Here is a 56,531-nt window from a genome sequence, read left to right as displayed (position 1 = left end):
CGCAATCCGTGGGAAGAATTCGCCGAAGCGCATCCGGTGGGCTCGAAGGTCGAAGGCGAAGTCAAGAACGCCACCGAATTCGGCCTCTTCATCGGTCTTCCGGGCGACGTCGACGGCATGGTCCACATGTCCGACATCGCGTGGGGCATTTCGGGTGAAGACGCGCTCGCGCTGCACCGCAAGGGCGAACAGGTCGAAGCCGTCGTGCTCGACGTCGACACCGACAAGGAGCGCATCAGCCTCGGCATGAAGCAGCTCGAAAAGGGTGCGCCGACCGAAGCCGCCGCTTCGGGCTCGCTCCGCAAGGGCCAGGTCGTCACCGTGCACGTCCTCGAAGTCCGCGATGGCGGTCTCGAAGTGCAGGTCGGCGAAGATGGCGCCACGGGCTTCATCAAGCGTTCGGACCTCGGCCGCGACCGCGACGAACAGCGTCCGGATCGCTTCCAGACCGGCCAGAAGCTCGACGCGATGGTCACCGGCTTCGACCGTTCGAAGAAGCCGAACTTCTCGATCAAGGCGTACCAGATCGCCGAAGAGAAGCAGGCCGTCGAACAGTACGGTTCGGCCGACTCGGGTGCCTCGCTCGGCGACATCCTCGGCGAAGCGCTGAAGAAGAAGGAAGACTGAGCTCTTCCACGCCGCACCAGCGGATAGCGAAAGGCCCGCCCTCCCCACCGGAGCGGCGGGCCTTTTCTATGGCGGGCCTTTTCTACGGCGAGACGGGCGCCTACCTTCATGGGCATGCTCCAGATCCACCAGTTCCCCTGCCTGTCCGACAATTACGGCTTCCTCGTCCACGATCCCGCGAGCGGCGAGACGACCTGCATCGATACGCCCGATGGCGCCGAATACCTGAAGCAGGCCGAGGCCAGGGGGTGGAAGATCACCCATATCTGGAACACGCACTGGCATCCCGACCATGCCGGCGGGAACAAGGTGATCGTCGAAGCGTCCGGCGCGAAAGTGATCGCCCCGCAGGAAGTCGAGAAGCTCTCGCCGATCGATCGCGAGGTCGCGCACGGCGACACGGTCTCGCTGGGCGACCACACGGCGCGCGTGATCGACGTCTCCGGCCACACCAACGGCCACATCGCCTTCCACCTCGCCGATGACGGGATCGCCTTCGTCGGCGATGCGCTGTTCGCGCTCGGCTGCGGGCGGATGTTCGAGGGCGAGCCCGGACAGTTCTGGGACAGCCTGTCGCGATTGAAGGCCCTGCCCGCCGACACGACGATGTATTGCGCCCACGAATACACGCAGGCGAACGCGCAGTTCGCGCTCCATGCCGATCCCGGCAATGATGCGCTGGCTGCCTATGCCAGGGAAATCGACGCCAAGCGCGAGGCGGGCGAGCCCACCGTGCCGTTCACGCTCGATCGCGAGCTCGAGACCAATCCCTTCCTCCGGGCCGACGACGACGAGATGCAGGCGCGCTGGGGCGGCGAGGCCCCACACGAGACTTTCGCCGCGCTGAGGGCTGCCAAGGACGCGTTCTGATGACGATCAAGGGCTTCCATGCGCATGTCTACTTCGATGCAGCCGAGCTGGATGAAGCCCAACATTTCGCGGCCCGCGCAAAGGACCGGTTCGGCTGTCCGGTCGGACATTTCCATACCGCGCCGGTCGGGCCCCATCCGCGCGGATCCTGCCAGCTGACACTCTGCCCGGCGCAATTCGGTGAATTCGCCGTGTGGGCGGCCGAGGCGCGCGGAGACCTCACGATCTTCGCGCATGGCCTCAGCGGGGACGATCTCGCCGATCATACCCGACACGTGGTCTGGTTCGGCGAATCCGAACCGCTCGACCTGTCGATCTTTGACTGATCGCACCCACCAACGAAAAAGGGCGACCCTGAGGCCGCCCTTTCGAAATTCGCAGTGTGTCGCCCGATCAGATGTCGGCGATCACCTTGTCGGCCAGCGCGCGATCGGCGTCAGCGTCGAACTTGTCGTCGATCAGCGTACCGGCCGCTGCGGTGGCGGCTGTGACGGCGCGGTTGCGCACCTCTTCCAGCGCGTCGCGCTCGGCAGCCGCGATGCGGTCCTCGGCCATCCGCTTGCGGCGCTCGACGATCGCCTTGCTGTCGGCCTCCGCCTTGGCGACGATGCCTTCGGCTTCGCCCTTTGCGCTTTCGATCATCGCCTCGGCGTCCTTCTCGGCGTTGGCGATCTTGGCGGCGTATTCGTTGCGCAGCGCCTCGGCCTCGGCGCGCAGTTCCTTCGCCTCGTCGAGCTGTTCGCGGATATCGGCGATCTTCTTGTCGAGTCCGCCGGCGATGGTCCTGTGCACCTTGGCGCCGATGAAGGCGAAGGCGAGAAGGACGAGCATCGCGACCGAGACCCACTGATAGGGCTCGAAGCCCCACAGCGAAGGCGATTCGTGCGTCGCGCCAGAGGCGTCGACTTCGGTATGTGCTTCCGGCGCGCCGGTGGTCAGGGGGGCGGGCGTGTTAGCCATGAGCCAGCGTCTCCTTGACGGCCTTGGCCGCAGTGGGCTTGGTCACCTTGATACCGGCCACGCGCTGGACGATGTCCTGCGCGGCTTCGGTGGCGACCGCTTCGATCTCGGCCAGCGCGGCATTGCGTGCCTCGCCGATGCGGATTTCCGCCTCGTCGAGCTTCTTGTCGAGACGCTTCTGCGCGGCCGCGATGGTCTTTTCCGACTTGGCCGCGGCATCGGCCTTCGCCGCGTTGACGATCCCGCGCGCTTTCTCGCGGTTTTCGTTCTCGCGCACGCGCCAGGCTTCTTCCTGCTCGTCCGCGGCATCGCGGGCGGCCTTCGCCGCGGCGAGGTCGTCGGCGATCTTGCTGTCGCGCTGGTCGACGGTGTCCATGATCCTCGGCACCATCCCCATCCCGATCAGGAAGAAGGTGATTCCGAAGAAGACGGCGAGCCAGAAGAACTGGCTAGACCAGGTTTCGGCAAGCTGGGCTATCTGGGGCATCGACGCACTCGCGGTTCGGCAGTCAAATCATGGGACGGGCCGGAGCTCTGCCCCGGCCCGCAAGTTCAGGTATTCGTCAGGCGACGAAGATCAGGATCATCGCGACGACGAAGGCCAGCAGGCCCAGAAGTTCCGCCGCGGCGAAGCCGATGAACAGGCGGCCCTGCTGGCCGTCGGCGGCACCCGGGTTGCGCAGCGCGCTTTCGAGAAACGAGCCGAACACGTTACCCACGCCGATGGCGGCCATACCGGCACCGATCGCAGCGAGGCCAGCACCGATGAGCTTGGCAGCTTCCATATCCATAATGAACTCCTTTGGTATTCCGTTAGATTGAGACGATTAGTGAAGGTTCTCGGCGTCGTTGATGTACAGCGACGTCAAAAGGGCGAAGACATAGGCCTGGATGCCCGCGACCAGCAGTTCGAGCGCACAGATGCCGATCATCAGCAGGAAGCTCGGCAGGCCGACGAGGAAGCCGAAGCCGATCCCGGCATTGGTCCCGTCAATCACGAAACTCGACAGGACTTCCAGCAGGACGTGGCCGGCCATCATGGCGACGAACAGACGCAGGCCGAGGCTGAACGGGCGCACCATGAACGAGATGAACTCGATCGGCGCGATCACCGGGATCATCGGCAGCGGGGTGCCGTGCGGCACGAACAGCGAGAAGAAGTGGAGGCCGTGCTTCCAGAAACCGACGATGAGGACGATCGAGAAGCTGAGGATCGCGAGGATGCCGGTCACGGTGAAGTGGCTGGTGAAGGTGAACGGGTGGAGCCCGATCACGCCCAGCGGCAGCAGGCCGAGCAGGTTCGCGAAGAGGATGAACATGAACAGGCTGAAGACGTAGGGCACGTATTTGCGCCCCGCCTTGCCGATATTCGCTTCCAGCATGTTGTCGATGAAGCCGGTGAAGGATTCGACCATCATCTGCCAGCGGCCCGGCACGAGCTGGCGCTTCATGCCGCCCATGACGAACAGGAACAGCACCACCGTGGTGATGAGCATCCACAGCGCGCTGTTGGTGAAAGCGATGTTGTAACCGGCGATTTCCCACGCCTCCGTGCCCGCGATCGGTTCGATCGCGAACTGGTGCATCGGGTCGACCTTGCCTTCTTCGGCTGCCACGTGAGTCTAACCTTCGTAATCTCTAAGCTGCGCGCCCCGAACCCCGCGAGGGGTCATTCGTCGGGTCGCACATTTGCCGCGCGAATGATGTTCCTGAAGGCGACCACGATCCCGAGGAACAGGCCTACCAGCAGGGCCCACGGATTGGTGCCGGTGAAAAAGCCGATGGCCCACCCGATCACCGCTCCGCCGAGGATTCCCCCGAGCAAGTCCGCAAGCACCCGGTTGCCGCTGCGATAATTCGCGTCGGCACCCGAGGATTGCTTCCGGTTGCGCAATTCTTCGCGGCTCTCGGCGGCTTTAAGCCGCGCTTCGAGCGCGTCGACTCGCGCATCCTCCTCGATTGAATCCCGTGCGGGTTTGTCTTCGCTCATGCCTGCTCTCCTGAAGGGATCGATGGCACGGGCACGGACTTGCCCGCCAAGGGCGCCGCCCCCTTAGAAGGGGGCCTGTGGCAAGTCAACCGAAGCGGACGCGGTTTGCGTCAGCTGCGCGGGCACTGCGGCAGCAGGATCGGGGGATCCTGCGTGCGGGTCTGCCAGCTGCCGTCGGGGGCCTGGTATTTTTCGCCGGGCACGGTGCGCAGGATCAGCTTGCAGCCGGCCGAGATCGCGTATTCGTTGATCGTCGCGTTCTGCGCCTTGGCGCGCTGGGTATAGACCGCGCGGCGGCGGATATTGATGTCGGCGACGATGCGTTCCAGATCGGGGGTCGATTCGCCCACGATGCCGAGATAGCCGTCGACCTTCTCGCCGACCTTGCCCGATGCACGCGCCGCCTCGTAGGCCGGATCGCGATCCTGCATCGCCTGTGCGGTGCCGCCCAGCGCGAGCGCGCCCAATGCGGCGGTGATCATTAGCTTGCGAATCATCGTTTCGCTCCTTTCAGGCCGCATCAGAAGATGTCGGCATTTTCGTCGATCGCGTCTTCCGCGTCTGCCGCCAGACGATAGATCACCTCCTGGCGGATGTTGATGTTCAATTCGATCACGATCGGCTCGGTCGGGGCGTCGACGGTGACACAGCCCGAAAGGCCCGCCGCGATCGCGGCCAGCGCAAAAATGCGCCGGAAATTGGTCGAAATCATGGCTGTTCCTCGCTTTCGGAAGGCTGAATATCGTCGATTTCGTCCTCGAAGGGATCGACGTCTGGCGGTGGCGGATTGCGTACTTCGCGCGCAATAATATTACCCTGGTCGTCGATCAGCCCGAGCGACCGGGCATCGCGCAGGGCGGTGGGATCGTAGATCGACTTGAGCAGCGCGATCAGCTCGTAGAACCGCGCATTGATGTTGAGGTTGAGCTGGATCGGCAGCCCTTCGAGGCTGCGCGTCACGATGTTGCGCTCGGCCGCCTCGCCCTGTCGGACCCCGAACGTGCGGACGCGGGTGACGATATTGCCGGTAAGGTCGCCGTCCATGTTGATCCGCATTTGCGCGTAATCGAGCGATTTGAGCACGTTGAAGGCGAGGTTCGCCATCGTCGACAGGTCGCGATAGGTCAGTTCGCCGACATAGGAGAGATTCCCGCCCGGCGGGCGCGAGACCAGCACGCCGCCCTCGATCCGGCCACCGCTATCGTCGAAGACGAGCGGCAGCCGCCCGTCGAAGGTCCCGGTCGCGCTGAGATTGGCGAGTTCGAACCGTTCGATGAAGCGCGAGGCCTGCAAGCCGTCGACCACCAGCGTGAACCGCCGCACTTCGCCCTCGCCGAAGCGCACATCGGTCGGGCGCAGGGTCAGCGTGCCGCCCATGAAGGGCCAGCGACCGCCCTCGATCCCGATTTCGAAGCCACGCCGCAGCGCGAGCGTGATTTCGCCGTCATTGACCTCGATCCCGGGATTGATCGAGCGCACCTGGAAGGTCTGGCTGGGCGCCGTCTCGAACGCGAGAAGGTCGGTGAAGACCAGCGTGCCCGATGCGCCTTCTACGGGGCCGAACGGGGCGGCGAAATCGAGGTCGGCGGAGAAATACTCGCCGCCACTGTCAATCGTACCGTCGGCCCAGCGGATCCGCCCCTGCCCGCTCACGAGCCCGCGCGTATTGGCGATTGTCCCCTTGGCGAGGTAGGTCAGGTCTTCGGGCTGGAACGCGGCATCGAAGCGCAGGGCATCGGTGTCGAGCGTGGCATTGCCCGAACCGCTCGCGAGATCGTGAAAGACCTCGACCGCGGCGACGAGGCGCTGGGTGTCGCGATCGCGCAGGTTGGCTTCTGCGCGGATATCGCCGTCCTCTAGCTTCATCGCCGCCTCGGTCGCGTCGAGCGGGTAGAAGCGCTGCGGATCGTTGCGATCGGCCAACAGGAAGGTGGCTCCAGAGAGCGACAATACGCCATTCGCGTAACGCCACTCGCCCGCGGCATTGCTGACGTCGAGCGGGACGGCAACGAGCCGCGCCTCGGTATCTGCGAAGGTACCCGAGATTTCCTTCCCGCCGAGCTCGGCGTCTAGATCGGAGAGGACGAAATCCGCCCCGCTGTCGGGCGGGCCAAGATGCACCGACAGTTCACTCGCACGCACGATCCCGGGATAGGCAATCGCGATCGGCCCCGAGCGAATGTCGATCGGGGTCCCCGCCAGCGTGCCGGCAAGATCGAGCGAGGGCGCGCCGGCGACGATCCGCAGCGGTCCGTTGCCCCCGCGCACGATCGCCCTGCCGGTCGGCGGACACAGGGTCACCGCATGCCGCGCGAGTCTTAGGTTGGCGTATTCGAACCGGTCGAAGCGGACCGGCGTGCATCGGGTGAAGGCGCGGAACGACCCATCCTTCTCGAACACCGCGTCGAGCGGGAAGGCGAGGTTGCGCGCGAAACCGCCTGGCAGCGGGCCGCTCAGCCGGACATCTCCGGTCAGGTCGAAGCGACCGTCCGGCGACTGCACGATCCGCAGGTCGGGTGCCGCGATCCGGCTCGATCGTGCCGCGTATTCCTCGAGCGAGAGCTGCCAGACGGCACTGCCGCCTGCCGCGCTCGTCAGCGAACCGGTCATGCGCGGGAGGTCCGGCCCGCCGGTCCGGAACGAGCCGCCGAGATTGCCGCCCTCGGCATTGCTCCAGCGCAACCGGCTGAGTTCGGCGAGCCGCACGCCATTGCGATTGCGCAAGGTCGCGGCGGGGATCACCAGGCTGAGCGTACCCTCCCCGCGCCGGAGCGTTAGGTTCCCCTCGAGGCTGCTGCCGAGCGTCTGGCGCGACAGCGCGGCGCGCAGCTTCGCCGCAAGCGGGGCGAAGGGGGTGTCGTTGGCCCCGCTCCCGATCGCAGCGAGCGCGCGATTGAAGGATTCGCCCGGTCGCAGATTGCGGCCGTCGAAACCGCCCGACCACTCCAGTCGCGCGAAATCGTCGCGCAACCGGACCACGCCGTCGCTCGAGAGCCGCGCCAGTGTGGCCTCGGGCGTATCGAGCCCGAGCAGCGCAAGATCGTAATCGAGGGTCGCCTCGCCGGGCTTGAAGTCGAACCGGGCGGAGCCTTCGAGCGCCTGCGCGGCGAACGCGCCGTAGCGCCCCGCCCCGGTCTCGATCGCGAGCTCGCCCTCGGCCGCATCGAAAGTGGCGGGCAAGGTCAGTTCGAGCTCGGAATCGAGCGCCGCGAGCGCGATCTGGCGGTCTTCGCAGGCAAGGTCGCGAAGGCGCAAGGGTCCGTCGAACGTCGGGCGGCTGTCGTTGGTTGTCACCGTACCGTAGAAACTCGCGCGCGTCGCTTCGCAACCCGCGTACCGCGGGTCGGGCATTAGTGCCCCAAGCTGCCCCTCGAAGCCGTCGCTGGGGTTGCCGCTTCCCTCGAGAACGAGACCGAGCACCCCGTATTCGCTCGCGATCCGCGCGCGTCCGTCGACGATCGTCACGTCGAGATCGGGCAGGCTCGGCGGACGGTCGGGCTCGTCTTCGGCGAACAGCAGCGGATCGAGCGCGCCGAAACTCAGCTCGCCGTCGCGCAGCGTGCCGTAGAGCCGCGCGCGCTCGAGCGTGACCCAGCGCACCGCAGGCCCGAGCATCGTCCATCCGATCCGCACCTCGGCGCGCTCGACCGTCGCGTCGGGCCGTTCCGGATCGCCCAGCACCAAGTCGCGCAGCACCTGTCGCCGCCCACCGATCCGCTCGACCTTGTAGCTTGCCTCGATCCCGCGCTTTTCCAGTTCGGAAGCGATGATGTCGTCGGCGATCTCGTTGCGCTGCGACCAGGCGAATCCCAGCACCACGGCGAGCACGACAACAATCCATGGCAGCGCCGGCCGCCAGAAGCCCCGTCGGGGCACGGGCGGCATTCCACCCTCACTGTTGTCGCGGCGCTTCGCCATGCCTGTCCCCTTGCGCGTACGCCGATGCAAAGGCAATGCTGCGCCGGGCATCAATGCGGCAGGGGGGAGCGCGTTCCCGATGGACGCAAGTGACGCAAATGTAGGCGGAAACAGCGGCCATCGCGCAAGGCTGCGGCAACGGCTGTTCGAGGGCGGGGCCGAAGCGCTGGCGGATTACGAGGTGCTGGAATACCTGCTCGCGACCGCGCGCCCGCGGATCGATACCAAGCCGATCGCCAAGTCGCTGATCGCGCGTTTCGGCAGTCTCTCGGCCGTACTCGATGCCGACGCGAAAGCGCTCGCCGATCACCCGCAGATGGGCGAGACCAGTGCCGCCGCGCTCAAGATCGTCGCGCTCGCGGCACGTCGGATGGCGCGTTCTAAGGTTGCCGAAAGGCCGGTCCTGGGAAGCTGGCAGGCGCTGCTCGACTATCTTCACATCGACATGGCGCACCTGACGCACGAGCGCGTGCGGGTGCTCCATCTCGACGCGCGCAACCGCCTTATCCTCGACGAGCGCGTGTCGGACGGATCGATCGACGAGGCCGCGATCCATCCGCGCGAGGTCATCAAGCGCGCGCTCGAGATCGGCGCGACCGCGCTGATCCTCGTCCACAACCACCCCTCCGGCAGTCCCGAACCGAGCCGCGCCGATATCGACATCACCCGCAGGATCGCCGAGGCCGGTCGCTTGCTCGGCGTGACCGTCCACGATCATGTGATTGTCGGGCGCGAGGGCCACGCCTCGCTGCGCGCGAAGGGGCTGATGTAGCCCCTTCGCGCGCATCGATCACTTGGCCGAGGAGATACCGTAGCGCTCGTACTGGCGCACGATCCGCGGCGAGATCCGCTCGGCATAGGCGATCTCGCGCCGGCCCTCCGCGGTCTTGCCCTGTTCGATCAGGATCAGGCCCTTGAGGTAGCGCGAAGCGGCAAGGCTCGGTTCGCTGCGCAAGGCGGCGTCGATATCGCGCATCGCCTTGTCGTAATCGCCATTCCGATAATAGACCATCGCCCGGCTATCGAGCACGTTGGCCCCGTATTGCGAAGCCTGCACCGCTTCGGTGCACACTGCCTCGGCTTCGTCGAGACGATATTTCCACGTGCCCATGTGCCAGCACTGCGAATTCAGCAGCTCGCTGTCTCCGGGGCGTTCGAGCAGGACGTCCTCGAGCATCGCCCAGCCCGCCTCGGGGCGGCCCGCCTCGCCTTCGTATTCGGCGCGGACTTGCGCCAGCGTGGCACGCTCGTCGCCGCCGAGCTCGAATTCCTCGAGCAGCGCAAGTGCGGTATCGACGTCGCCCATTTCGGCCTGGATCGCCGCGAGGTTGAGCGCGGTCGCGACATCGCCCTGCAATTCGTAGGCATAGAGCGCATCGTCGAGCGCGAGGTCCCATTCGCCGGCATTGGCATAGGCCTGCGCCCGCTGGTTGTAGAGCGTCGCACTCGGTTCGAGTTCGATCGCCCGCGTGTAATCTTCGGCCGCGGCGGCGTAATCATAGGTGAAGACGCGCATTTCGGCGCGGCGGATATGGCGCGAGGCTTCGTCTGGATCGGTGTCGACATAGGCGTCGAGCGCGGCTTCCATCGGTGCCATCAGGCGTTCGGCTTCCTCGGCCGAGTATTCCCAATAACGCTTGGCCCCCTCGCTGACGCGGACGACGTAGTCGCCGCTACCCAGCCGCGACGCCGCGCGGCGGTTCTCGGCAAAAGCCGAGGCCGGGATCTCGACCGGGATTTCGGCCTTGTCGGACTGCACCCGCAGGCTCGCGCCGTCGAGCGTGGCGCTGCGCGAAATCCGCGTGCCTGCGATTTCTTCTTCGCGCACCTCGACGCCGCGCAGGTCGTAGGCGACATCGCCCTGCGGCAGTTCGATCCGCAAATCCTCGCGCCAGCGCACGGGGCCCCCGCTCTGGTAGGGAATATCGCGCCATTCGCGACGTGCGCGATCGGGCGAGAAGCCGAAATCGTTGCTCGACACATACGGCGTCAGCTTGGCGCGCCCGCGCTCGAACTCCCACCAGCTATAGGTCACGCCTTCGGCTTCGAGCCGGGCCTGTCCGCTGTCCTCGTCGAAGGTGACGGTCGCGTCCTTGACGAAATTGGTGCCGACGAGGTTGCGCGCGAAATTGCTGGCGAAATCGAGCACCTTCTCGCGGTCGCTTTCTTCTGCCGGATCGCGCAGCCGTGTCGCCATCGTGCCTTCGAGCGTGACGTCGATCGAGAACATCGCCGGATAATCGAAACCTGCCGAATGATCGATTTCGACCACCGCGGTGCGATCGGGGACGCTCGGCCAGCGCTGCGTCATCGGCATCAGTTCGGCACCTTCGGGGCGCAGCGGCAGCGCATTGAAGAACGGCGGGACCTCGCCGATCGTCGCGAGGCGAACGCCGGCATTGGTGCCGTCGAGCCAGTAATCCTCGCCATCGATGACGGCGTGGACGATCATGTGGTCGAAATTGCCCGGCATCGGGAGCATGTCGGGCACCCAGTCGCCCGAGCTCGAATGGACCAGCACCGCTTCGCTCTCGATCCCCATCTCGCGCAGCATGGCGAGCAGCAGCAGCGACTTGGCCTTGCAGTCGCCATAGCGCAGCTCCCACGTGTCCTCCGGGCTTTGCGGCAGGTAGTTGCCGCCATCGAGACCGTTGAGGTGATAGGCGACGTCGTCCTGCACGATCTGCAGCGCCAGCGCCGCGCGTTCGAGCGGCTTGTCGGTCTTGGCTTCGATCTCGGCGATCTTCGCCGCGATTTCGCCCTCGGGATCGATCGTGCCCGCGGTGGTGAAATGGGTCGCCATCTGCGCCGACAATTCGCGCCAGCTGTCATAGGTGCCGACCTGGAGCAGCGGCGGCATGCGATAGCGGCGCGGCGCATCGTCGGGCATCTCGTCGAGTTCGGGGATCGGGAATTCGACCGACAGGACCTTGTAGCCGTCCTCGATCACCGGCTCGGCCAGCGCGAAATCGCGAGTGGCATTGTAACGCATTGGCTCGTCTTCCGGCCAGCTCACGCGGATGCGGCCGTAGCCCATCTCCATCGGCTCTGGCAGGATCCCCTGGAGCACCTGCATCTCGCCGTCGAGCGCCTGGTCGCGCTTGGTCGTCGAATGCGACATCCGAAGCACGTCACCGACCCGCAGGCCCGGCACGGCCATCGTTCCGGTGAGCATGCCGTCGATCAGCCGGCTTTCGAGCTGGCGTTCGCGCCGGATCACCTCGAGCTTGGTGCCGTCGGCGAGCACGTCGATCACCTCGCCGTCGCGGATGATCTGGATCCGGTGGACGCGCAGATCGCCCTTGTCGGGCTGCCATTGCAGCTGCGGCGTACCGAGTTGGGTGACGACCTGCGGGTTTTCCATCTTGATCGCGACGTCGAAATAATCGTGCACGACGCCGTCTTCCATCCGCACCTGCCGGTCGATCAGAACGAGCGTCTCGTCCTTCTCCATCGCCGCATCGAGATCGGGCGCGACGACCCAGGCCGGCACCTCCTCGTAGATGATTTCTTCACCCGCGACGGCGGGGGTTGCGCAGACCGCGACGATCGCGGTGGCGGACAGGAGATGGTGCATGTTCACGCGCGGGACCCTTCGACAATTCAATCGTTTCGCCGCCCATGATGCACGGACTACCGGTGCAACGCAATCGCTCGTTCGAAGGTGGTTAACCGCCGCTTGCGCCGCGAGCGACCTTGCCAAGCGGGCACGCGCCCCATAGGCGCGCAGCGCAGCCCATCCCCCTCTTCCCGGAGTCGACCATGGTCCCCCGTTACGCCCGCCCCGATATGACCGCCATCTGGGAACCGGAGGCGAAATACCGCATCTGGTTCGAGATCGAGGCGCATGCGACCAGCAAGCTCGCCGAACTCGGCGTCGTGCCCGAAAGCGCGGCCAAGGCGCTGTGGGACTGGTGGGCGACGAACCCGAAGATCGACGTCGATGCGATCGACGATATCGAACGCGTGACCAAGCACGACGTGATCGCCTTCCTCACCTGGGTGGCGGACAATGTCGGTGACGAGGCCCGGTTCCTCCACCAGGGCATGACCAGCTCGGACGTGCTCGATACCACGCTGGCGGTCCAGCTGATGCGTTCGGCCGACCTGCTGCTCGAGGATATGGACGCATTGCTCGAGGCGATCGCCCGACGTGCCGAGGAACACAAGTATACCCCCACGATCGGTCGCAGCCACGGCATCCATGCCGAGCCGGTCACCTTCGGCCTCAAGCTCGCGCAGGCCTATGCCGAGATGAAGCGCAATCGCGAGCGGCTGTGGGATGCCCGCGCCGAGATCGCGACCTGCGCGATCAGCGGGGCGGTCGGCACCTTCGCCAATATCGATCCGCAGGTCGAGGCGCATGTCGCCGCCGAGATGGGACTGGTGCCCGAGCCGGTCTCGACCCAGGTCATCCCGCGCGATCGCCACGCGATGTTCTTCGCCACGCTGGCCGTGATCGCCAGCTCGATCGAGCGCATCGCGGTCGAGGTGCGGCACCTCCAGCGCACCGAAGTGCTCGAAGCCGAGGAGTATTTCTCGCCCGGCCAGAAGGGTTCGTCGGCGATGCCGCACAAGCGCAACCCGATCCTGACCGAGAACCTCACCGGGCAGGCGCGCATGATCCGCGCCTATGCGCTCCCCGCGATGGAGAACGTGGCGCTGTGGCACGAGCGCGATATCTCGCACTCCTCGGTCGAGCGCTTCATCGGGCCCGATGCCTGCATCACGCTCGATTTCGCGCTCGCGCGGCTCACCGGGGTGATCGACAAGCTGCTGGTCTATCCCGAACGCATGCAGGCCAATCTCGACCGGATGGGCGGTCTGGTGCACTCGCAGCGCGTGCTGCTCGCCCTCACCCAGAACGGGATGAGCCGCGAGAACGCCTATGCTGCGGTCCAGCGCAACGCGATGAAGGTGTGGGAATCGGACGGCAGGCTTTCGCTGCTCGACCTGCTCAAGGCCGACGACGAGGTCACCGGGGTGCTGTCCGACGCGCAGCTCGAGGAGAAATTCGACCTCGAATACCACTTCAAGCATGTCGATACGATCTTCGAACGCGTCTTCACCGAAGAACAGGAAGAGGGCTGAACCCGCCCCGGCACGGGGACTCGCCAGTTTCCGCGCAACCCGCTAGGACGGCAGAAAAAGGGCGGAGATTGAACCGATGCAAGTCCTGAAGACGATCCTGTGGGCGCTGCTCCTCGTGGTGCTGGTCGCTTTCTCGGTGGCGAACTGGGAACCGCAGGTGACGGTCCAGATCTGGGAAGGGATCGTCCTCGACACGAAGATCCCCGCGCTGGTGATCGTCAGCTTCCTGATCGGTTTCGTGCCGATGTGGCTGTTCCATCGCGGCGAGAAATGGCGGCTCAAGCGCCGCATCGCCGCGCTCGAGAATGCGCAGAAGGCCAATTCGCTCAACTACGCCAAGGCCAACACCGAGCGCATCCGCGATCGCGATGGCGACGGCATTCCGGATTCGGTCGATCCCGATCCCGATACGCCTGCGGAAGACAGCCCGCTGAGCCCGACCAAGCCCCAAAAAGAAGCGGGCACATGAACCACAACCCGGTCTTCCTCGCGCTCGACGTTCCGCGGCTCGACGCCGCCAAGGCGCTCGCGAAGCAGGTCAAGGGCCATGTCGGCGGATTCAAGCTCGGGCTCGAGTTCTTCTGCGCGCACGGCCACCACGGCGTCCACGAGATCGCCCATCTGGGCCTGCCGATCTTCCTCGACCTGAAACTGCACGATATTCCCAACACCGTCGCCGGCGCGATGCATTCGCTGCACGTGCTCGAACCCGCGATCGTCACCGTCCATGCCAGCGGCGGGCGGGCGATGATGGAGGACGCCAAGGCGGCGGCGGGCGAGCATACGAAAGTGGTCGCGGTGACGCTGCTCACCAGTCTCGACGATCGCGACATGGAGCGCACCGGCATCAACGGCAAGCCGCACGACCAGGTCATGCGCCTCGCCGAACTCGCCGAACAAGCCGGTCTCGACGGAATCGTGTGTTCGGGCCACGAGGTCGGAGCGGTGCGCAAGCAGTGGAAGGACGGCTATTTCGTCGTCCCCGGCCTGCGGCCCGGCGGCAAGGCGACCGGCGACCAGAAGCGTGTGGTCACCCCCCGCCAGGCGCGCGACGACGGCGCCGGCGTGCTCGTGATCGGCCGCCCGATCGCCAAGGCCGAGGACCCGGTCCAGGCTGCGCGGGAGATCGAGGCGACGCTGTGAAGCGGTTCGCCGCCATCGCCACCCTGTTCGCCCTGTCGTCCTGCATATCGATGCCGAAGGACGAGTATCGCGTCACCGAAAGCCAGAAAATCGAGCAACGCGTCGAATTCGGCGAGGTCGTGCTCAGCCGGTTGAGCCCGACGCTGTGGATGCACACCTCCTATCTCGACCTTCCCGGCACCGGGCCGATCGCATCGAACGGTTTGATCGTACTGCGCGAGGACGACGCGGTGCTGGTCGACACGGCGTGGACCGAACCGCAGACCGAAGACATTCTGCGTTATGCCGCCGCGGCGCTCGACCGCCCGGTCCGCGCGGCGGTGATCACCCATTTCCACCAGGACAAGATGGGCGGGATCGGCGCGCTCCACCGCGCCGGGGTCGAGACCTGGGCCCATGCGCTCACCAACGAACTCGCCCCGACGGTCGATTTCGAGCCCGCAAGGAAGACGATCGATTTTGGCGCCGACGGTTTCGCCACCGGTCCCGCCACCGCAGCGCTCGGGCCGATTAAGCTGTTCTACCCGGGCCCCGGCCACACAAGCGACAACATCACCGTCCAGCCCGAGCCGGGGGTCGCCTTCGGCGGATGCCTGATCAAGGGCGCTGGCGCGCGCAGCCTCGGCAATCTCGCCGATGCGGACGTCGCGAATTACGCCGCGGCCGCGCGCCGCTTCGGCGCGGCCTTTCCCGCCGCCTCGACCATCCTGATGAGCCATTCCGCCCCCGAAGGCCGCGAGGCGATCCGCCATACGATACGCATGGCGGAGGACGCGCGCCGATAAGCCCGATCGCCAGTCCCGATCGCCGGGGTTGCGCGCGGCGCATAACCGCGTAATCGGTGCGCGCATGAGCATCCAGATCAAGATTTGCGGCATTCGCGACGAGGCGGCGATGGACGCGGCGGCGGAGGCCGGGGCGACCCATATCGGGCTCGTCCATTACCAGCCGAGCCCGCGCCACGTCACGCTCGACCAGGCGGCCAAGCTGCGGATGCGCGCGCCCTCCTCGCTCAAGGTGGTGCTGCTGCTGGTCAACCAGGAACCCAAGCCGACCGCGCTTGCGATCGAGGCGGTGCGCCCCGATGTGGTCCAGTTCCACGGCAGCGAAACCGCCGAATGGCTCAAGGTCGTCAAGGACAATGCCCGCGTCGAGGTGTGGAAGGCACGCGGCCTCCAGAACGCGCAGACGCTCGAACGCGCCAAGGGCTATGAAGGCGCGGCCGACATGCTGCTGTTCGACGCACCGGCACAGAAGCTGCCCGGCGGCAACGGCACCGCCTTCGACTGGACGCTGCTCAAGGGGTATGACGGCAAGTTGCCCTATGGGCTCGCCGGCGGTCTCGACCCGGACAACGTCGCACAGGCGATCCGCGAGACCGACGCCATGCTGGTCGACACCTCTAGCGGCACCGAAAGCGAGCCCGGGGTCAAGGACCTGGAGAAGATCCGCGCGTTTTGCGAAGCGGCGAGAAACGCATGACCGACCCTGCCCCCAATTCCTATCGCAACCAGCCCGACGAACGCGGCCATTTCGGCCAGTTCGGAGGGCGCTACGTCGCCGAAACGCTAATGCCGCTCGTGCTCGATCTCGAGCGCGAATACCGCGCCGCGCAGGCCGATCCCGAATTCCAGGCCGAGTTCGACGATTTGCTCGAACATTATGTCGGCCGACCCAGCCCGCTCTATTATGCCGAGCGGCTGACCGAGGAGCTGCGGAAGTCCGCGCCCGACGGGAACGGCGCGCAGGTCTGGTTCAAGCGCGACGAGCTCAATCACACCGGCGCGCACAAGATCAACAATTGCATCGGCCAGATCCTGCTCGCCCGCCGCATGGGCAAGACGCGGATCATCGCCGAGACCGGCGCGGGCCAGCACGGGGTCGCCACCGCCACCGTCTGCGCGCGCTTCGGCCTGCCCTGCACCGTCTATATGGGCGCGACCGACGTCGAACGACAGCAGCCCAACGTGTTCCGGATGAAACTGCTCGGCGCCGAGGTGATCCCGGTCACCAGCGGCCGCGCGACGCTCAAGGACGCGATGAACGAGGGCCTGCGCGACTGGGTCGCGAACGTCCACGACACCTTCTACATCATCGGCACCGCCGCGGGCCCGCATCCGTACCCAGAGCTCGTGCGCGATTTCCAGAGCGTGATTGGCAAGGAAGCGCGCGTGCAGATGAAGGACCGCATCGGCCGCCTGCCCGACCTGCTGGTGGCCGCGATCGGCGGCGGCTCGAACGCGCTCGGCCTGTTCCACCCTTTCCTCGACGACGCGGACGTGAAGATGCTCGGGGTCGAGGCGGCGGGACGTGGCCTCGACGGCAGTGAACACGCCGCGTCCCTGCTCGGCGGCGCGCCCGGCGTGCTCCACGGCAACAAGACGTACCTCCTGCAGGACGAGGACGGCCAGATCACCGAAGGCCACTCGATCAGCGCCGGGCTCGACTATCCCGGCATCGGCCCCGAACATTCGTGGCTCAAGGAATCGGGCCGCGTCGAATACACCGCGATCACCGACAAGCAGGCGCTCGACGCCTTCCAGCTGCTGTGCCGCACCGAAGGCATCATCCCCGCGCTCGAGCCGAGCCACGCGATTGCGGCGGTCGCCGAGCGGGCGCGGGAGATGCCGCGGGATGCGATCATCCTCGCCAATTTGTGCGGCCGCGGGGACAAGGATATCTTTACCGTGGCCGATGCGCTGGGGGTGGAGATTTAGGGGATGACCGACGCCTATCGTCAAAAGCTGTTGAATTGGCTTTGCACGATCGGTCTCGTTCTGATCGCAACTGTCTTGATGCCATTGCGATACTGGTTTTTCGACCTGCCCGAGCTGCAATCTCGGATATTGAATCCTCTCGAGCTCAGCTCCATTGCTGGCCCATTTGCTGAGTCATTTCTCTATTACGTGCTGGTGGCTCCTATCGCGTTGCTATGGCATCTCGGCGACTTCATCGAAACAAGACCTCCCCGCTACAGATTCATTGAATTCGCTTCGCGATATGCTCTGTTCGTATCACTTATCGCGACCAGCATTGCCCTCCACCTCCTGATGTTGCTTAGGGTTTGGGAATACGACAGTTGCGACGAGCTCCCTGATGCACTGTTCTGGGAATGCATGGTTTATCCGTCACCGGTGCTCACGATCCTGTGGATAGCGGCTATGGTCCTCGCCTTAGCTCTCGGTGTGTTCAAAATTGGATATTCGGTCTGGTCGTTGTTGAGGAAGCTAAGGCTGTCCTACAACTTAGGGGGCGTGGCATGATGCTTCGATGACCAGAGTTTTCCTCCCTCTATCTAGTGCCCTTAGCCCACCCGAAATCTCCCTCCGTTTTTCTTCCCCTGAACAGTGTAACACCCGGTCCATGCCTTCAGCTTCGAGCCCCCCGAAATGAACGATAACCCCGCGAATCGCCTCTCCAACGCCTTCGCCAAACCGCACCCCGCCCTCGTCTGCTTCGTGACGGCGGGCGACGGCGATACCGACGCCAATCTCGATGCGTTGGTGGCGGGCGGCGCCGATGTGATCGAGCTGGGCATGCCCTTCACCGATCCGATGGCCGACGGACCGGCGATCCAGGCTGCGAACCTGCGCAGTCTCGGCAAGGGCACGACCACCGCCGACGTGCTCGCCATCGCGACGCGGTTCCGTGCGCGGCATCCGGACGTGCCGCTGGTGCTGATGGGCTATGCCAATCCGATGGTGCGGCGCGGGCCCGAATGGTTCGCTTCAGCCGCTGCCGATGCCGGCGTCGACGGGGTGATCTGCGTCGATTTGGGCCCCGAGGAGGACGAGGACCTCGGCCCGGCGCTGCGCGACGCGGGGATCGCCGTGATCCGCCTCGCCACGCCGACCACCCATGACGCGCGCCTGCCGCAAGTGCTCGAGGGCGCGGGAGGCTTCCTCTATTACGTCTCTGTCGCCGGGATCACCGGCAAGCAGCAGGCCGCGAGCGGTTCGATCGCCGAAGCGGTCGCGCGGCTGAAAGCGCAGACCGATCTGCCGGTGGCGGTCGGCTTCGGCGTACGCACGCCCGAACAGGCGGCGGACATCGCCCGGCACGCCGATGGCGTGGTGGTCGGATCGGCGCTGGTCGAGCTGGTCGGCGAGCACGGCGAAAACGCGCCCGACAGGCTGCGCGAGGCCGTCTCGGCCCTTGCCAAGGCGGTCCACAGCGCCGAAAGGGCTCAGCCATGAGCTGGCTATCACGTGTTCGCAATTCGCTTCCCTTCGGTGCCAAGCGGGAAACCGCCGACAATCTCTGGATCAAGTGTCCCGCTTGCGACGAGATGGTGTTCACCAAGGAATATGACGAGAACGCGCGCGTCTGCCCCAAATGCGACCATCACGGGCGCATCGGCACCGACATGCGCTTCGCCATCCTGCTCGACCAGGGTTACGAGGTCCTGCCGACGCCGCAGGTTCGCGAGGACCCGCTCAAGTTCAAGGATACGAAGGCTTACCCCGCGCGGCTCAAGCAGGCGCGCGCAAAGAACCCGCATCCCGATGCGCTGACCAATGCGGCAGGCGCGATCAAGGGCCACCGCGTGGTGCTCGGCGTGCAGGATTTCGCCTTCATGGGCGGGTCGATGGGCATGGCGGTGGGCAGTGCCTTCGTCCATGGCGTCGACCGCGCGCTCAAGGACCGCGTGCCCTACGTGATCTGCACCGCCGCCGGCGGCGCGCGCATGCAGGAGGGCATCCTCAGCCTGATGCAGATGCCCAAGACGACGGTCGCGGTGCGCCGCCTCAAGGAAGCGGGCCTTCCTTACATTGTCGTGCTGACCGACCCGACCACGGGCGGCGTCACCGCGAGCTATGCGATGCTCGGCGACGTCCACATCGCCGAGCCCGGCTGCCTGATCGGCTTCGCCGGGGCACGCGTGATCCAGAACACCATTCGCGAGCAGTTGCCCGACGGGTTCCAGCGCGCCGAATACCTGCACGAACACGGCATGGTCGATCGCGTGGTCCATCGCCACGAACTGCGCGACGAGCTGGCGATGCTGCTCGACTATCTCTCGCCGCGCGCAGCGGCCTGAGGCCAGCCTTGCGCGATTTCGCGCAGTCCGACGACGTGCGAGTCCAGGCCCAGCTCGACAGGCTGGAGGCGCTCTCGCTTCCCGAGGGGCGGCTGGGGCTCGACACGATGCGCGCGTTGCTCGCGCGGCTGGACGACCCGCATCTCTCGCTCCCGCCGGTGTTCCACGTCGCCGGAACCAACGGCAAGGGATCGACCTGCGCCTTCCTGCGCGCCATTCTCGAAGCCGACGGCAAGCGCGTGCACGTCGCCACCAGCCCGCATCTCGTGCGCTACAACGAGCGCATCCGGATTGCGGGCGAGCTGGTGTCCGACGCGTTGCTCGCGGACTTGCTCGAAGAAGTGCTCGATGCGGGTGCGGACCTCACGCCTAGCTTCTTCGAGGTCACCATCGCCGCCAGCTTCCTCGCCTTTGCGCGCACCCCTGCCGATGCCTGCGTGGTCGAGGTCGGCCTCGGCGGTCGGTTCGATGCGACCAACGTGATCGAGCATCCCGCCGCCTGCGGGATCGCGGCACTGGGGATCGACCACGAGCGCTTCCTGCTCGCACCCGAGGACGGCGTACCCGACGATCCGATGGCGCGGATCGCGTTCGAGAAGGCGGGTATCGTCAAGCCCGGCTGCTCGCTGGTCACGCTCGACTATGCCGACGGGCCGACACTCGAGATCGAGCGCGCGGCGATGGCGGCTGGTGCTCCACTGGCAATGCGCGGGCGCGAATGGAGCGCGAACGTCGGAACAGGGATCGAATACGAGGACCGCCACGGCCGCATCGTGCTTCCCCTCCCGGCCATGCCCGGGGCGCACCAGGCAGGCAATGCGGCGCTCGCGGTCGCCATGCTGCGGCATCAGGACTTCGTGAGCGTATCGGAAGAGGCGCTCGGGCGCGGCGTGGTCGATGCCCGCTGGCCTGCGCGGCTGCACCGGCTGGCGGACGGCCCGCTGACGCGCGGCCGCGAGGTGTGGCTCGACGGCGGGCACAACCGCTCGGCGGGCGAGGCCCTTGCGCGCCACTTCGCCGGACAGCGTCTGCATCTCGTGCTCGGCATGCTCGCGAACAAGGACCCCCTCGCGATCGTCGACCCGCTGGGCGACAGTATCGCAAGCCTTTCCGCGGTGCCGGTGCCAGGACACGAATGGCACGCCGCCGGGGCCTTCGGCGAGGACGCGAGGGCATTCGACTCCGTCGAGCAGGCGCTGGCCGCGCTGCCCGAAGACGGCTTGCCCGTGCTTATTGCCGGCTCGCTCTACCTCGCCGGCGAGGTCCTGCGGCTCAACGACGAGGCACCCGACTAGCTCCCGGCCCCTTCGTGATGATCGGGCGTCACGACGCCCGACTTCTGGCCGTAGCGTCGCTCGCGCCACCATTCCGCGAGGCAGAGCACCACCGCGATGAAGCCGATCAGCGTGGTCAGGATGAAGACGTAGTAATAACCCTTGTCCTCGATCATCTCGCCCAGCGCCCCGCGTCCCAGCGTCCCGATCAGCAGCGTCAGAGAGGACAGCAGCGCATATTGCACGGCGGCATATTTCTTCGACACGATCGAGGACAGCCACGCGACATAGGCCGCCCCGGCGATCCCGATCGCGAGGTTCTCCCACATGATCGTGAAAGTCAGCCGCGGCAGCGCGTCCGATCCGAACGGAGCCATGAAACTGATCAGCGCTGAAAATCCGATCGCGTCGCTCGCCGCCTGCATCGCCGCACCGCCGCGCGCCATGTCGGCGTAGAGCAGGTTGGTGAGCGCGGCGAGCAGCGCGCCGATCGTCAGCGTCGCCATCCGGCCGATGACGGTCAGCAGGTAGCCTCCGAAGGCAAGCCCGGCGATGATTGCGCCGACACCGAAGAACTTGGACGCGAAGGCGACTTCGTCGTTCGTGTATTCGAGTTCGCCGAGATAGAACGGATAGGCGAAGGTGCCCCAGATCGCGTCGCAGATACGATAGGTCAGCACCAGCGACAGGATCAGGATCAGCGACCAGCCGAGGCGGCCGACGAACTCGACCAGCGGGACGACCAGCGCGCGATAGAGGTGGTCGAGCGCGCCGGGCATGGGTGCGATCTCACCCGCCTCGCGCTCGGCGATCACGTTCCTGCCGTCCCGCTTCACCTTGGCCAGCCCCGCTGCGATAATTGCCGGCAGCACGATTGTGGCGAGAATGATCAGCGGCCCCATCTTGGCGGTGAATTCGGTCGGGTCCGGGCGCCCCTCTTCGCCGAGCGGGAACATCCCCAAAAACCAATTGGGGTTGAACACATAGGAGTCGCCCAGCGGGACCAGCGGCAGCATCGGCACGAAGCCGCCCAGCGCGCGAACCATGAAGATGCCGAGGATCGTCAACGCCCAGCCCCACAGCAGCAGGACCTGCCACAGCGCCCGGCGGCGCGCCTCGGGATGGACTTCGCCCGGCGCGTAAAGCTCGGCGAGTTCGTCCTCGCTCGCGCCGATCGTGGCCGCGCTGTCACTTCCGCTATCGGGTGCGAAGGTGCCGAAGAAACCGATCACGAGCAGGATCGCGCCCATGATCATGTAGGTTTCAGGCCAGCCGATCCGCGCGGCGATGATCAGGCCGAGGGCGCCGCCGACGAGCGAGGCGAGGCGGTAGCCCATCTGGTAGATCGTCGAGAGGATATCGAGCGTCGCTTCCTCGTCGGCCACGTCAATGCGCCAGGCATTGATCGCGATGTCCTGCGTCGCGCTGGCGAGGGCACCGATCCCGGCGAGGAGCGAGAACCAGCCCAGCTGGGTCTTCGGCTCGAGCACACTCATCGTGACGAGAATGGCGCCCAAAAGGATCTGCGCGGGAACAATCCACTGCTTGCGCTTCCCGAAGCGGCGGAAGGGCCCGAGATTGACCTTGTCGATCAGCGGCGACCAGATGAACTGGAAGGCATAGGCGAGCCCGATAAGCGAGAAGACGCCCATCGTTTCCAGGTCGACCTCGGCCTCCGTCAGCCAGGCATAGAGCGTGCCGAGGAACAGCGCGAAGGGCAGCCCGCTGGCAAAGCCGAACAGCACCATGAAACCGCTCTTGCGATTGCGTAGCGAACGAAACACCTCGCCCCAGCCCGGTTTTGCCTTTTTCGGAGTGTCCCCCTCGATCGCCGTATCGGCCATGCGCGTTCCTTTTGTTTTTCCGTCGCGTGTGCCAGACTAACGCCTGCTGGTTGAATGGGAAATGGATGATGGCCACGAAGGCTCCCGAAAAGCGGGAATCGCGACCGACACCGGGGCAACTGGCGCTCGCTCAGGACATCGCCGACGGGATCGCACGTCAGGGAGAGGCCGGCCTGACCCTGCCGGCCGGACGCTATACCGACCCCGATTTCTTCGTGCGTGAGAAAACCGCGCTGTTCGGGAGGATGCCGCAGGTGCTCGGGCCATCCGCGTTGCTGCCCGAAAGGGGCATGGCGGTGCCGCACGACGCCACCGGGCAACCGCTGCTGATCACGCGTGACAAGGACGGCACCGCGCATGTCTTTGCCAATGTCTGTCGCCATCGCGCCACGCGACTGGTCGAAGGCGATGAAGTGCAATGTTCGAAGCGACTGGTCTGCCCCTACCATGCCTGGACCTACGCGCTCGACGGACGCCTCCTCGCGCTGCCCCGCCCCGAAACCTTCCCCGGCCTCGACAAGTCGGAGAAGGGCCTGATCGAGCTCCCCAGCGTCGAAGCGGGCGGATTGATCTGGTTCGCGCCCCACGCAGATGCCGATTTCGGTCCGGCGGAAAGTCTCGGCGAGGACTTCGACGCGCTCCACCTCGCCGACCAGCACCTGTTCGCGCGCCGTACGCACGAGGTCGCGGCGAACTGGAAGCTGATCATGGATGCCTTCCTCGAAAGCTACCACGTCCAGCGACTGCACGCGAAGACGATCGGGCCGTTCTTCAAGGACGGGATCACCGCCGGCGACCAGATCGGGCCACACCAGCGTTCGGCCGTCGGACGCGCGGAGGAAATGGACGGGATGGACCTGCAGGACCTCGACGGCCTGCGCCGCGTGATTACTTATGCCTACCAGCTCGTCCCTGGCACGATCCTCATCTTCAGCCCCGATTACGTGAACATCATGACGCTGATGCCGCAGGCACACGATCGCACGCTGGTCGAGGATTTCATGCTGATCCCCGAGCCACCGGCGACCGACAAGGCCCGCGATCACTGGCAGCGCAGCTGGGAACTGCTCGACGGCGGCGTTTTCGCGAGCGAGGATTTCCGGGCCGCCGAACTTGGCCAGCAGGGCCTCGAAAGCGCCGCGGTGCCCGAAATCACCCTCGGCACGCTCGAAACCGGGATCGCTCGATTTCACGAAACGCTGGACGAATTGCTCCGCGCCAGCAATTGAGCGCCCATGTCTGATGAACCGAAACGTGAAGGCGAGCGGATCGCCAAACTGCTGGCGCGCGCCGGCGTCGCCAGCCGGCGTGCCGCCGAGCGCATGATCGACGAGGGTCGCGTGGCGCTCGACGGCAAGTCGCTCGACACCGCCAACACCGTGCTGCCCGACCTGCGCGGAGTGACCGTCGACGGCAAGCCGGTCGGCAAGCCTGCGCCAACGCTCGTTTACCGGTTCCATAAGCCCACCGGACTGTTGACTGCCGAGCGCGATCCGAAGGGGCGCGCGACGATCTACGATGCGTTGCGCAACGCGATGCCCAAGGGTTCGCCGCGGGTGATGCCTGTCGGTAGGCTCGATCTCAACACCGAGGGCCTGCTACTGCTGACCAATGACGGCGAGCTTAAACGCGCACTCGAACTGCCCTCCTCCAACATCCCGCGCACCTATCGCGCCCGCGCTTTCGGCGAGGTGACGCAGGAACAGCTCGAGGAATTGAGCGAGGGGATCGAGATCGACGGCGTCCGCTATGGCCCGATCGACGCGAATCTCGAGCGCAGCACCGGCGCGAACAAGTGGATCGAGATCACCATCACAGAGGGCAAGAACCGCGAGGTGCGCCGTGTGCTCGAACATCTCGGTCTCAAGGTCTCGCGGCTGGTCCGCACCGCCTATGGCCCGTTCGCGCTCGACGACCTGCCGCGCGGCGCAGCCGATCGCATTGCCCGCCCGGCGGTCGATGCGCTCAAGCGGAAGCTCAAGCTGTGAGGCCAGGCAATCTCCGGATCGTCGCCGGCGCATGGCGCGGTCGCAAGTTTGCGATACCAAAAAGCGATGCGACGCGCCCCACCGCCGATCGCACGCGCGAAACACTGTTCAACATGCTGGCCAGCCGGATCGGCAGCTTCGATGACCTGACGGTCGCGGACCTGTTCGCCGGATCGGGTGCGCTCGGGCTCGAGGCGCTGTCGCGCGGGGCGGCGCATTGCCTGTTCGTGGAGGAGGACAAGCAGGCAATCGACACGATCCGCGCGAATATCGATGCGCTCGACGCGCGTGCTCGATCCACCGTGGAGGCCGGGTCGGTGATGGGGCTGGGCCCCGCCAAGCAGCAGACCGACCTGATCCTGCTCGACCCGCCTTACGATACCGGTGCCGGCCAGGTTGCGCTCGACCGCATGATCCGCCTCGGCTGGATCGGCCCGGCGACCTGGATCGCGCTCGAAACGGCACGCGACGAGGACATTGCAGTCAGGACGTTGGCGGTCGAGGCCGAGCGCAATATCGGCAAGGCCAAGCTGACGATCCTGCGCCCGGAATAGGCTACCCCGCCTCGCCGTCCTGTGGCGGGAACCGCTCGAATTCGGGAAGGCGATGCACATCTTTCATCCATCCGATCCGTTCGGCGGTCTGGATATGCGCCTGTGGAGCCACTTCACCGGGCTCGTCGAGAGTCGCGCTTTGCACGTCGACCTTGCCGGGCAGCATCTCGGCATTGTAATAGAACAGGCCGGTGCCGCACTGGACGCAGAAATAGCGCAGTGCGTGTTCGGACGAGGGATAGACCACCGGCTCGCCGCTGATCTTGAGCGCGGTGTTCTCGACCATCAGCCAGCCGACCATCGGCGCACCGGACGTGCGCTGGCAATCGGCGCAGTGGCACAGCGCATGGTTGATCGGTTCGCCCTCGATCTCGTAGCGGATCGCGCCGCAATGGCAGCCGCCTGTCAGCATTTCGATTTCTCCCCTGTTGGAGCCACGCATAGAAAAAGGGCGCCGCGAATGCGACGCCCGATTTCGTGAGATCGTCAGCGATTAGCTGTCATCGTCCATCTCGCTGGCGGGCTTGCCCGGCCAGTAATCGAGCGGGCGATTGCCCCAGTTCTTGCCCGCGGCACGGGGCTGGATGCAGGCATCGGTGCGACCATCGGCGCAAATCGGGTAGTCACCCTGCACCGTATTAGCCGGAACCGTCTGGACAACCGCACCGGACTGATAGCGGACGTTTGTGCTCGACGCCGACTGCGTAGTAGCACTGCGCTTGTTCATCTGCTGCGAAATCGACTGCCACGTCGCGGCACGCTGGGCCGGAACCATCTCGAAAATGGCCACACGTTGTTCGTCGGTAAGCTGCCACCAAGCCTCAGCCTGCATCGGCGTGAGGGTCCAGTAATAAGCCTGAACATCGGCGGGCCAGGCGTCGTAGGCCATGCGATTGGCATCGCTCCAGCCGTCATACATCGCCTGCTGCTGGGTGGTCAGTTCGACCTGCATTTCCATGTGGTCGTCGGCCATCGCGTTCGGGGCCATGGCCATTGCGGTCGCTGCGGCGACACTCGTCATCAGAAGCTTTTTCATCACAAAGTTCCTCTCGATTGGGTATGTGCCTGAGAAACGGGACCCTTCGTCGCAAGGTTCCATCGATTCCGTTAGTCGAGCCCTTGCCGCGACGAACCGTGTTCCCTAGCTGTTCGCCTGTGAACGAGATTTCCCCCAATTCCCCCGAAAGCGAGATCAGCGATGGCGAGCGCGCCTTCCTCACGCGGTTGAACCCGCCGCAGCGCGAGGCCGTGACCACGACGGACGGCCCCGTCCTGATGCTGGCGGGCGCGGGCACGGGGAAAACCGCCGCGCTCACCCACCGGCTCGCCTACCTCGTCAACAAGCAGCTCGCCTGGCCGAGCGAGATCCTTTGCGTCACCTTCACCAACAAGGCGGCGCGCGAGATGCGCGAGCGGGTCGGGCAATTGCTGGGCGATCGGGTCGAGGGGATGCCGTGGCTCGGCACCTTCCACTCGATCGGGGCGAAAATGCTGCGTCGCCATGCCGAACTGGTCGGGCTCGAGAGCAATTTCACGATCATCGATACCGACGACCAGATCCGGCTGCTCAAGCAGCTGATCCAGCAGAACGATCTAGACGAGAAGCGCTGGCCCGCGCGCCAGCTCGCCGGGCTGATCGATCGCTGGAAGAATCGCGGGCTCAACCCGGTCGATATCGATGCGGCGGAAAGCGAAGCCTATGCCAACGGAAAGGGCCAGAAGTTCTACAAGCTCTATCAGGACCGGCTGAAAGCGCTGAATGCCTGCGATTTCGGCGATTTGCTGCTCCACATGCTCAACATCTTCCGCAAGGAACGCGAGGTGCTCGCGCTGTACCAGCAGCGCTTCAAGTATATCATGGTCGACGAGTATCAGGACACCAATGCGGTCCAGTACCTGTGGCTGCGGCTGCTCGCGCAGGAGCGCAAGAATATCTGCGTGGTGGGCGACGACGACCAGTCGATCTATTCCTGGCGCGGAGCAGAAGTTGCCAACATCCTGCGGTTCGAGAAGGACTTTCCCGGCTGCAAGGTCGTGAAGCTGGAGCAAAACTACCGCTCCACGCCGCACATCCTTGGTGCCGCGTCGGGCCTGATCCGCGCCAATAGCGAGCGGCACGAGAAGGATTTGTGGACCGAGGTCGACGCGGGCGAGAAAGTTCGCGTGATCGGCGTGTGGGACGGACCCGAGGAAGCCCGCCGCGTGGGCGAGGAGATCGAGCGGCTCGAAGGCGAAGGCGCCGATCTCAACAAGGTCGCGATCTTGGTGCGCGCACAATATCAGACACGCGAATTCGAAGATCGCTTCATCCAGATCGGGGTCAACTATCGCATCGTCGGCGGCTTCCGCTTCTACGAGCGCGCCGAAATCCGCGATGCGCTCGCTTACCTGCGTGTGATCGCACAGCCGCAGGACGACCTAGCCTTCGAGCGCATCTACAACCAGCCCAAACGCGGGCTCGGGGCGAAGACATTGGAAGCGATGCACCGACACGCCCGCGCCACCGGCATGTCGCTCGCCGCTGCCTCGCTCGACCTCGCCAATAGCGACGAGCTGCCCAAACGCGCGAGCGGCACGATCGCCGCGCTGCTGCGCGATTTCCTCCGCTGGCGGGAGATCAGCGAGCAGGTCCCGCCCGCCGACCTGCTCCGCACCGTGGTGCAGGAATCGGGCTATGAGGACATGCTCAACAAGGACCGCAGCGCCGAGGCTGCGGGGCGGCTCGAAAACCTCTCCGAACTCGCCCGCGCGATGGAGGATTACGACACGCTTGGCGATTTCCTCGAACATGTCGCGCTGGTGATGGACAACGATGCGTCGGACGAGGCCGAGAAGGTCACGATCATGACGATCCACGCCGCCAAGGGGCTCGAATTCGACAATCTATTCCTGCCCGGCTGGGAGGAAGGCGTGTTCCCTTCGCAGCGCTCGCTCGATGAGGGCGGATTGGCGAGCCTCGAGGAGGAACGCCGCCTCGCCTATGTCGCGATCACCCGCGCGCGGCGCCGCTGCACGATCGTCCACGCCGCCAATCGCCGTATCTACGGCCAGTGGACCAGTTCGATCCCCTCGCGCTTTGTCGACGAATTGCCCGACGAGCATGTCGACAGCGAAACCACCCTGACCGGGGGCGCTTCGATGTGGCGCGCCAATTTCTCCGAGCGCGACGATCCCTTCGCGCATGTCGCGCGCGACGCCCCCGGACGCGCCGGGTCTCGCGGCCCGGGCTGGCAGCGCGCGGTGGCAAGCGGTTACGACGCCGCGCCCAAGCGCCTGCCCGAACCAAAGCGCAGCGCCGCCAGCTTCGCCGCCAAGCCGCGCACCGACATCGCGATCGGCGACCGCGTGTTCCACGACAAGTTCGGCTATGGCGAAGTGCTCGGACAGGAAGGCAACAAGCTCGAGATCGAATTCGAGAAGGCCGGGACCAAGCGCGTGATCGACAGCTTCGTCAGCGCGGCCTGATCAGGCAGTCGCCGTCTCTGCGTTTTCAGGCACGAGATGTGAGTCACGCACAAATGGCCGCGCCAGTTCGCCGACCAATCCGCGCGATCCGCCGCACACTCCGGTGGCGCAATTCAGATACGGTTGTGGGTCGACATATGTGCCGAACAGCCGGTCCCACAGCGTCAGCGTGTTGCCGTAATTCGCGCCGCACAGCACCAGATCGTCGATATGGTGCAGGCGATGCGCGGCAGGTGACATCAGCACCTTGCCGAGCGGGCCGAGCGTCCACGGCACGTCGGCGTGTATGAAGAAGCCCCACCAGCTGCGGATCACCGCCGCCAGCGCGATCGCCCATAGCGGCAGGCCGATCAACAGCAGCGGCAAATGGTCGACGACGGCGGAGAGGAGCTTGGCCAGCGGGTGCTTGCGCAGCAGCGTGAACCAGGTGATCGTCTCGTCCGAATGATGCACCGCGTGGATCGGCCACCACAGGCGATGGTGTTCGAGCCGGTGCCTCCAGTAGATGGTGAATTCAGCCAGCAGGAAAGCCGCCACTCCGGCGAAGGCGGCAGGCACTACATCCCAGAAGTTCGCGAGGCCCGGAAACAGGCCCATCTGCGCCTCGAGCCACGCCTTGGGCAGGACAATGAACGGCGCGAGGAACACGCTGTTGAGCGCAACCAAGCCGATATTGGTCATCGTCTCGCGCTGCGATCGGCGCATCGCCGCAATAATTGCGCGGCGTTTCACGAGCACGGCCAGCAGCGCGAACGCCGCCATGACCGGCAGCAGCTCGTGCGCGAGATCGTAGGTATGATGGGCCCAGGCCTGCATGTGGCCGAGACTATCCCGAGAATGGCTAAGGACGCCTTAAGGCGTTCCCTTCGAAACCGGGTCAGGTCGCCGAATGGTCAAGGAAGGACGGTCGCGGTCCTTCCCACTCGCCCGCTTTCGCCTTGGGCTCGCTATCCTTGCGCGGTTTGCGACCCTTCGACGCGGGTTTATCGGCTTTTGCCGGTCTTTCGTCTGCCACAGGCTTTTCGTCCGCCGCGGGCTTTCCGGTCCTGCTCTTGGGTGAGCGATCGTCCCGCTCCGGCTGCGCGGCATCGTCGCGCGACTTGCCGCCACGGCGAGCCTTGCGCGCTGGCTTGTCGTCCTTCGGCTCTTCCCCGCTTGCGTCATCCTGCTTGCTGTCGCCGCCCGAGACCTTGAACACCTCGATCTTCTGGTTGGTGAGCTTCTCGACGTTGGCGATCGCCTCGGCGTCCTCGGGCGTCACGAAAGTGAACGCGCGGCCCTTGGCCCCGGCGCGACCGGTGCGCCCGACACGGTGGACGTAGTCGTCCGGATGCCACGGTGTGTCGTAATTGAATACGTGGCTGACGTCTTTCACGTCGAGCCCGCGCGCGGCAACATCGGACGCCACGAGCACGGTGATCTCACCCGCCTTGAAGCGCGCAAGCTCCTTGTTGCGCGAAGCCTGGTCCATGTCGCCTTGGATCTGGCCCGCGGCAAAGCCAGCCTTCTCGAGATCCTTTGACAGGTCGCGAACGGTCGTCTTGCGATTGGCGAAGACGATCGCGGTCTGCACGTTGTCATTATTGAGGAAGTAGCGCAGCGCCTCGCGCTTCTGCCGGTTGGTACACAGCACCTTGTACTGCTGGATATTGACGTTGGTCGAGGCCGGGCGTGCGACCTCGATCGCCTTTGGGTTCGACAGGAACTTGTCGGCCAGCTTCTTGATCGGGGGCGGCATCGTCGCGCTGAACAGCAGCGTCTGGCGCTGGTCAGGCAATTTCGAGCAGATTTCCTCGATATCGGGGATGAAGCCCATGTCGAGCATCCGGTCGGCTTCGTCGATCACGAGCAATTCGCAGCCGGTGAGCAGGATCTTGCCGCGTTCGAACAGGTCCATCAGGCGACCCGGGGTCGCGATCAGCACGTCGACGCCCTCGTCGAGCGCCTTGACCTGGTCGCCCATCTGCACCCCGCCGATAAGCAGCGCGAGCTTGAGGTCGTGGTTCTTGCCGTATTTCTCGAAATTCTCGGCGACCTGTGCGGCAAGTTCGCGCGTCGGTTCGAGAATTAGCGAGCGCGGCATTCGCATGCGGCGGCGACCATTTGCGAGGATATCGATCATCGGCAGCACGAAGCTGGCGGTCTTGCCCGTGCCGGTCTGCGCCACCGCGATCAGGTCGCGCATCATTTGTACCTGGGGGATGGCTTCGGCCTGGATAGGCGTCGGCTCGGTGTAGCCGGCATCGTGGACGGCGCTCAGAAGCTCTTCGGAAAGGCCGAGATCGGCAAATTTCATATCTGTCTGTAATTCCCGCTGGGAGGACGGCGCGGGGTCGCGCGGTCGCTCACTGCGCCCCTAAGGGGAAAACGGCGAAAAAATCAAGCTGAGCCTCAGTCCTCGACGGGGACGAGCGCCTGCCACGACTTGACCTTGCACTTCGCTCCGACCCGCGACTGCAGCCGATCGCGATCGACGCACAGCAGCTTGTCCTCCTGCGGGGCGACGTAAAAGCCGGCATAGAAATCGCGTGCGCGGCACGCATTTTCCAGCGCGGCGAGCACGATCCGGCGATCGCGCAGGTAGAGCAGCAGCCCGTTGTTGCGCGTGACCTGGACCCCGGCGACGCTTTCGAGCGGCAGGCAGCGATCGATCGGCACGCCGCGCATCTCGCGGCTCATCGGTGCGGTCGGCAGCGCCGATAGCAATTGCGATCCCCCGCGTCGCGGGCGGATACGGATCGTGATCCGCCCCTCGACCCGGCTCTGGTAACGTGGCGCAGGCAGCATCCCGCCCGGTTCGGGCGCGAGCGACATCGGTGCGCTGCGCGGTGCGTCGACCGACCGCGCGCCCGTGTCTTCGCCGACCGGTGTGGCGAGCGTCAGCAGCATGGTTCCGATATGAGCGGCGAGGCCGAGCATGGCGCGAAGGGTGTGTCCCTCTCGATTGGCAGTGTCGCCGGATCCGTGGTCCCGGCAGGCTTGCGGCGCGAATGGCCCGAACTGATTGAATAGGGGCTTAATTGACGCGCTCGGTCAAGGTCGGCGCGCGATTTGAGGCTGGTATTTGCCCGTCTTGCCGTGCGAAAAGATGCAGATGGGCAACAGTTCGACCTTTCTCGACGCCGCACGCGAACTCCTTGGCGATCGCGGTCTCACCACCGATCCGGAACTGGTCAAGCCTTGGCTGACCGATTGGCGCGGACGCTATCACGGCGCGGCGCTGGCACTCGCCTCTCCCGCCACCACCGACGAGGTCGCCGCGCTGGTGCGGTTGGCACGTGAACACGGAGTGCCGATCGTCCCACAGGGCGGAAACAGCGGCATGTGCGGCGGCGCGACCCCCGATCCGAGCGGTAAGGCAATCCTCCTCTCGCTGCGCCGGATGGATGCGGTGCGCGACTTCGATCCAGCACTGCGCCGGATCACCTGCGATGCCGGACTGGTGCTTCAGACCTTGCACGAGCGGGTCGCGGAGGAAGGACTCAGATTTCCGCTAACCCTCGGGGGCAAGGGCTCTGCGACGGTCGGCGGACTGGTCGCCACCAATGCGGGCGGAACGCAGGTGCTGCGGCACGGCACGATGCGCGCCCTGGTTCTAGGGCTTGAGGTCGTGACGCCGCTAGGAGAGGTATTTTCCGATCTCGCACCACTCAAGAAGGACAATCGCGGGTTCGATCTGAAGCAACTTTTTATCGGATCCGAAGGCACGCTCGGGATCGTGACCGGGGCGACGCTGGCGCTGGTGCCAGCCGTAGCCGAGCGCGTGGTCGCCTGGGTCGGGCTCGACAGTCTCGAAAACGCTCGCGCATTGCTGCTCAACTGTCAGGGCAGGCTGGGCGGCGAGCTCGAGGGCTTCGAGGTCCTGCCTGAGCACTGCCTCGCCGCGGTCGTCGACCACCTGCCCGATGCCCGCCGTCCGCTGGGCGAACCGCAGCCCTGGAATGCGCTGGTCGAACTGGCGCTCGAGGACAAGGCCGCAGTCGCCGATGCGCGCGAAGCGCTCGAGACCGTGCTCGCCGATGCACTCGAAAGCGGGCTGATCGCCGATGCCGTGATTGCTGCCAATGAAGGCCAGGCGGAGGATTTCTGGCAATTGCGCGACACGATCGCCCCGGCCGAAAAGGCGCTCGGCCCCGCCGTGCAGCACGATATCTCGATCCCCGAAGCGCAGATGCCTGCCTTCCTGGCCTCCATCGCGCCCGAGATCGAACGAGATTATCCAGGCACCAAGGCGGTCGGCTTCGGCCATCTGGGGGACGGCAACATCCATTTTCACGTGCTCGCGCCGCCCGGAGCGGCACCGGCTTGGATTGAGGAAGAAGGGCAGGAGATCAGCGCGCAGGTTTACGAGCGCGTGACCGAATGGGGTGGCTCGATCTCCGCCGAACACGGCATTGGGCAAGCCAAGTTGGGCGAGCTTGCGCGTCTGGCAGACCCCGCGCGACTCGATCTCCTGCGCCGCGTAAAGTCGGCACTCGATCCGGATGGATTGCTCAACCCCGGCAAGCTCGTGACACCTACCCCGTAAGCCTTGCGAAAAGAGTGTCTCCTGCGTAAAGCCCGCGGCCATTGCCGCGTCCGTGTCCGCCTGGGTGCGCCGCGCAACCGACATTCCATTTCCGATCCGGAGACAGACCGATGGCCAGCGCGCCGCAAAACAGCCTACCCCTGTTCTACAACGACCTCATGCCGCTCAACAGTCGCGACCACGCGAACTGGAAGGCCAAGGAAACCGATGCCCTGCCGTGGCTCGCCACCGCCAATGCGATCCCGCTGACCATCGACGAATTCCCGCTCGCCCAGCGCTATCTCCCGATCGTGTTTTCTTCGGGCGACAACCCGATCCCGCTCGGCCTGATGGGCCTCAACGAAGGCGTGAACGTCTATGTCGACAGCGACGGCCGCGTCACCGGCCCGACCTACGTTCCGGCCTATGTCCGCCGTTATCCGTTCATGCTCACCAAGCTGACGCCAGACGCGACCGACCTTTCGCTCTGCTTCGACCCGACTTCGGGCCTGATTGGTGAATTCGAGGAAGGCCATGCCCTGTTCGACGGCGACAAGCCGGCCGAAGCGGTCGAGCGCACGCTCAATTTCTGCGAGCAGTTCGACCAGGCCGCGCAGCGCACCAAGATGGCGATGGACGAATTCAAGAAGCACGACCTGATCATGGACGGCGAGGTCTCGATCGAACATAATCAGAGCGAACAGCCGTTCGTCTATCGCGGCTTCGGCATGATCAACGAGGAAAAACTGCGCGAGCTCGATGCCGAAACGGTCAAGCAGTTCAACCAGAACGGACTCCTCGCGCTGATGCATGCCCACCTGTTCTCGCTCAACATGACGCGCGAAATCTTCGGAATGCAGGTCCAGCAGGGCAAGGGCCCGGTCAGCCAGCAGGCCGCGACCGACGTCCAGGCCGATGCCCCGGCAGCCGCCGAAACGGCGAAGCCCAAAAAGAAGAAGAAGTAACTTCGTAATCGTTTCGCGAACGGGGCGGGCGGTCTTGAAACCGCCCGCCCCGTTTCTATTTGGGATTCAGCCCGCCGGTACTTCCCCCTCTTCACCGGTCGGGCGGATGCGCTTCTTCGCGCATCTCCTCCCTGAACCTGGCCATCCCGCACCCCCTCGCGGGATGGCCATTTTTTTGGTTGTTACTCGGCGGCCTCGCGCCGCGGCCCGCGCTCGCCCGCGCATTCGGCCACCGCCGAGGCGAGCGCTCGGACCAGTCCCGCGAGTCGCTCGACCAGCGAATCGCAGCCCGCTCCCGGCGCGTCGAGCGCCTCGTCGAGATAGAGGCTCCGATCGACCTCGAGCTGAATCGCATGGAGACCGCGCGCCGGTGCGCCGTGGCGTTCGAGCACATAGCCCCCGGCATAGGGCCGGTTGTGCGCGACCGGCACGCCTTCGCGCGCGAAATAAGCGAAGGCCGCCGCTGGTAGCGCGGCGTCGGACGACGCACCGAACCGATCGCCGATCACGTATTTCGCCGGCGCCCAGCTCCCGCTCGACCGCAGCGGCGGCATCGAATGCAGGTCCAGCAGCAGGGCCGCCCCCCACCTTTGGCGAATCGACAGCAACGCATCCCCGAGTGCCGCGTGATAGGGCCGATGGACCGTCTCCAGCCGGGCCTCAATTTCACCAGCTTCCATAGGCCTGCGCCAGATATCTCCCAATCCTTGGAGGCGGCGCGGGATCAGGCCCAGCCCGCTATGTGCGCGATGGCCGTGGCGCGAAACCCGGTTCAGGTCGGGCTTCGGTCCCGTCACCATGCCCCAATCGACGTCGCTTTCGGCACGGTTGAGGTCGATCATCGCGCGCGGTGTGCGGGCGACCAGCAGCGGTGCTCCGGTTTGCGCCGCGACGCGCTCGCCGATGAGGTCGATGTGACGGTCCTCGATCCGCTTCATGGTGAAGGCAGGATCGCGCATCGCGTCCCGCAGGGCGGCCGGATAATCGCGTCCGCCATGAGGCACCGCGATCAGCACCGGCACATTGGCGGTGGTGGCGTTTTCGAGCCGGAACGCCGTTTTTTCCGGCGGGGAATATTCGTCCTGCATCGACCAGTTACTGCCGTCCCAGCCGGGGACAGTCAAACTTCCGAAACCATGACACCGCTGGCTTTTCTTAAGACCATGTGTGTATGTGCGTCGCAATCCGGGGGACGATCTCGCCCGTGCAAAGGAAGTGAAATGCCCGATATCCGTATCCTGCTGGCCGAAGACGAAGAGGCGATGCGCGCCTATCTCCACCGGGCGCTCGAGAAAGCCGGCTACGAGGTGGTTTCGGTCGATCGGGGCACCGACGCGCTCCCGAAGCTTGAGGAAGAGCATTTCGACCTGCTGCTTTCGGATATCGTGATGCCCGAAATGGACGGCATCGAGTTGGCCCAGCGCGCCGCCGAGATCAGCCCGCGCACCAAGGTAATGTTCATCACCGGCTTCGCCGCGGTCACGCTGAAAGCGGCCAAGGAAGCGCCGCAGGCCAAGCTTTTGTCGAAGCCGTTCCACCTGCGCGACCTGGTGCTCGAAGTCGAACGCCTGTTCGAGAATTCGAAAAAGGCCAATGGCTGACGATTAGTCCCTTGCGGAAGCACGGGACGCTCGCTAAATGGCCGCCTCCCGCGACGAGCGGGACAGCTCGATAGTGTGGGCGTATAGCTCAGTGGTAGAGCACTGTGTTGACATCGCAGGGGTCGGAAGTTCAACTCTTCCTACGCCCACCATTCGAGAACGAGACCCCGCCCATGTGGCGGGGTTTTTCGTTCCGGCCGCCTATTTCCCCTTCCATTCGGGCTTGCGCTTCTCGGCGAAGGCCGCGGCACCTTCGCGCGCATCCTCGCTGATGAAGACCGGCGCGACATATTGCTGCTGCTTGGTCCACATCTCGTCGTCGGTCCACGTATGCGAATCGCGGATCACGCCCTTCGACGCGGCCAGCGCGAGCGGCCCGTTGGCAGCGATCTTTGCCGCGAGTTCCTTTGCCGCGTCGAGCGAAGGCCCTTCGCTCACCCGATTGATGAAACCGAGTTCGTATGCGCGTGCCGCGCTGATGAAATCGCCGGTCAGCGCGAGCTCCATCGCGATTCGCCACGGCATCTGGCGCGGGAGCCGGATCAGCCCCCCCGCCGCCGCTGCGAGACCGCGCTTGGCCTCGGGAATGCCGAACTGCGCCTTGTCGTTGGCAACGATCAGATCGCAGGACAACGCCAGTTCCATGCCACCCGCCAGCGCATAGCCGTCCACCGCCGCGATCAGCGGTTTCTTCGGGGTCCATTGGCTCAACCCGCCGAAGCCGCGATTCTCGACGAACGGCGATTCGCCCTTGAGGAAGCCCTTGAGATCCATCCCCGAGCAGAATGTGCCGCCCGCGCCGGTCAGAATGCCGACTGCGATTGCGTCGTCGGCCTCGAGATCGTCCATCGCTGCGCTGATCGATTCTGCCGCGCTCTTGTTCATCGCATTCTTGGCTTCGGGGCGGTTGATCGTCACCACCATCACGCCGTCGGATTTCTCGACCAGGACTTCTTCGCTCATTGCTTGCGCCTCTCGTGTTTTAATCGTTTGGTTAAGACGTTTGGCGATCCGTCCCGATTGTGTCCAGCCCCGCCCTGTCCGGCCGCTCTCCTTGCACCGCACACGCCCTCTGCTAAGAGGCGCGCAACACAAGCACCCTCCCGAACAGACAGGACAATCATGGCGAAGATCAAGGTAGCGAACCCGATCGTCGAACTCGACGGCGACGAGATGACGAAAATCATCTGGCAGTGGATCCGTGAGCGGCTGATCCAGCCCTATCTCGACGTCGAGCTCAAATATTACGACCTTTCGATCGAGAGCCGCGACGCGACCGACGACCAGATCACCGTCGATGCCGCCAACGCCATCAAGCAGTACGGCGTCGGCGTGAAATGCGCCACGATCACGCCCGACGAAGCCCGCGTCGAGGAGTTCGACCTCAAGAAGATGTGGGTCAGCCCCAACGGCACGATCCGCAACATCCTCGGCGGAGTGGTCTTCCGCGAGCCGATCGTGATCGACAACGTGCCGCGCCTGGTACCCGGCTGGACCGACCCGATCGTCGTCGGCCGCCACGCCTTCGGCGACCAGTACCGTGCCAAGGACACGCTGATCCCCGGCCCGGGCAAGCTGCGCCTCGTCTTCGACGGCGCAGACGGCGAGAAGATCGATATCGACGTGTTCGAGTTCGAAAGCTCGGGCGTCGCGATGGCGATGTACAATCTCGACGATTCGATCCGCGACTTCGCACGCGCTTCGATGAATTACGGCCTCGATCGCGGCTGGCCGGTCTACCTCTCAACCAAGAACACCATCCTCAAGAAGTATGACGGTCGCTTCAAGGACCTGTTCCAGCAGGTCTTCGACGAGGAATTCGCCGACAAGTTCGCCGAAGCCGGTATCACCTACGAACACCGCCTGATCGACGACATGGTCGCCGCGGCGATGAAGTGGAGCGGCAAATTCGTCTGGGCCTGCAAGAATTACGACGGCGACGTCCAGTCGGACACCGTGGCACAGGGCTTCGGCTCGCTCGGCCTTATGACCTCGGTGCTGATGACCCCCGACGGCAAGACGGTCGAAGCCGAAGCCGCGCACGGCACGGTGACGCGTCACTACCGCCAGCACCAGCAGGGCAAGGCGACCTCGACCAACCCGATCGCCAGCATTTTCGCTTGGACCCGCGGCCTGATGTATCGCGGCAAGTTCGACAATACGCCCGACGTCGTGAAGTTCGCCGAGACGCTCGAGCGGGTCTGCATCCAGACCGTCGAGAACGGCAACATGACCAAGGACCTCGCGCTGCTGATCGGCCCGGACCAGAACTGGATGACAACCGAACAGTTCTTCGAGGCGATCGTAAGCGGCCTCGAAGCCGAAATGGCGAACTGGGGCTGAAACCCAAACGCGGCTGGCACATTGAGCTAGCAAGGCTGGATCTCATCGGGGTCGGCTCGCGCCGGCCCCGATTTGCATTTGCGGCAGAGACAAGCGACGGGGACACATGGCCAAGCAACCGCAGAAGAAGCGCATCACCCGCCGCAAGGGCACCGAGAAGTTCGGACGGCGCCGGCTCGAGGTCCGCAACGCGATGATCAAGGACATCCGCGGCATCGCGGACCTCGTCCGACGCGTCTACGAGGACATGCCGGCCTACACTCACGGCGAGATCCGGGGGCAGATCAACAATTTCAGGGAGGGCTGCTTCGTCGCGCTGCTCGACGACGAAGTGGTCGGCTATTGCGCGACCATGCAGCTCGCCGAGGCGATCGCCTTCCAGCCGCACGATTGGGACGAGATTACCGGCAACGGCTATGGCAGCCGCCACGATCCGACCGGAGACTGGCTCTACGGCTACGAAATGTGTGTCGATCCCAAGGTACGCGGTGTGCGGATCGGGCGCCGGCTCTACGAGGAACGCCGCGCGCTGGCCGAGGATCGCGACCTGACCGGAATCGTCTTCGCCGGGCGGATGCCGCACTACCGCCGCAACCGCCGCAAGGTGGACGGACCGCAGGATTACTTGGAGCAGGTCCAGGCCGGAAAGCTCCACGATCCGGTACTGCGTTTCCAGCTCGCCAACGGGTTCGAGCCCGAGCGGGTGATGGAAAACTACCTGCCCGAGGACAAAGCGTCAGCCGCCAACGCCGTGATGATGGTGTGGCGCAACCCCTATGTCGAGCGCGATCAGCCGGTGAAGATGCGCCTGCCGCGCGGGGTCGAGGCAGTGCGCGTCGCGACTTGCCAGCTGCAGGCGCGCGCGGTGGCAGATTACGACGAGTTCCTGCGGGCGATCCGGTATTTCGTCGATGTCGCGAGCGATTACGAAAGCGACTTCATCGTTTTTCCCGAGCTCTTCACGCTGATGCTGCTCAGTTTCGAGGAAAAGGAACTCTCGCCTGTCGAGGCGATCGAGCGGCTCTCGGAATATACGCCACGCCTGCGCAGCGACATTTCCGATATGGCGATGCGCTACAACATCAACATCATCGCCGGTTCGCATCCCACGCGAATGGAAGACGGCGACATCCACAACATCGCCTATATCTGCCTGCGCGACGGTTCGGTCCACGTGCAGGAGAAGATCCATCCCACGCCCAACGAGCGCTATTGGTGGAACATCAAGGGCGGCGACAGCGTCGAGGTGATCCAGACCGATTGCGGTCCGATCGGGGTGCAGATCTGCTACGACAGCGAATTCCCCGAACTGACGCGCCGCCTCGCCGACGAGGGCGCGCGGATAATTTTCGTACCGTTCTGCACCGACAGCCGGCAGGGTTACCTGAGGGTGCGCTATTGCGCGCAAGCCCGCGCGATCGAGAACCAGTGCTACGTCGTCCTCTCGGGCAATGTCGGCAATCTGCCCAATGTCGCCAATATGGACATCCAGTATGCGCAGAGCTGCATCCTGACCCCCTGCGACTTCCCCTTCGCGCGCGACGGGATCGCGGCCGAGGCAACCGAGAACGTCGAGACGCTGACGATCAGCGACATCAACCTCGCCGACCTCAGCTGGGCACGCGCCGAAGGCACGGTGCGCAACCTCGCCGATCGCCGGTTCGATCTCTACCGCATCGAGTGGGACGAGGACGGCAAGCACCCGGGCAAGCCGCGCCCGCGCCGCGAGCCGCTCGGCCCGACCGGCCCGGGCGGGGGCTAACCCGGTATCGGCGCGTGACACGGCGCCGCGCCCTCGCCTAGAGACTCGTCATGGCCGAAGCCAATTTCGCCTCCCCTGCCCTGAACGACGCGCTGGTGATCCTCGGCGCGGCGGGGATCGTGATTCCGGTCTTCACCCGCTTCCGCATCACTCCGGTGATCGGGTTCATCCTCGTTGGCGTGCTGGTCGGCCCCTACGGGCTCGGCGCGCTCGCCTTCGATTACAAGTGGCTCGATTTCGTCACCATTTCGGATCCCGAGCGACTGGAGCCTTTCGCCGAGCTCGGCATCATCCTGCTGCTGTTTTCCATCGGTCTCGAATTGTCGTTTGGGCGACTATGGAGCCTGCGCAAGCTGGTCTTCGGACTTGGCTCGCTCGAACTGCTGATCGGCGGCGCGATCATGGCCGCTGCGCTGGCTATGATCGGCCAGTACTGGAGCGGCGCGATCGCGCTGGGCCTCGCGCTCGCGATGTCGTCGACCGCGCTGTGCCTGCCGATCGCGGGCACCAAGACGCCGGTGGGGCGTGCCGCGCTGTCGATGCTGCTGTTCGAAGATATCGCGCTCGTCCCGATCATCTTCCTGCTCGGCGTGCTCGGTCCTGCCGCGAGCGCCGAGGACGGTGCGTCGGTCGTCACGCTGCTGTGGCAGGGCGCGGCGGTCATCGCAGTCCTCATGATCGGGGGACGCTTCCTCCTGCCCAGACTGTTTGCCCAGGCCGCGCGGACCAAGCAGCCCGAGAACTTCCTTGCCGCTACTTTGCTGGTGGTGATCGCCGCGGCGCTCGCGACGGCCGCAGTAGGTCTGTCGCCGATCGTCGGCGCACTGATCGCGGGCATCCTGATCGCCGAAACCGAATATCATGGCGAGGTCGAAACCATCACCGAACCCTTCAAGGGGCTCGCGCTCGGAATCTTTATCCTCACCATTGGAATGAGCATCGATTTGCGCGTGATCGGCGAGATCATCGGGGAAGTCCTGCTCGCGGTCGTGCTGGTGCTCGTCTTCAAGGCCATTCTAACCGGGCTCCTGTTGCGCTCGATGGGCGCGCGCCGAGGTACCGCGGCCGAGACCGGGATCCTGATGGCGAGCCCGTCGGAAACCACGCTGATCGTGCTCGCCGCGGCGACCAGCGCGCAATTGATCCAGCCCGGTACCGCGCAGTTCTGGCAGATCGTCTGCGCGATCGGGCTCACCGTTACGCCATTGCTCGCGCGGCTCGGCCGCTTGGTCGCACGCCGGATCGAGGTCCCCGAATCGCTCGACCGGCTTCCCGGCGAGGTCGATCACGCCGTTCCGCGGACGATCATTGTCGGCTTCGGTCGCGTCGGCCGGCTCGTAGCGGACATGCTCACCTCGCACGACCAGTCCTATGTCGCGATCGACGCCGATGCCGATCTGATCGCCTATTACCGCAAGCAGGGTTACGATGCGGTGTTCGCCGATGCGATCCGCGGCGATGCGCTCGACCGGCTCGGCATCGAAACCGCGCCGGCTGTCATCCTGACCATGGACGAACCGGTGCTCGCGCAGCGCATGGTGAAGAAGCTGCGCAAGGCGCATCCCGACCTCCCCATCATCGCCCGCGCGCGCGACGAGGAGCACTCGATCGCGCTCTACAAGGCGGGCGCGAGCCACGCCGTGCCCGAAACTCTCGAAAGCTCGCTGCAATTGTCCGAAGCGGTGCTGGTCGATCTCGGAGTCGCGATGGGTCCGGTGATCGCCTCGATTCACGAAAAGCGCGACGAACTGCGCGAGCAGATCATGCGCGAGGGCGAACTGGAAACAAAACCGCGCCTGCGCTCGAGCAGCCTAAGGGGTAGCTAGGATTCGGACCTTATCTCCGCCCCACCCGTTGGTGGGAAAAGGAGAGAATTCATGTCCAACCCCGATAAAGACCCGACCAAGCCGACCCCGAACGACGAGAAGTTCAAGCCGCAGAACGTGGCTGATCCGCAGTCGACGGTAGAGCCGCCCAGCCGTGATGCCGACAAACCAGCCAACAGCGACGGCAAGGATATTCCGGCCGGTTCGCAGGCCGACATTGCCGGCAAGAGCCGTAATCGCGTCTGAGGATTAGCCGGCGAGTGCCTGGCGCACCGCATCGAGCGCTGCGTCGGCCTTGCCGCCATCGGGGCCGCCGCCCTGCGCCATGTCGGGGCGACCGCCACCACCCTTCCCGCCAAGCGCTTCGACGCCCGCGCGCACGAGCGCGACGGCGTCGAACCGAGCGGTGAGATCGTCGGTCACGGCGACGGCGAATGCCGCCCGACCGTCATTGACCGCGACCACAGCCGCGACTCCAGATCCGACCCGCGCCTTTTCACCATCGAGTAGAGGCCGCAATTCCTTCGGATCGAGCCCCTCGATCACCTTACCGCTGAAAGTCACGTCGCCGATCGTCTCGTCGGCGGGCGCCTCGGCCTGACCGCCGCCCCCGGCGAGTGCGAGTTCGCGCTTGGCATCGGCGAGCTCGCGTTCGAGCGCCTTGCGCTCACTGACCAGTACGGCGACCCGCGCTTCAACCTCTTCCGGATTCGTCTTGAGCGTTCCGGCAACCGCTTTCAGCGCCTCCTCGCGCGCGACCAGCCACTTCCTGGCGGCCTCGCCAGTCAGCGCCTCGATCCGGCGCACGCCAGAGCTGACTGCAGATTCGGACACGATCCGGAACAGGCCGATATCGCCCATCGCGTCGACATGGGTACCGCCGCACAGCTCGACCGAATAATTGCGTCCCGAGCCCTGCCAGTCGGAACGCCCCATCGACAGAACGCGCACCTCGTCGCCGTATTTCTCGCCGAACAGGGCCAATGCACCCGCCTCGACCGCGTCGTCGGGGCTCATCAGCCGCGTGCCGACCTTCTCGTTGTGCCGGATCTCGGCGTTCACCTCGGCCTCGATGTCGGAGATTTCCTCATCCGACAGCGGCTTGGGATGCGAGAAATCGAACCGCAGCCGATCCGCCGCGACCAGCGAGCCCTTCTGCGTGACGTGCTCGCCGAGCCGGTTGCGCAGCGCGGCATGGACGAGATGCGTGGCCGAATGATTGGCCTTGATCGCTTCGCGTCGCTCGGCGTCGACATCGAGATGGACTTCGTCGCCGACCGCGACCTTGCCGACGCGGATCGTCGCATGGTGCGCGTGGAGACGACCGAGCGGTTTGGTCGTCGTCGAAATTTCGGCTTTGAGACCATCGGCCGAGGTGATCGAACCGGCATCGCCGGTCTGACCGCCGCTTTCGCCGTAGAACGGGGTCTGGTTGGTGAGGATGACGACCTCTTCGCCCTCGTCTGCCTGTCTTACCTCTGCGCCGTCCTTGATGATCGCGACGACCCGGCCCTCACCTACGGTCGCATTGTAGCCGGTGAACTCGGTGCCGCCCTCGCGCTCGGCGATGTCGAACCAGACTTCGCTGTCGGCAGCCTGGCCCGAGCCTTTCCATGCCGCGCGCGCCGCTTCCTTCTGCTGCGCCATCGCGGCATCGAAGGCTGCGCGATCGACCCCGATGTCGCGGCTGCGGAGTGCGTCTTCGGTCAAATCGTATGGGAAGCCGTAAGTGTCATACAGCTTGAACGCGGTCTCGCCCGGCAGTTCGTCACCCTCGCCCAGATCACCGGTCGCCTCGTCGAGCAGCTTGAGGCCCTTGTCGAGCGTCCGCCGGAACTGCGTTTCCTCGCGCTCGAGCGTCTCTGCGATCAGCGCCTGCGCGCGGGTCAGTTCGGGATAGGCCTGGCCCATTTCGGTGACGAGCGCGGGGAGCAGACGGTGCATCAGCGGATCGTTCGCGCCAAGCAGGTGCGCATGGCGCATCGCGCGGCGCATGATCCGGCGCAGCACGTAACCGCGCCCCTCGTTCGAGGGCAGCACGCCGTCGGCGATCAGGAAGCTGGTCGAGCGGAGGTGATCTGCGATGACACGATGGCTTGCCTGACGTTCGCCCTCGGCCGCAACGCCGGTGAGGCTTTCGGACGCTCCGATCAGCGCCTTGAACGTGTCGGTATCGTAATTGTCGTGCACGCCCTGCATCACTGCGGCGATGCGTTCGATCCCCATGCCGGTATCGATCGAGGGGCTCGGCAAAGCACCGTCGATCTCGCCGCCCGACTGGACGAACTGCATGAAGACGAGGTTCCAGATCTCGACGAAGCGGTCACCGTCCTCCTCCGGCGATCCCGGCGGGCCACCGGCGATGTGATCGCCGTGGTCCCAGAAAATTTCCGAGCACGGGCCGCACGGGCCATCATCGCCCATCGCCCAGAAATTGTCCTTGGTCGCAATGTCGATGATGCGCTCATCGGGCAGGCCGGCGATCTTCTTCCACAGCGCGCGCGCCTCGTCGTCGGTGTGATAGACGGTAACCGTGAGGCGGTCCTTGGCGAGTCCCCATTCGCTGGTCAGCAGGGTCCAGGCATGCTCGATCGCCTGTTCCTTGAAATAGTCGCCGAACGAGAAATTGCCGAGCATCTCGAAGAAGGTATGGTGCCGAGCGGTATAGCCGACATTGTCGAGGTCGTTGTGCTTGCCGCCGGCGCGAACGCATTTCTGCGCGCTGGTGGCGCGCGGTGCAGGCGGGGTCTCGAGCCCGGTGAACACGTTCTTGAACGGCACCATGCCCGCATTGACGAACATCAGCGTCGGGTCGTTGTGCGGGACGAGTGGCGAGGACGGCCGCACGGCGTGATCGGCGGCGGCGAAATAGTCGAGGAAGGACTGCCGGATGTCGTTGGTCGATTGCATGCGAGTCCGATTAGGGGGAGAGCGCCGCAGCGACAAGCGGCTTGCGCCCCCTGCCCCCATCGGGATCTTCGCCCCGCCTGGGGTCAGGCTCGCGCGGTGACGATCCAGGCCGCCGCGGGCAAGGCGATCAGATCGCCATGAAGCCTCCGCGACAGCCAGTCGCGCAGCCGCAACAGCGCCGCTTCGCGCTCGCTGCCTTCGCGCTCGGCGATGGCCCGGGCGCCCGGACCGATGCGGGTGAAGAATTCGACCGCCTCGTCGAGCGCTTCGGGACCGCTCCCGCCGATGAAGGCGAAGTCCACCGCACGATGGGTCACGTCGTCCCATCCGGCCTGTTCGAGCAGCGCACGAACCGCCTCGGCATCGGCAAAGGCAAAGGGGCCCGGCTCGTCGATCGCGGCCGATTGCGGGCGATCGAACATTTCCGCCACCTCATTCGCCCATGGATTGAGCTCGGGTGCACGGAAGCAGGAGAAACAAAGCTGAGCGCCCGGCTGGGCGCCCTCGCGCAGGTTGACGAACGCGGCCGCCGGATCTGCGAAGAACATCACCCCGTGGCGCGAAACGAGCAGATCGGGATCGAAATCGCCCGCCCGCCAGACCTGCGCATCGGCAACCGTGAATTCGAGATTGTCGCGGTTGGCCGCCCGCTCGCGCGCCACCGCAATCAGGTCGGCCGAGATATCGAGGCCGATCACCTTGGCCGAAGGACGTTCGCGGGCCAGAGCGAGCGACAGCTCCCCCGCACCGCACCCGATATCGACGATACGGCGGCCACCGAGCGGGCGGATCGCATCGAGCAATTGCCCCGTCAGCCCGGACAGTGCCCGATCGGTGAGACGGTGGTTCTCCGCCCAGCTCGCGCCGACGCGGCCGGTCCAGTCTGCATTGCTCGTCATGGGTCGAACCTAGACGGACGATGACACGACGCAAGCCGCGCGGTTGAAAACCAAACGAAAACGGCCGGCGCTCCTCGGAAGAGCGCCGGCCGTTCGAAAGGATAGTAAGGTATTATTCGCCGTCGTCGGCGTCGGGACCGGTCATCATTTCCTCGGCCACCTCGTCTTCCTTGCCGCGGATCGCCGCCTCGAGCTTGGCGCAGACCTCGGGATTTTCCTTGAGGAAGTCCTTGGCGTTCTCGCGGCCCTGGCCGATGCGCACGCTGTCATAAGAGAACCAGGCGCCCGATTTCTCGACGATGCCGGCCTTGACCCCGAGATCGAGGATCTCGCCGATCTTGGAAATTCCCTCGCCATACATGATGTCGAATTCGACCTGCTTGAACGGCGGGGCAACCTTGTTCTTGACCACCTTCACCCGGGTCGAGTTGCCGACGACTTCGTCACGCTGCTTGATCTGGCCGGTGCGGCGGATGTCGAGCCGGACCGAGGCGTAGAACTTGAGCGCATTGCCGCCGGTGGTGGTCTCCGGATTGCCGTACATCACGCCGATCTTCATGCGCAGCTGGTTGATGAAGATCACCATGCACTTGGAGCGGTTGATCGAACCGGTGAGCTTGCGCAGGCTCTGCGACATCAGGCGGGCCTGGAGGCCGACATGGCTGTCGCCCATCTCGCCCTCGATCTCGGCGCGCGGCACCAGCGCGGCCACCGAGTCGACCACCAGCACGTCGACCGCGTTCGAGCGCACCAGCGTATCGGTGATTTCGAGCGCCTGCTCACCGGTATCGGGCTGCGAGACGATCAACTCGTCGATATCGACGCCCAGCTTCTTGGCATAGACCGGATCGAGCGCGTGTTCGGCATCGACGAAGGCTGCGGTGCCACCATTCTTCTGCGCTTCGGCGATGACATGCAGCGCCAGCGTCGTCTTCCCCGAGCTTTCCGGACCGTAGACCTCGATCACGCGGCCCTTGGGCAGGCCGCCGATGCCGAGCGCGATATCGAGGCCGAGCGAACCGGTGGAAATCGATTCGACGTTCATCGCCTCGCGCGAGCCGAGCTTCATCGCCGACCCCTTGCCGAAGGCGCGATCGATCTGCGCGAGTGCGGCGTCCAGCGCCTTTTGACGGTCCACGTTGCTATCCTTGTCCACGAGCTTCAAATTCGTACCTGCCATGACATGGTCTCCGTCGGTTCGCTAGGGTCGGTATCAACTCTTCAACGGGAGCCTGTGTACGCAGTTTGTTCCAAAAGAACAAGTGTGGAACAGAAATTTTCCTATCCGACCGGAAAGCCGGGCTTCCGCAGCGTCCCTGGAACAAGCAGTTGGGTCAGTCTGCGACCGGCCGTACCCGCCAGTCGACCTCGCGCGATCCGTTGGCCGGAACCGATATCTCGACGACTCGCTGGCCGTCGTCCAACACGGTCTCGATCCCTTCGAAACGCCACTGTGACGGCCAGCCGAGGCGGACGCGCACGGTAGCCGGAAAGGGATTCGCGTTCGTGAGCGTGGCGCGCATCTGGGTCCCGCGCGGCCCGCCCTTGCGCGGATCCGCGCCGCCGGTCCCGTGGCACTGGCCGAACACCTGCGCGCTGTCGCCGATCGTCAGTTCGACGTCCTGTCCCACGGCGTAGTCGCGCAGATTGCGGTCGGCGACGAGCAGTTCGCCGCGCGGACCGCGTTCGAAGATCGCGACCGTCCCGGTCGGCAAGGCGACGCCAAGTCCGCTGCCCTTTTCGTTCTCGGTCTCGAGCAGGATGCGCGCACCCTCGGGCGGACGTTCGCTCCATTGCCAGGGCCCGCAATCGAACTCGTAGGCGAGGCGTCCCTTGACGCCTTCTTCGCGCAGGAATGCGATCTGCTTGAGGCTTTGCGCCTTCACATCGACCGCGAACGGCACGCGGTAAAGCTTCAGGTCACCGAGATTTTCCTCGGCGGCCATGGGTGGCGGGGGTGGAGGTGGTGGCGGCGGCGCCATCGGTGGTGGAGGTGGAGGCGGCGGCGCGGCCTCGGCAAAGCGCGCGCCGGTGACAGTGATCATTCGATCGTCGTAGTAATCATCGTAGCGTGGGATCGGCGAACCCGTTGCCGTGCTGCCGATCGGATAGCATTCGAGACGCAGCGGGGTGGCGCGCGGCGGCGATGCCAGACGCTGGAAATCGCTGACGACATTCAGCCTGCCCGCAACCGCCATCAGGTCTGCACCGTCGAAGCTTTGGCCGTTATCGTTGAGGATCGTCAGCCAGCTGGTGAGATCGAAACTGACCGCGTCCTGGTCGCCGCCTTCGTCGAGGGTCGCGACATAGCTCGCTTCCCAGTCGAAGCCCCAGGAAAGGTAGGACAGCGTGACCGTGTAGGTCCCGCCGCGATCGTCGTGCGTGTCGATCGAAAAGATCGGCCGCGCCGAGAGCCCGTCGGGTACGCGATCGAAGGTGAGTTTCTCAGGCAGGCCCGAACAGCGCACCGCCTCGAACCCGTCCCCGGTCTCGAGGACGAGCCCGCCATCGGCGCGGGTGCGGACGATCGCGTCCTCGCTGCGCACCTCACCGCTCGCCGGATCGGTGCGCGTGATGGTGACGCGATTGCCAAGCGTGCCGTCGACCAGCGCGCCCGGGCTCAGCAGGTCGGCATTGCGGTTCTTCTCGATCGTTCCGCCGGGCAGGCCGGTAACGATCGCCGAAACCGCGACCATACCTTCGGCAACGCCCTCGAAGCGGATGCGAGATTCGCCGGGCGGCAGCGTGACGGTGCGCGTCTCCGAGATCATCGCGAAGCCGCGTGGGAGCTGCCGATCGAGCTGCTGGCCCAACTGGCGGTTGGGATCGCGATAGACCGTGACATCGATTTCGTTCGGCTCGGACGCATCGACGATCGCGCGATCCTGCGCGTGCACCGGCGCACCGGCGACGAGAACCGCCGTTATCGCCCCGAGGCTGGTTTTTCGAAGCAAGAGGCGCATCGCCCTGCCCCTTAAAACTTGGTCTCGTATGTCACGCGCACCACCCGCTCACCATTGGCCGGCACTCGCACGCTGTAGAGCCGGCGGTCGGCATTGAGCTGTTCGCCCTCGACATCTTCGGACACGACGCGGAAATCGCGCGCCCACCAATACTGATCGAGCCCGTACTGAATCATCTGCACCGTCACCGGTTCGGACTTCGCGTTGGTGAAGGTGTAGCGCATCGTGGTGCGGAAATACTCGACCTCTTCGTCGACCTCGACTTCTCGCACGACCTCGCCGTCCTCGATCACGCGATAGCGCGCGGTGCGTTCGTATTCGTCCGCCGAAATCTCCTCACGGCTTTCGACCTCGGCCTTCACGAACACGTCGAAGGCATCGCCGGTGACGAGCGACAGCGTGCTGCCCATCGGCGTGTGGCCGATGCGGTTCTCGCCGATATATTGCGGATTGCCCGCGGCATCGCGCTGGTAGAAGCGCACTGTACCGGCAGGCAAGGCATCGCCCAGGCCGCCGTCGCGGCTGGAGCTGAAACCGATCGCGGTCGCCGCAGGGCGAAAATCGTCGTCCGAGCGCAGCCACGAGGTGCCTATCGAATAGACCCGCTGCGCCGGAACGCGCGAAACGTCGAGGAAGCTCACCTGCTTTGTCTGCGCATTGGCGATCGTGGTCCGCTCGTCGAGCGGGTAGAGATAATAATCGCCCAGCCGCTCGCGATCGGCGGTCTGCGTGCCCGGACGCACCATGTCGCTGCGCGTACGCTGGCCAGCGCGCGACGGGTTGCCCGCCACCAGCAGCGTATCGGCATTGTGGAAGGTCGTGCCGGTATTGTTGGTCAGAGTGACCCAGCCCTGCATGTCGACCGTGCCGCTGGCTTCGTCGAACAGCGCAACATAGTCGGCTTCCCAGCCCAGCCCCGGCGTGAGGTAGCGTATCGAGGCATCGCGCGCGCCGACGCGGTTGCTGTCGAGCGTGACCGAAAGCGTCGGGCGCGCGCGCAAATTGGGCGGGACCTGGTCGAATACCACGCGCACCGGCAGGCCGTCATCGCGCAAGACCTCGATCCGGTTGCCGATCCGCACCACCACGCCGCCAGCGGTCGAGAGCACTTCGGCGCGTTCGCGCACTTCCTGTCCGGTCGCCGGGTTGGTGCGGACCAGCGTGACGGTGCTTCCGATCGCCTTTTCCATCAGCTTGGTCGGCGTCAGCAGGTCGAAATCGAAATTCTGCTCGACGATCGCGGTGCCCGGCGCCTCGAAGCTGAGCGTGGCGGGACGGATCTGTGCCGATACATCCGGAAATTCGATCCGCGTCCGCCCGCTTGGAATGTCGAGCCGGCGCACGTCCTGCACCAGCGCGTTCCCGTCTTGGTAGATGGTGACAGCGACGTCGCCCTGCGCGGTACGGTCTGGGGTCGGATCGGACGCATCGGCCTGTTGCGCAATTGCCGGTGTCGCGATCGCGGCCGAGGCCAGCAGGACGGTAAGAATGCTGTGGAATTTCATGCGATCACTTCCTCCCCAGAAACGAGTCGTGCTAGTGGATTGCACAATTCCAAGGGATTGGAAATTCCCGAGTTTCAGTCGGCTTCTGACACTAGCCTTCGCCGGCGTTCGATTCCGCCAGCACGTTCGCCACCTTGTCGGCGATCTGCGCGACCGAGAACGGCTTGGGCAGGAAGTGCATGTTGGAAATGTCGATCTCGTTACGGAGCTGTTCCTCGGCATAGCCCGACATGAACAGGATCGGCAGGTCTGCTCGCTTCTCGCGGATCTTCCGCACCATCGCAGGGCCGTCCATGATCGGCATCACGACGTCGCTGACGACAAGATCGAACTTGTCGTGCTTGAGGAAATGTTCAAGCCCATCCTCCCCATCGGCAGCGGTGACGACTTCGTAGCCCTGGCGGGTCAGCGCGCGTTCGGCCACCGCGCGGACCGGATCCTCGTCCTCGACCAGCAGGATCCGCCCGCCTCCGGCCCATTCGCGCTGTGGCGCAGCGGGCTTTGCGGCGGCTTCGCGCAATTGGCGCGCCTCGACAGTTTCGTGATAGACCGGGAGGTAGACCGAGAAGGTCGTACCCTTCCCAAGCTCGCTGTCGGCGAAGATGAAGCCGCCCGACTGCTTGACGATGCCATAAACGGTCGAGAGGCCGAGCCCGGTGCCCTTGCCCTGCTCCTTGGTCGTGAAGAACGGTTCGAAGATCTTGCCCAGCTTGTCGGGTGCGATGCCCGTCCCGGTGTCCGAAACGATCAGCACCGTGTAATCGCCGACCGGCACGATTTCCGAGCGCATCGCGCGGATATCGGCGGCGGTCACGCGCTTGGTTGAAATGCGCAGCTGGCCGCGCCCGTCGCCTTTCGACTGCATCGCGTCGCGCGCATTGACCGCGAGGTTCACGATCACCTGTTCGAGCTGCGAAGGATCGGCCCGGACCCGCCCGAGATTGCGGTCGTGGGTCACTTGCAGCCGGATCTTCTCGCCGATGAGACGCTTGAGCATCTGCGAGATTTCGCTGACCACATCGGGCAGCTGGAGTACTTCGGGGCGTAGCGTCTGCTGGCGCGAGAACGCGAGCAATTGCCGGGTGAGCGAGGCGGCACGGCTCGAATTCGCCCGGATCTGCTGGATATCGTCGTAATCGCTGTCGCCCGGCGTGTGGCGCAGCAGCATGAGGTCGCAGATCCCCAGGATCGCGGTCAGCACGTTGTTGAAATCGTGCGCGACCCCGCCCGCCAGCTGGCCGACCGCCTGCATCTTGGTCGCCTGCGCGATCTGCCGCTTGAGGCGCAATTCCTCCGAAGTGTCGGTGAGCCCCAGCAGTACTGCCGCGTCGCCGAGCCCGCGGACCCCGGCAAGGCTGAGCGAGACCGGTTCCTCGGGCTGGGCCGAAAGCCGCACGGCGACGTCGCCGCTGGTGGTGGGGCCCTGCGCGAAGCGGCGCACCGCATCGGCCAGTGCTCCCTTGTCCTCCTGCACCACCAGGTCCGACGGATAGGGCGGCGGAAGCTCGCCCTCCTTCCCGGCCGCGCGCATGAAGGCCGGATTGGCGAACAGGAACAGCCCGTCGCGGTCGGCCATCGCGAGTCCCAGCGGAAGCTGCCCCAGCAGCGCCTCGAGATTCGGCACTGCCGCGGCCAGGTCGCCACCACCGCCGCCAAGCCCGACCCCGCTATCGACGAGCAGCATCAGCGAGGGATGGGCATCGGCGCCGGCATGATCGGCGAGGTCCGGATCGGTTACCGGCATGTAGTACATTGTCAGCGGTGCGCCGCCCTTGCCTTCGCGCGCCCAGCTGATCCGGTCCTCCTCGTCCTGTCGCAAGTAGGAGACGAACTCCTTGTGTGCGAGATCGTCCGCCGGTTCCCCGGTCGCGCGCAGCGCGAAGCCATCGCTGTTCGCGATGACGAACCCGTCGGGATCGACAATCGCGGCAGCGATGCCCGCGCGATCGAGCGCGCGGCCCAGCTTTCCGCGCAGCGCGGCGATCGCGGCCTCGATGAGGTCGGGCGAGGCCTGCCGCTGGAATCGCCAGATCAGGTAATCCTCGCCCCGCCCAGCGCGCTCGAGCTCTGCGGCCCAGCTTTCCGCCCCCGAGCGGATGATTCCCGCATCGGCGCGTCCATCGCGCCAGGCATCGCGCGAAGCGCGCAGCAGCGCGTCACGCGACGGCTGGTCGGTATCGAGCGTGGGCGGCGGTTTGGCGGTGCCGAAATTGTCTTCGTATAGCGAATTTGCGCAGGTCAGGCGCCCAGCCCGATCGGTGATCGCGATCGCGAGCTCGGCCTGGTCGATCGCCGCGACGGTGACCGACCAGTCGGGCATGGCGATCGCTTCGAGCGCATCGACCTGGGTATCGCGCAACATCAGCCAACCCGCCCCGCCAAGGACGACGACCGCGCCGAGATAGGTGCCTACGACGACCGCGCTGCCGGTCGCCAGCCACAGCGCGAGACAGCTCAACAGCAGGCCGGTCGCGACGATCGCCGAAACGACGGCCGGCGGCCGCGACGCGAGGGCCAGCGCCCTCACCCCCCGTTCCTCCGGTCGGCCAGCAGCCGGCGACGCCGACGATTGACGACCCGCGTCCAGATGAAGGAGGAGACGAGATACCCGATGGCCGCGGCAATGCATGAGATCACGGCAAGACCGACCACCATGCCCGGCGCGGCATCGGAAGCCAGCCAGGAAAGCCATTCTCCGATACTCGCGCTCGAATTATAGAGCTGGCGGAACACGCGGATGTCGCTGTTGTAGCCAAGCCCGCTGCCGACCTCGAGCGCCAGCCCGACGATGAACGGCGTGGTCAACGGGTTCGACAGGAAGGTCATCGCCGCGGCCAACGGGATATGGCCACGGGTCGGCACGCACATCAGCGCCGCCCCGATCATCTGCACGCCGGGGATCAGCGCGAAGATCCCGACCAGCAATCCGATCGCGACCCCCCGCGGCACCGAGCGCCGCGTCAGGCGCCACAATTCCGGTCGCCGAGCGGCGAATCCGACCCAGCGATTGCCCTCGAGCGATTCGCGCGAAGGACTATTGCGCTTGAGCCAGCGGTTGAAACGCGAGGACATGGAATTGACGGTCATACTTCCGGTAATGTTAACGGCGCTTGGGCGCGGTGTCGCACCGCAATCGTTCAAATGCCAATGGCGCTCGACAGGTTTTTCTTCAAGGGTCGGGGCCTGACAATCGTCGCGCCCCGGCAACGTCCGGTCAGCCCCGGTCGCGCAGCAGCCGTGCCTTGTCGCGCTTCCAGTCGCGTTCCTTGATCGTCTGGCGCTTGTCCTGCGCCTGCTTGCCCTTGGCAAGTCCGAGTTCGACCTTCGCCCGCCCGCGCGAATTGAAATAGATCGAGAGCGGGATCAGCGTCATACCCTTGCGCTCGACCGCGCCGACCATGCGCTCGATCTCGCGCGCATGGAGCAGCAGCTTGCGCGGCCGTTTGGGCTCGTGATTGTTACGGTTGCCGTGGCTGAATTCGGGAATGTTCGCGTTGATCAGCCAGGCCTGGCCGTCGCGCACCTCGGCATAGCTTTCGCGGATGGAGCCCTCGCCACCGCGCAGCGCCTTCACCTCGGTCCCCTGCAGGGCGATCCCCGCCTCGAACGTGTCCTCGATGAAATAGTCGAACCGCGCGCGCCGGTTGTCGGCGACGGTTTTCTGCTTGTCGAAGGTCTTGGGTGTCGGGCGGGCCATGGGGTGCGCGATGTAGGCGCTCGCGCGCAAAAGGCCAATGCCCCGATTTCGCTTGCTCAAAAGCAGGCAAGCATGGCTAGAACGCGGCGATGGAAACGATTGCCAGACCGCCGGAGCCGTTCGTCATCCACGATCGAACGATCGCGCCCGGCACTTCCGAGATCCTTTCGATTCCCGTCAGCCAGCAGGTCACCGGGCTCGAATCCTCGCTCGCTCTCAAGGTGCTGCACGGCAACAGGAGGGGACCAGCCGTGTTCGTGAGCGCGGCCATCCATGGCGACGAGATCGTCGGCACAGCGATCATCCAGAGATTGCTCGACCATCTCCTGCCAGACGAGATGGCGGGAACGCTGATCCTCGCACCGGCAGTCAACATCTACGGCTTTGCCGCGCACAGCCGCTACCTGCCCGACCGCCGCGATCTCAATCGCAGCTTTCCCGGTCACGAGAACGGGAGCCTCGCGGCGCAACTCGCGCATTGCTTCCTCACCCACGTAATCGATCGCTGCGCGCTGGGCATCGACATGCACACCGCCGCTGTCCATCGCTACAACCTGCCGCAGGTGCGGATCGCGGCCGACAGTCCATATCTCTCGGAGCTGGCGATGGCGTTCGGTGCGCCGATCACGATCGAAAGCCCGCTGCGCCCCGGTTCGATGCGCGCGCTGGCAGCCGAGCGGGACACGCCGATGTTGTTGCTCGAAGCCGGAGAGGCGCTGCGCTTCGACCGGTTCGCGATCGAGGTCGGGGTGAAGGGCGTCCTTCGGGTGCTGGCGCATATCGGCATGATCGACGAGTCCGACGGACTCGAAGCGGTCGACGTTCCCATGCGCGCGAACCGGTCGACCTGGGTGCGAGCACCGCGCGGCGGTGTTTCACGCCGGGTCCGCAGGTCGGGCGACGTGGTGCGCAAGGGCAGCTTGCTGGCGGTGGTGGGCGGGTTGTTCGGCGAGGACGGAGTCGAAATTGTCAGCCCGATCGAAGGGGTGATCATCGGCCATGCAACGCTGCCGGTGGTCAATCAGGGCGATGCCATGTTCCATATTGCCGAGATCGACCGGCTCGACCGGGTCGGAGAACATGCCGGCAGCATCATCGAGGCGCTGGCGGCGAGCGAACCGCCGCTGCCCCCGGCACCGCAGCTCGACGAGGACGAGGTCATCTAGACCAGCCCGGCATGCTCCAGCGCTTCGTCGACCGCTTTCCGGGCGGCGTCGCTCGCCCGGCAGATCGGCAGGCGGACCTCGTCATTGACCCAGTCGTGGACGCGGCTGAGCGCGTATTTGGCGGGTGCCGGGCTCGCGTCGGAGAACATCGCGTAGTGCAGCGGGAAGAGCCGGTCGTTCAGTTCGCGCGCGCGTACGAGATCGTTGGCCGCCATCGCCTCGTAGAACTCGGCGCACAGCGCCGGTGCCACATTGGCCGAGACCGAAATGCAGCCCGAACCACCCGCTGCCGAATGCGGGAGCCACAATTCGTCATTGCCCGATAGTTGGCAGAAATCCTTGTCGAGGCCCATGCGGTGGTCGGCCACCCGCGACAGGTCTCCGCTGGCATCCTTGATCGCCACGATCCGGTCGGGATACTTGCGGACCAGTTCGACCACCGTCTCGTCCTCGATATCGGTGACCGTCCGGCTCGGCACGTTGTAGAGCACGATCGGCAGGTCAGAATTCTCGGCGAGATAGCTGAAATGCGCGATCAGGCCCGTCTGGCTCGGGCGGTTGTAATAAGGTGCGACACACAGCCCCGCAGCGGCGCCCGCCTCCTTGCAGAAGCGCATATGCGCGAGCGCGTTCTGGGTATCGTTGCTGCCGCAGCCCGCGATCACGGGCACGCGCCCGGCGGCCTGGTCGATGCAGACTTCGACAACGCGATGATGTTCCTCGATCGACAGCGTCGATGCCTCGCCAGTCGTCCCGCAGGGCACCAGCCCGCTGCTGCCCTGCTCGATTTGCCAGTCGATCAGGCGGCGATAGGTCTGTTCATCGAACTTGCCGTCCTTGAAGGGCGTCACCAAGGCGGGAATCGAACCGGAAAACATGCTATTACCTCGTATCGTCGCGGAAACGGACCGGACGGTCGCGCGTTCAGCGTGCGATAAGGAGGGAATCACTACGATGTCCAGCATGATACGTCGCATATTGCTCGCTTCCGCCGCCCTTCCCCTCGTACTGGCCGGGGGGGCTGCGAATGCGCAGCAGGCCGATCGCTGGGACCAGATGCGCGAGCGCGTCGAAGCGCAGCAGCCCGGAGCCATGGCGCAGGCGCTGCGCCAGTGGAAGAACCTGACCGAGAGCGAAGGTTACGGCTTCGAGACGTATGCCAACTTCATCGAGGCCAATCCGGGACTCCCGCGGCAGGAACTGATCCAGCGGCGCGCCGAACGCGCGCTCGACAAGCAGGCGGTTCCCGCCGCGCGCCTTGTCGCTTTCCACGACCGATTTCCGCCGCTGACCAACACCGCCAAGGCGCGCTACGCGATGGCGCTCGGCCAGCTCGGGCGCGACGAAGCGTTTCGCTGGGCACGCGAATCCTGGCGCGGCGGAGAGATGAATTCGGTCACCGAAGTGTATCTGTCCGGCCTGTTCGGTTCGCGCTTCACGCAGGCCGATCACGACATGCGGATGGACGCGCTCCTGTGGCAGCGCAGCACCGAAGCTGCGGCACGTGCGATCAGCTTCGTCTCGCCGGCCAAGCGCGATCTCTACATGGCGCGACTGGCGATCATCCAAGGCTCCAAGCCCCAGGATATCGGACTGAACGTGCCTGCAGATGCACGGAGCGA

The 56,531-nt window shown here is 65.3% G+C and carries 53 protein-coding genes and 1 tRNA gene (2 of these 54 cut by a window edge); 28 read left to right on the top strand and 26 right to left on the bottom strand.

What is annotated here, in order from left to right:
• From rpsA to T8S45_RS02945, 3 genes are all read left to right on the top strand, one after another.
• Positions 1-627, top strand: partial view of a 30S ribosomal protein S1 gene (rpsA, locus tag T8S45_RS02955; protein ID WP_188641552.1) — the 3' portion only. The gene continues 1,077 nt to the left of window position 1, outside the view; the window shows 627 of its 1,704 coding nt (coding positions 1,078-1,704); its start codon lies off the left edge, out of view; the stop codon is at positions 625-627.
• 114 nt (positions 628-741) lie between these two features.
• Entirely contained in the window at positions 742-1,497 is a 756-nt protein-coding gene (gloB, locus tag T8S45_RS02950; protein ID WP_322294616.1) for a hydroxyacylglutathione hydrolase, read from the top strand.
• Positions 1,497-1,823 carry a DOPA 4,5-dioxygenase family protein gene (locus tag T8S45_RS02945; RefSeq protein ID WP_322294615.1) on the top strand — a complete coding sequence of 109 codons (327 nt, stop codon included), beginning with the start codon at positions 1,497-1,499 and terminating at the stop codon, positions 1,821-1,823. Before gloB ends, T8S45_RS02945 begins: the two co-directional genes overlap by 1 nt.
• Before the next feature lie 67 nt (positions 1,824-1,890).
• Here the strand turns inward: T8S45_RS02945 and T8S45_RS02940 are convergent, their stop codons facing one another.
• The 8 genes from T8S45_RS02940 to T8S45_RS02905 all read right to left on the bottom strand — a co-directional run bounded on the left by T8S45_RS02940 (position 1,891) and on the right by T8S45_RS02905 (position 8,365).
• Positions 1,891-2,457, bottom strand: a complete 567-nt coding sequence (locus T8S45_RS02940; RefSeq protein ID WP_322294614.1) for a F0F1 ATP synthase subunit B family protein — start codon at positions 2,455-2,457, stop codon at positions 1,891-1,893.
• Complete coding sequence (locus T8S45_RS02935) at positions 2,450-2,944, bottom strand: F0F1 ATP synthase subunit B family protein (RefSeq protein ID WP_322294613.1); 495 nt, start codon at positions 2,942-2,944, stop codon at positions 2,450-2,452. The genes T8S45_RS02940 and T8S45_RS02935 overlap by 8 nt, the downstream gene beginning before the upstream one ends.
• Positions 2,945-3,020: 76 nt before the next feature.
• Complete coding sequence (locus T8S45_RS02930) at positions 3,021-3,248, bottom strand: F0F1 ATP synthase subunit C (protein WP_057884388.1); 228 nt, start codon at positions 3,246-3,248, stop codon at positions 3,021-3,023.
• A gap of 36 nt (positions 3,249-3,284) precedes the next feature.
• Entirely contained in the window at positions 3,285-4,043 is a 759-nt protein-coding gene (locus tag T8S45_RS02925) for a F0F1 ATP synthase subunit A (protein WP_188643089.1), read from the bottom strand.
• Positions 4,044-4,126: 83 nt separating this feature from the next.
• A complete protein-coding gene (locus T8S45_RS02920) occupies positions 4,127-4,447 on the bottom strand; it encodes an AtpZ/AtpI family protein (protein WP_188641547.1) in 321 nt (106 codons plus the stop codon).
• Between the two features lie 110 nt (positions 4,448-4,557).
• A complete protein-coding gene (locus tag T8S45_RS02915) occupies positions 4,558-4,944 on the bottom strand; it encodes a YdbL family probable chaperone protein (RefSeq protein WP_322294612.1) in 387 nt (128 codons plus the stop codon).
• 23 nt (positions 4,945-4,967) lie between these two features.
• On the bottom strand, positions 4,968-5,159 hold the full coding sequence (locus T8S45_RS02910; RefSeq protein ID WP_322294611.1) for a YnbE family lipoprotein: 192 nt from the start codon (positions 5,157-5,159) through the stop codon (positions 4,968-4,970).
• Positions 5,156-8,365: an intermembrane phospholipid transport protein YdbH family protein gene (locus T8S45_RS02905; protein ID WP_322294610.1), complete on the bottom strand. Its 3,210-nt coding sequence runs from the start codon at positions 8,363-8,365 to the stop codon at positions 5,156-5,158. The genes T8S45_RS02910 and T8S45_RS02905 overlap by 4 nt, the downstream gene beginning before the upstream one ends.
• 79 nt (positions 8,366-8,444) lie before the next feature.
• Between T8S45_RS02905 and radC the strand changes: the two genes are divergently transcribed.
• A complete protein-coding gene (gene radC, locus T8S45_RS02900; protein WP_322294609.1) occupies positions 8,445-9,137 on the top strand; it encodes a RadC family protein in 693 nt (230 codons plus the stop codon).
• An 18-nt stretch (positions 9,138-9,155) separates the two neighbouring features.
• On the opposite strand, the gene T8S45_RS02895 is transcribed toward radC, so the two are convergent.
• Positions 9,156-11,942 (bottom strand): DUF3857 domain-containing protein, encoded by a 2,787-nt coding sequence (locus tag T8S45_RS02895; protein ID WP_322295181.1) that lies wholly within the window; start codon positions 11,940-11,942, stop codon positions 9,156-9,158.
• A 185-nt stretch (positions 11,943-12,127) separates the two neighbouring features.
• On the opposite strand from T8S45_RS02895, the gene purB reads away from it, so the two are divergent.
• The 10 genes from purB (at position 12,128) to T8S45_RS02845 (ending at position 20,935) form a co-directional block, all read left to right on the top strand.
• Positions 12,128-13,456: an adenylosuccinate lyase gene (purB, locus tag T8S45_RS02890; protein WP_322294608.1), complete on the top strand. Its 1,329-nt coding sequence runs from the start codon at positions 12,128-12,130 to the stop codon at positions 13,454-13,456.
• 76 nt (positions 13,457-13,532) lie between these two features.
• Complete coding sequence (locus tag T8S45_RS02885; protein ID WP_322294607.1) at positions 13,533-13,925, top strand: LapA family protein; 393 nt, start codon at positions 13,533-13,535, stop codon at positions 13,923-13,925.
• Positions 13,922-14,599, top strand: a complete 678-nt coding sequence (gene pyrF, locus T8S45_RS02880; RefSeq protein WP_322294606.1) for an orotidine-5'-phosphate decarboxylase — start codon at positions 13,922-13,924, stop codon at positions 14,597-14,599. The genes T8S45_RS02885 and pyrF overlap by 4 nt, the downstream gene beginning before the upstream one ends.
• Positions 14,600-14,649: 50 nt before the next feature.
• Positions 14,650-15,384, top strand: coding sequence for a subclass B1 metallo-beta-lactamase (gene bla / locus T8S45_RS02875; RefSeq protein WP_407654932.1), 735 nt, complete (start codon positions 14,650-14,652; stop codon positions 15,382-15,384).
• A gap of 64 nt (positions 15,385-15,448) precedes the next feature.
• Positions 15,449-16,081, top strand: a complete 633-nt coding sequence (locus tag T8S45_RS02870) for a phosphoribosylanthranilate isomerase (protein WP_322294604.1) — start codon at positions 15,449-15,451, stop codon at positions 16,079-16,081.
• Positions 16,078-17,316: a tryptophan synthase subunit beta gene (gene trpB / locus T8S45_RS02865; RefSeq protein WP_322294603.1), complete on the top strand. Its 1,239-nt coding sequence runs from the start codon at positions 16,078-16,080 to the stop codon at positions 17,314-17,316. The genes T8S45_RS02870 and trpB overlap by 4 nt, the downstream gene beginning before the upstream one ends.
• Before the next feature lie 3 nt (positions 17,317-17,319).
• Positions 17,320-17,862 carry a hypothetical protein gene (locus T8S45_RS02860; RefSeq protein ID WP_322294602.1) on the top strand — a complete coding sequence of 181 codons (543 nt, stop codon included), beginning with the start codon at positions 17,320-17,322 and terminating at the stop codon, positions 17,860-17,862.
• A gap of 126 nt (positions 17,863-17,988) precedes the next feature.
• Positions 17,989-18,795 (top strand): tryptophan synthase subunit alpha, encoded by an 807-nt coding sequence (gene trpA / locus T8S45_RS02855; RefSeq protein ID WP_322294601.1) that lies wholly within the window; start codon positions 17,989-17,991, stop codon positions 18,793-18,795.
• A complete protein-coding gene (gene accD, locus T8S45_RS02850) occupies positions 18,792-19,640 on the top strand; it encodes an acetyl-CoA carboxylase, carboxyltransferase subunit beta (RefSeq protein ID WP_188641536.1) in 849 nt (282 codons plus the stop codon). The genes trpA and accD overlap by 4 nt, the downstream gene beginning before the upstream one ends.
• A gap of 8 nt (positions 19,641-19,648) precedes the next feature.
• On the top strand, positions 19,649-20,935 hold the full coding sequence (locus T8S45_RS02845; RefSeq protein WP_322294600.1) for a bifunctional folylpolyglutamate synthase/dihydrofolate synthase: 1,287 nt from the start codon (positions 19,649-19,651) through the stop codon (positions 20,933-20,935).
• Here the strand turns inward: T8S45_RS02845 and T8S45_RS02840 are convergent.
• On the bottom strand, positions 20,932-22,758 hold the full coding sequence (locus T8S45_RS02840) for an MFS transporter (RefSeq protein WP_188641534.1): 1,827 nt from the start codon (positions 22,756-22,758) through the stop codon (positions 20,932-20,934). The genes T8S45_RS02845 and T8S45_RS02840 overlap by 4 nt on opposite strands.
• Before the next feature lie 65 nt (positions 22,759-22,823).
• Here T8S45_RS02840 and T8S45_RS02835 point away from each other — a divergent pair, with 65 nt between their 5' ends.
• The 3 genes from T8S45_RS02835 to rsmD are packed head-to-tail and all read left to right on the top strand — an operon-like array spanning position 22,824 to position 25,300.
• On the top strand, positions 22,824-23,987 hold the full coding sequence (locus T8S45_RS02835; protein ID WP_322294599.1) for an aromatic ring-hydroxylating oxygenase subunit alpha: 1,164 nt from the start codon (positions 22,824-22,826) through the stop codon (positions 23,985-23,987).
• A 6-nt stretch (positions 23,988-23,993) separates the two neighbouring features.
• On the top strand, positions 23,994-24,746 hold the full coding sequence (locus T8S45_RS02830; protein WP_322294598.1) for a pseudouridine synthase: 753 nt from the start codon (positions 23,994-23,996) through the stop codon (positions 24,744-24,746).
• On the top strand, positions 24,743-25,300 hold the full coding sequence (rsmD, locus tag T8S45_RS02825; RefSeq protein WP_322294597.1) for a 16S rRNA (guanine(966)-N(2))-methyltransferase RsmD: 558 nt from the start codon (positions 24,743-24,745) through the stop codon (positions 25,298-25,300). Before T8S45_RS02830 ends, rsmD begins: the two co-directional genes overlap by 4 nt.
• 1 nt (position 25,301) lies before the next feature.
• Here rsmD and T8S45_RS02820 read toward each other — a convergent pair whose 3' ends face one another.
• Positions 25,302-25,712: a GFA family protein gene (locus tag T8S45_RS02820; protein ID WP_322294596.1), complete on the bottom strand. Its 411-nt coding sequence runs from the start codon at positions 25,710-25,712 to the stop codon at positions 25,302-25,304.
• A gap of 81 nt (positions 25,713-25,793) precedes the next feature.
• The gene (locus T8S45_RS02815; RefSeq protein WP_322294595.1) at positions 25,794-26,336 is read right to left on the bottom strand and encodes a hypothetical protein; all 543 of its coding nucleotides are present in this window, start codon (positions 26,334-26,336) and stop codon (positions 25,794-25,796) included.
• Between the two features lie 128 nt (positions 26,337-26,464).
• Here T8S45_RS02815 and T8S45_RS02810 point away from each other — a divergent pair, with 128 nt between their 5' ends.
• The gene (locus T8S45_RS02810) at positions 26,465-28,765 is read left to right on the top strand and encodes an ATP-dependent helicase (RefSeq protein ID WP_322295180.1); all 2,301 of its coding nucleotides are present in this window, start codon (positions 26,465-26,467) and stop codon (positions 28,763-28,765) included.
• On the opposite strand, the gene T8S45_RS02805 is transcribed toward T8S45_RS02810, so the two are convergent.
• The 3 genes from T8S45_RS02805 to T8S45_RS02795 form a co-directional block, all read right to left on the bottom strand.
• Positions 28,766-29,581, bottom strand: a complete 816-nt coding sequence (locus tag T8S45_RS02805; protein WP_322294594.1) for a sterol desaturase family protein — start codon at positions 29,579-29,581, stop codon at positions 28,766-28,768. It lies immediately after the preceding gene.
• Between the two features lie 61 nt (positions 29,582-29,642).
• Positions 29,643-31,061 carry a DEAD/DEAH box helicase gene (locus T8S45_RS02800; protein ID WP_322294593.1) on the bottom strand — a complete coding sequence of 473 codons (1,419 nt, stop codon included), beginning with the start codon at positions 31,059-31,061 and terminating at the stop codon, positions 29,643-29,645.
• A gap of 95 nt (positions 31,062-31,156) precedes the next feature.
• Positions 31,157-31,684, bottom strand: coding sequence for a hypothetical protein (locus tag T8S45_RS02795; protein WP_188641526.1), 528 nt, complete (start codon positions 31,682-31,684; stop codon positions 31,157-31,159).
• 175 nt (positions 31,685-31,859) lie between these two features.
• Here T8S45_RS02795 and T8S45_RS02790 point away from each other — a divergent pair, with 175 nt between their 5' ends.
• Positions 31,860-33,293, top strand: a complete 1,434-nt coding sequence (locus tag T8S45_RS02790) for an FAD-binding oxidoreductase (protein WP_322294592.1) — start codon at positions 31,860-31,862, stop codon at positions 33,291-33,293.
• Between the two features lie 110 nt (positions 33,294-33,403).
• On the top strand, positions 33,404-34,237 hold the full coding sequence (locus T8S45_RS02785) for a SapC family protein (protein ID WP_188641525.1): 834 nt from the start codon (positions 33,404-33,406) through the stop codon (positions 34,235-34,237).
• A gap of 182 nt (positions 34,238-34,419) precedes the next feature.
• On the opposite strand, the gene T8S45_RS02780 is transcribed toward T8S45_RS02785, so the two are convergent.
• Positions 34,420-35,361: an N-formylglutamate amidohydrolase gene (locus tag T8S45_RS02780; RefSeq protein ID WP_322294591.1), complete on the bottom strand. Its 942-nt coding sequence runs from the start codon at positions 35,359-35,361 to the stop codon at positions 34,420-34,422.
• Positions 35,362-35,457: 96 nt separating this feature from the next.
• On the opposite strand from T8S45_RS02780, the gene cpdR reads away from it, so the two are divergent.
• Both cpdR and T8S45_RS02770 read left to right on the top strand, forming a co-directional pair.
• The gene (gene cpdR / locus T8S45_RS02775) at positions 35,458-35,838 is read left to right on the top strand and encodes a cell cycle two-component system response regulator CpdR (protein ID WP_188641523.1); all 381 of its coding nucleotides are present in this window, start codon (positions 35,458-35,460) and stop codon (positions 35,836-35,838) included.
• 77 nt (positions 35,839-35,915) lie between these two features.
• Positions 35,916-35,990: transfer RNA gene (locus T8S45_RS02770), tRNA-Val, on the top strand.
• 49 nt (positions 35,991-36,039) lie between these two features.
• Here T8S45_RS02770 and T8S45_RS02765 read toward each other — a convergent pair.
• The gene (locus tag T8S45_RS02765; RefSeq protein WP_322294590.1) at positions 36,040-36,801 is read right to left on the bottom strand and encodes a crotonase/enoyl-CoA hydratase family protein; all 762 of its coding nucleotides are present in this window, start codon (positions 36,799-36,801) and stop codon (positions 36,040-36,042) included.
• Positions 36,802-36,960: 159 nt separating this feature from the next.
• On the opposite strand from T8S45_RS02765, the gene T8S45_RS02760 reads away from it, so the two are divergent.
• The 4 genes from T8S45_RS02760 to T8S45_RS02745 all read left to right on the top strand — a co-directional run bounded on the left by T8S45_RS02760 (position 36,961) and on the right by T8S45_RS02745 (position 42,015).
• Positions 36,961-38,181: an NADP-dependent isocitrate dehydrogenase gene (locus tag T8S45_RS02760; RefSeq protein WP_322294589.1), complete on the top strand. Its 1,221-nt coding sequence runs from the start codon at positions 36,961-36,963 to the stop codon at positions 38,179-38,181.
• Positions 38,182-38,287: 106 nt separating this feature from the next.
• Entirely contained in the window at positions 38,288-39,943 is a 1,656-nt protein-coding gene (locus tag T8S45_RS02755; protein WP_188641520.1) for a bifunctional GNAT family N-acetyltransferase/carbon-nitrogen hydrolase family protein, read from the top strand.
• A gap of 50 nt (positions 39,944-39,993) precedes the next feature.
• Complete coding sequence (locus T8S45_RS02750; RefSeq protein WP_188641519.1) at positions 39,994-41,769, top strand: cation:proton antiporter domain-containing protein; 1,776 nt, start codon at positions 39,994-39,996, stop codon at positions 41,767-41,769.
• Positions 41,770-41,820: 51 nt separating this feature from the next.
• Positions 41,821-42,015, top strand: a complete 195-nt coding sequence (locus tag T8S45_RS02745; protein WP_322294588.1) for a hypothetical protein — start codon at positions 41,821-41,823, stop codon at positions 42,013-42,015.
• Between the two features lie 3 nt (positions 42,016-42,018).
• Here the strand turns inward: T8S45_RS02745 and alaS are convergent, their stop codons facing one another.
• The 8 genes from alaS to smpB form a co-directional block, all read right to left on the bottom strand.
• Positions 42,019-44,679 carry an alanine--tRNA ligase gene (gene alaS / locus T8S45_RS02740; RefSeq protein WP_322294587.1) on the bottom strand — a complete coding sequence of 887 codons (2,661 nt, stop codon included), beginning with the start codon at positions 44,677-44,679 and terminating at the stop codon, positions 42,019-42,021.
• Positions 44,680-44,762: 83 nt separating this feature from the next.
• Complete coding sequence (locus T8S45_RS02735) at positions 44,763-45,578, bottom strand: class I SAM-dependent methyltransferase (RefSeq protein WP_322294586.1); 816 nt, start codon at positions 45,576-45,578, stop codon at positions 44,763-44,765.
• A gap of 112 nt (positions 45,579-45,690) precedes the next feature.
• Positions 45,691-46,758 (bottom strand): recombinase RecA, encoded by a 1,068-nt coding sequence (gene recA, locus T8S45_RS02730; protein WP_322294585.1) that lies wholly within the window; start codon positions 46,756-46,758, stop codon positions 45,691-45,693.
• A 154-nt stretch (positions 46,759-46,912) separates the two neighbouring features.
• Complete coding sequence (locus T8S45_RS02725) at positions 46,913-48,541, bottom strand: DUF4139 domain-containing protein (protein WP_322294584.1); 1,629 nt, start codon at positions 48,539-48,541, stop codon at positions 46,913-46,915.
• Positions 48,542-48,552: 11 nt separating this feature from the next.
• Positions 48,553-50,046, bottom strand: coding sequence for a DUF4139 domain-containing protein (locus tag T8S45_RS02720; protein ID WP_322294583.1), 1,494 nt, complete (start codon positions 50,044-50,046; stop codon positions 48,553-48,555).
• A 91-nt stretch (positions 50,047-50,137) separates the two neighbouring features.
• Positions 50,138-52,573: an ATP-binding protein gene (locus T8S45_RS02715; protein WP_322294582.1), complete on the bottom strand. Its 2,436-nt coding sequence runs from the start codon at positions 52,571-52,573 to the stop codon at positions 50,138-50,140.
• Complete coding sequence (locus T8S45_RS02710) at positions 52,570-53,133, bottom strand: DUF2062 domain-containing protein (RefSeq protein ID WP_322294581.1); 564 nt, start codon at positions 53,131-53,133, stop codon at positions 52,570-52,572. Before T8S45_RS02710 ends, T8S45_RS02715 begins: the two co-directional genes overlap by 4 nt.
• Before the next feature lie 127 nt (positions 53,134-53,260).
• On the bottom strand, positions 53,261-53,743 hold the full coding sequence (gene smpB, locus T8S45_RS02705; protein WP_188641510.1) for an SsrA-binding protein SmpB: 483 nt from the start codon (positions 53,741-53,743) through the stop codon (positions 53,261-53,263).
• A gap of 89 nt (positions 53,744-53,832) precedes the next feature.
• On the opposite strand from smpB, the gene T8S45_RS02700 reads away from it, so the two are divergent.
• On the top strand, positions 53,833-54,909 hold the full coding sequence (locus tag T8S45_RS02700) for a succinylglutamate desuccinylase/aspartoacylase family protein (RefSeq protein WP_322294580.1): 1,077 nt from the start codon (positions 53,833-53,835) through the stop codon (positions 54,907-54,909).
• Here T8S45_RS02700 and dapA read toward each other — a convergent pair.
• Entirely contained in the window at positions 54,906-55,787 is an 882-nt protein-coding gene (gene dapA, locus T8S45_RS02695; RefSeq protein WP_188641508.1) for a 4-hydroxy-tetrahydrodipicolinate synthase, read from the bottom strand. The genes T8S45_RS02700 and dapA overlap by 4 nt on opposite strands.
• A 76-nt stretch (positions 55,788-55,863) precedes the next feature.
• Between dapA and T8S45_RS02690 the strand changes: the two genes are divergently transcribed.
• Positions 55,864-56,531: the 5' end (the start) of a lytic transglycosylase domain-containing protein gene (locus T8S45_RS02690; protein ID WP_322294579.1), read on the top strand. 1,306 nt of this gene lie beyond the right edge of the window; 668 of the gene's 1,974 nt are visible here — the first part of the coding sequence; its start codon is at positions 55,864-55,866; its stop codon lies beyond the right edge, outside the window.

The organism is Pseudoblastomonas marina, assembly GCF_034374265.1.
GTDB lineage: Bacteria > Pseudomonadota > Alphaproteobacteria > Sphingomonadales > Sphingomonadaceae > Alteriqipengyuania_A > Alteriqipengyuania_A marina.
This window is presented reverse-complemented; position numbering and strand designations above follow the sequence as displayed.

Excerpts from the sequence above, each read along its gene's own strand:
- gloB (WP_322294616.1), top strand. The coding sequence starts at position 742 with ATGCTCCAGATCCACCAGTTCCCCTGCCTGTCCGACAATTACGGCTTC.
- T8S45_RS02945 (WP_322294615.1), top strand. The coding sequence starts at position 1,497 with ATGACGATCAAGGGCTTCCATGCGCATGTCTACTTCGATGCAGCCGAG.
- T8S45_RS02940 (WP_322294614.1), bottom strand. The coding sequence starts at position 2,457 with ATGGCTAACACGCCCGCCCCCCTGACCACCGGCGCGCCGGAAGCACAT.
- T8S45_RS02935 (WP_322294613.1), bottom strand. The coding sequence starts at position 2,944 with ATGCCCCAGATAGCCCAGCTTGCCGAAACCTGGTCTAGCCAGTTCTTC.
- T8S45_RS02930 (WP_057884388.1), bottom strand. The coding sequence starts at position 3,248 with ATGGATATGGAAGCTGCCAAGCTCATCGGTGCTGGCCTCGCTGCGATC.
- T8S45_RS02925 (WP_188643089.1), bottom strand. The coding sequence starts at position 4,043 with ATGCACCAGTTCGCGATCGAACCGATCGCGGGCACGGAGGCGTGGGAA.
- T8S45_RS02920 (WP_188641547.1), bottom strand. The coding sequence starts at position 4,447 with ATGAGCGAAGACAAACCCGCACGGGATTCAATCGAGGAGGATGCGCGA.
- T8S45_RS02915 (WP_322294612.1), bottom strand. The coding sequence starts at position 4,944 with ATGATTCGCAAGCTAATGATCACCGCCGCATTGGGCGCGCTCGCGCTG.
- T8S45_RS02910 (WP_322294611.1), bottom strand. The coding sequence starts at position 5,159 with ATGATTTCGACCAATTTCCGGCGCATTTTTGCGCTGGCCGCGATCGCG.
- T8S45_RS02905 (WP_322294610.1), bottom strand. The coding sequence starts at position 8,365 with ATGGCGAAGCGCCGCGACAACAGTGAGGGTGGAATGCCGCCCGTGCCC.
- radC (WP_322294609.1), top strand. The coding sequence starts at position 8,445 with ATGGACGCAAGTGACGCAAATGTAGGCGGAAACAGCGGCCATCGCGCA.
- T8S45_RS02895 (WP_322295181.1), bottom strand. The coding sequence starts at position 11,942 with ATGCACCATCTCCTGTCCGCCACCGCGATCGTCGCGGTCTGCGCAACC.
- purB (WP_322294608.1), top strand. The coding sequence starts at position 12,128 with ATGGTCCCCCGTTACGCCCGCCCCGATATGACCGCCATCTGGGAACCG.
- T8S45_RS02885 (WP_322294607.1), top strand. The coding sequence starts at position 13,533 with ATGCAAGTCCTGAAGACGATCCTGTGGGCGCTGCTCCTCGTGGTGCTG.
- pyrF (WP_322294606.1), top strand. The coding sequence starts at position 13,922 with ATGAACCACAACCCGGTCTTCCTCGCGCTCGACGTTCCGCGGCTCGAC.
- bla (WP_407654932.1), top strand. The coding sequence starts at position 14,650 with ATGCCGAAGGACGAGTATCGCGTCACCGAAAGCCAGAAAATCGAGCAA.
- T8S45_RS02870 (WP_322294604.1), top strand. The coding sequence starts at position 15,449 with ATGAGCATCCAGATCAAGATTTGCGGCATTCGCGACGAGGCGGCGATG.
- trpB (WP_322294603.1), top strand. The coding sequence starts at position 16,078 with ATGACCGACCCTGCCCCCAATTCCTATCGCAACCAGCCCGACGAACGC.
- T8S45_RS02860 (WP_322294602.1), top strand. The coding sequence starts at position 17,320 with ATGACCGACGCCTATCGTCAAAAGCTGTTGAATTGGCTTTGCACGATC.
- trpA (WP_322294601.1), top strand. The coding sequence starts at position 17,989 with ATGAACGATAACCCCGCGAATCGCCTCTCCAACGCCTTCGCCAAACCG.
- accD (WP_188641536.1), top strand. The coding sequence starts at position 18,792 with ATGAGCTGGCTATCACGTGTTCGCAATTCGCTTCCCTTCGGTGCCAAG.
- T8S45_RS02840 (WP_188641534.1), bottom strand. The coding sequence starts at position 22,758 with ATGGCCGATACGGCGATCGAGGGGGACACTCCGAAAAAGGCAAAACCG.
- T8S45_RS02835 (WP_322294599.1), top strand. The coding sequence starts at position 22,824 with ATGATGGCCACGAAGGCTCCCGAAAAGCGGGAATCGCGACCGACACCG.
- T8S45_RS02830 (WP_322294598.1), top strand. The coding sequence starts at position 23,994 with ATGTCTGATGAACCGAAACGTGAAGGCGAGCGGATCGCCAAACTGCTG.
- T8S45_RS02820 (WP_322294596.1), bottom strand. The coding sequence starts at position 25,712 with ATGCTGACAGGCGGCTGCCATTGCGGCGCGATCCGCTACGAGATCGAG.
- T8S45_RS02815 (WP_322294595.1), bottom strand. The coding sequence starts at position 26,336 with ATGAAAAAGCTTCTGATGACGAGTGTCGCCGCAGCGACCGCAATGGCC.
- T8S45_RS02805 (WP_322294594.1), bottom strand. The coding sequence starts at position 29,581 with ATGCAGGCCTGGGCCCATCATACCTACGATCTCGCGCACGAGCTGCTG.
- T8S45_RS02800 (WP_322294593.1), bottom strand. The coding sequence starts at position 31,061 with ATGAAATTTGCCGATCTCGGCCTTTCCGAAGAGCTTCTGAGCGCCGTC.
- T8S45_RS02795 (WP_188641526.1), bottom strand. The coding sequence starts at position 31,684 with ATGCTCGGCCTCGCCGCTCATATCGGAACCATGCTGCTGACGCTCGCC.
- T8S45_RS02790 (WP_322294592.1), top strand. The coding sequence starts at position 31,860 with ATGGGCAACAGTTCGACCTTTCTCGACGCCGCACGCGAACTCCTTGGC.
- T8S45_RS02785 (WP_188641525.1), top strand. The coding sequence starts at position 33,404 with ATGGCCAGCGCGCCGCAAAACAGCCTACCCCTGTTCTACAACGACCTC.
- cpdR (WP_188641523.1), top strand. The coding sequence starts at position 35,458 with ATGCCCGATATCCGTATCCTGCTGGCCGAAGACGAAGAGGCGATGCGC.
- T8S45_RS02765 (WP_322294590.1), bottom strand. The coding sequence starts at position 36,801 with ATGAGCGAAGAAGTCCTGGTCGAGAAATCCGACGGCGTGATGGTGGTG.
- T8S45_RS02760 (WP_322294589.1), top strand. The coding sequence starts at position 36,961 with ATGGCGAAGATCAAGGTAGCGAACCCGATCGTCGAACTCGACGGCGAC.
- T8S45_RS02755 (WP_188641520.1), top strand. The coding sequence starts at position 38,288 with ATGGCCAAGCAACCGCAGAAGAAGCGCATCACCCGCCGCAAGGGCACC.
- T8S45_RS02750 (WP_188641519.1), top strand. The coding sequence starts at position 39,994 with ATGGCCGAAGCCAATTTCGCCTCCCCTGCCCTGAACGACGCGCTGGTG.
- T8S45_RS02745 (WP_322294588.1), top strand. The coding sequence starts at position 41,821 with ATGTCCAACCCCGATAAAGACCCGACCAAGCCGACCCCGAACGACGAG.
- alaS (WP_322294587.1), bottom strand. The coding sequence starts at position 44,679 with ATGCAATCGACCAACGACATCCGGCAGTCCTTCCTCGACTATTTCGCC.
- T8S45_RS02735 (WP_322294586.1), bottom strand. The coding sequence starts at position 45,578 with ATGACGAGCAATGCAGACTGGACCGGCCGCGTCGGCGCGAGCTGGGCG.
- recA (WP_322294585.1), bottom strand. The coding sequence starts at position 46,758 with ATGGCAGGTACGAATTTGAAGCTCGTGGACAAGGATAGCAACGTGGAC.
- T8S45_RS02725 (WP_322294584.1), bottom strand. The coding sequence starts at position 48,541 with ATGCGCCTCTTGCTTCGAAAAACCAGCCTCGGGGCGATAACGGCGGTT.
- T8S45_RS02720 (WP_322294583.1), bottom strand. The coding sequence starts at position 50,046 with ATGAAATTCCACAGCATTCTTACCGTCCTGCTGGCCTCGGCCGCGATC.
- T8S45_RS02710 (WP_322294581.1), bottom strand. The coding sequence starts at position 53,133 with ATGACCGTCAATTCCATGTCCTCGCGTTTCAACCGCTGGCTCAAGCGC.
- smpB (WP_188641510.1), bottom strand. The coding sequence starts at position 53,743 with ATGGCCCGCCCGACACCCAAGACCTTCGACAAGCAGAAAACCGTCGCC.
- T8S45_RS02700 (WP_322294580.1), top strand. The coding sequence starts at position 53,833 with ATGGAAACGATTGCCAGACCGCCGGAGCCGTTCGTCATCCACGATCGA.
- dapA (WP_188641508.1), bottom strand. The coding sequence starts at position 55,787 with ATGTTTTCCGGTTCGATTCCCGCCTTGGTGACGCCCTTCAAGGACGGC.